General features: G+C 66.4%; 57 protein-coding genes, 1 tRNA gene and 1 pseudogene (1 of these 59 cut by a window edge). 28 read left to right on the top strand and 31 right to left on the bottom strand.

The window, feature by feature from the left end; translation table 11 throughout:
- Positions 1–228: 228 nt before the first annotated feature.
- Positions 229–1,050 carry a hypothetical protein gene (locus AC2D9V_RS16975; protein ID WP_484715279.1) on the top strand — a complete coding sequence of 274 codons (822 nt, stop codon included), beginning with the start codon at positions 229–231 and terminating at the stop codon, positions 1,048–1,050.
- A 66-nt stretch (positions 1,051–1,116) separates the two neighbouring features.
- Here AC2D9V_RS16975 and AC2D9V_RS16980 read toward each other — a convergent pair whose 3' ends face one another.
- The gene (locus AC2D9V_RS16980) at positions 1,117–1,443 is read right to left on the bottom strand and encodes a DUF6280 family protein (RefSeq protein WP_484715280.1); all 327 of its coding nucleotides are present in this window, start codon (positions 1,441–1,443) and stop codon (positions 1,117–1,119) included.
- 242 nt (positions 1,444–1,685) lie between these two features.
- Entirely contained in the window at positions 1,686–2,453 is a 768-nt protein-coding gene (gene ygfZ, locus AC2D9V_RS16985) for a CAF17-like 4Fe-4S cluster assembly/insertion protein YgfZ (RefSeq protein ID WP_484715281.1), read from the bottom strand.
- A 226-nt stretch (positions 2,454–2,679) separates the two neighbouring features.
- On the opposite strand from ygfZ, the gene AC2D9V_RS16990 reads away from it, so the two are divergent.
- Together AC2D9V_RS16990 and AC2D9V_RS16995 are read left to right on the top strand one after the other, a co-directional pair.
- Entirely contained in the window at positions 2,680–3,882 is a 1,203-nt protein-coding gene (locus tag AC2D9V_RS16990; protein ID WP_484715282.1) for a pyridoxal-phosphate-dependent aminotransferase family protein, read from the top strand.
- A complete protein-coding gene (locus AC2D9V_RS16995) occupies positions 3,879–4,586 on the top strand; it encodes an MBL fold metallo-hydrolase (protein ID WP_484715283.1) in 708 nt (235 codons plus the stop codon). Before AC2D9V_RS16990 ends, AC2D9V_RS16995 begins: the two co-directional genes overlap by 4 nt.
- A gap of 4 nt (positions 4,587–4,590) precedes the next feature.
- Here AC2D9V_RS16995 and copM read toward each other — a convergent pair whose 3' ends face one another.
- Positions 4,591–4,968: a CopM family metallochaperone gene (gene copM, locus AC2D9V_RS17000; RefSeq protein ID WP_484715284.1), complete on the bottom strand. Its 378-nt coding sequence runs from the start codon at positions 4,966–4,968 to the stop codon at positions 4,591–4,593.
- A 216-nt stretch (positions 4,969–5,184) separates the two neighbouring features.
- Between copM and AC2D9V_RS17005 the strand changes: the two genes are divergently transcribed.
- Complete coding sequence (locus AC2D9V_RS17005; protein WP_484715285.1) at positions 5,185–6,003, top strand: gamma-glutamyl-gamma-aminobutyrate hydrolase family protein; 819 nt, start codon at positions 5,185–5,187, stop codon at positions 6,001–6,003.
- Here AC2D9V_RS17005 and AC2D9V_RS17010 read toward each other — a convergent pair.
- The 4 genes from AC2D9V_RS17010 to AC2D9V_RS17025 are packed head-to-tail and all read right to left on the bottom strand — an operon-like array spanning position 5,975 to position 9,917.
- Positions 5,975–7,276: an HlyC/CorC family transporter gene (locus AC2D9V_RS17010; RefSeq protein ID WP_484715286.1), complete on the bottom strand. Its 1,302-nt coding sequence runs from the start codon at positions 7,274–7,276 to the stop codon at positions 5,975–5,977. The genes AC2D9V_RS17005 and AC2D9V_RS17010 overlap by 29 nt on opposite strands.
- A gap of 17 nt (positions 7,277–7,293) precedes the next feature.
- Complete coding sequence (locus AC2D9V_RS17015; RefSeq protein ID WP_484715287.1) at positions 7,294–8,232, bottom strand: site-specific tyrosine recombinase XerD; 939 nt, start codon at positions 8,230–8,232, stop codon at positions 7,294–7,296.
- 4 nt (positions 8,233–8,236) lie between these two features.
- Positions 8,237–9,793 (bottom strand): hypothetical protein, encoded by a 1,557-nt coding sequence (locus AC2D9V_RS17020; RefSeq protein WP_484715288.1) that lies wholly within the window; start codon positions 9,791–9,793, stop codon positions 8,237–8,239.
- A complete protein-coding gene (locus AC2D9V_RS17025; RefSeq protein ID WP_484715289.1) occupies positions 9,783–9,917 on the bottom strand; it encodes a hypothetical protein in 135 nt (44 codons plus the stop codon). The genes AC2D9V_RS17020 and AC2D9V_RS17025 overlap by 11 nt, the downstream gene beginning before the upstream one ends.
- A 200-nt stretch (positions 9,918–10,117) precedes the next feature.
- Between AC2D9V_RS17025 and AC2D9V_RS17030 the strand changes: the two genes are divergently transcribed.
- The 3 genes from AC2D9V_RS17030 to AC2D9V_RS17040 all read left to right on the top strand — a co-directional run bounded on the left by AC2D9V_RS17030 (position 10,118) and on the right by AC2D9V_RS17040 (position 12,258).
- Positions 10,118–10,657, top strand: coding sequence for a shikimate kinase (locus AC2D9V_RS17030; RefSeq protein ID WP_484715290.1), 540 nt, complete (start codon positions 10,118–10,120; stop codon positions 10,655–10,657).
- Between the two features lie 4 nt (positions 10,658–10,661).
- Entirely contained in the window at positions 10,662–11,774 is a 1,113-nt protein-coding gene (aroB, locus tag AC2D9V_RS17035) for a 3-dehydroquinate synthase (protein WP_484715291.1), read from the top strand.
- A 142-nt stretch (positions 11,775–11,916) separates the two neighbouring features.
- Positions 11,917–12,258, top strand: coding sequence for a hypothetical protein (locus AC2D9V_RS17040; RefSeq protein ID WP_484715292.1), 342 nt, complete (start codon positions 11,917–11,919; stop codon positions 12,256–12,258).
- Positions 12,259–12,272: 14 nt separating this feature from the next.
- Here AC2D9V_RS17040 and AC2D9V_RS17045 read toward each other — a convergent pair whose 3' ends face one another.
- Positions 12,273–12,722, bottom strand: a complete 450-nt coding sequence (locus AC2D9V_RS17045) for a hypothetical protein (protein ID WP_484715293.1) — start codon at positions 12,720–12,722, stop codon at positions 12,273–12,275.
- 42 nt (positions 12,723–12,764) lie between these two features.
- Positions 12,765–12,839: transfer RNA gene (locus AC2D9V_RS17050), tRNA-Gln, on the bottom strand.
- Positions 12,840–12,950: 111 nt separating this feature from the next.
- Between AC2D9V_RS17050 and AC2D9V_RS17055 the strand changes: the two genes are divergently transcribed.
- Complete coding sequence (locus AC2D9V_RS17055) at positions 12,951–14,126, top strand: BaiN/RdsA family NAD(P)/FAD-dependent oxidoreductase (RefSeq protein ID WP_484715294.1); 1,176 nt, start codon at positions 12,951–12,953, stop codon at positions 14,124–14,126.
- Here AC2D9V_RS17055 and AC2D9V_RS17060 read toward each other — a convergent pair.
- The 4 genes from AC2D9V_RS17060 to AC2D9V_RS17075 form a co-directional block, all read right to left on the bottom strand.
- Complete coding sequence (locus AC2D9V_RS17060) at positions 14,121–14,693, bottom strand: putative glycolipid-binding domain-containing protein (protein WP_484715380.1); 573 nt, start codon at positions 14,691–14,693, stop codon at positions 14,121–14,123. The genes AC2D9V_RS17055 and AC2D9V_RS17060 overlap by 6 nt on opposite strands.
- Before the next feature lie 126 nt (positions 14,694–14,819).
- Positions 14,820–15,650 (bottom strand): 3-deoxy-8-phosphooctulonate synthase, encoded by an 831-nt coding sequence (gene kdsA / locus AC2D9V_RS17065; RefSeq protein ID WP_484715295.1) that lies wholly within the window; start codon positions 15,648–15,650, stop codon positions 14,820–14,822.
- A gap of 20 nt (positions 15,651–15,670) precedes the next feature.
- On the bottom strand, positions 15,671–17,065 hold the full coding sequence (locus AC2D9V_RS17070; RefSeq protein WP_484715296.1) for a KpsE/RkpR family capsule polysaccharide export protein: 1,395 nt from the start codon (positions 17,063–17,065) through the stop codon (positions 15,671–15,673).
- A gap of 67 nt (positions 17,066–17,132) precedes the next feature.
- Entirely contained in the window at positions 17,133–17,786 is a 654-nt protein-coding gene (locus tag AC2D9V_RS17075; protein WP_484715297.1) for an ABC transporter ATP-binding protein, read from the bottom strand.
- A 202-nt stretch (positions 17,787–17,988) separates the two neighbouring features.
- Between AC2D9V_RS17075 and AC2D9V_RS17080 the strand changes: the two genes are divergently transcribed.
- The 4 genes from AC2D9V_RS17080 to rpsI all read left to right on the top strand — a co-directional run bounded on the left by AC2D9V_RS17080 (position 17,989) and on the right by rpsI (position 20,532).
- Entirely contained in the window at positions 17,989–18,573 is a 585-nt protein-coding gene (locus AC2D9V_RS17080; RefSeq protein WP_484715298.1) for a uracil-DNA glycosylase family protein, read from the top strand.
- 4 nt (positions 18,574–18,577) lie between these two features.
- The gene (locus AC2D9V_RS17085) at positions 18,578–19,351 is read left to right on the top strand and encodes an SseB family protein (RefSeq protein ID WP_484715381.1); all 774 of its coding nucleotides are present in this window, start codon (positions 18,578–18,580) and stop codon (positions 19,349–19,351) included.
- Between the two features lie 231 nt (positions 19,352–19,582).
- Positions 19,583–20,047: a 50S ribosomal protein L13 gene (gene rplM / locus AC2D9V_RS17090; RefSeq protein ID WP_484715299.1), complete on the top strand. Its 465-nt coding sequence runs from the start codon at positions 19,583–19,585 to the stop codon at positions 20,045–20,047.
- Positions 20,048–20,049: 2 nt separating this feature from the next.
- Complete coding sequence (rpsI, locus tag AC2D9V_RS17095; RefSeq protein ID WP_484715300.1) at positions 20,050–20,532, top strand: 30S ribosomal protein S9; 483 nt, start codon at positions 20,050–20,052, stop codon at positions 20,530–20,532.
- Between the two features lie 139 nt (positions 20,533–20,671).
- On the opposite strand, the gene AC2D9V_RS17100 is transcribed toward rpsI, so the two are convergent.
- Entirely contained in the window at positions 20,672–20,875 is a 204-nt protein-coding gene (locus tag AC2D9V_RS17100) for a DUF1127 domain-containing protein (protein ID WP_484715301.1), read from the bottom strand.
- Positions 20,876–20,945: 70 nt separating this feature from the next.
- Here AC2D9V_RS17100 and AC2D9V_RS17105 point away from each other — a divergent pair, with 70 nt between their 5' ends.
- The 5 genes from AC2D9V_RS17105 (at position 20,946) to AC2D9V_RS17125 (ending at position 25,677) form a co-directional block, all read left to right on the top strand.
- Positions 20,946–22,370: an aminotransferase-like domain-containing protein gene (locus AC2D9V_RS17105; protein ID WP_484715302.1), complete on the top strand. Its 1,425-nt coding sequence runs from the start codon at positions 20,946–20,948 to the stop codon at positions 22,368–22,370.
- A 114-nt stretch (positions 22,371–22,484) separates the two neighbouring features.
- Positions 22,485–22,745, top strand: coding sequence for a hypothetical protein (locus tag AC2D9V_RS17110; RefSeq protein WP_484715303.1), 261 nt, complete (start codon positions 22,485–22,487; stop codon positions 22,743–22,745).
- Between the two features lie 159 nt (positions 22,746–22,904).
- Entirely contained in the window at positions 22,905–23,774 is an 870-nt protein-coding gene (locus AC2D9V_RS17115) for an ABC transporter permease (RefSeq protein WP_484715304.1), read from the top strand.
- Positions 23,771–24,580: an ABC transporter permease gene (locus tag AC2D9V_RS17120; RefSeq protein WP_484715305.1), complete on the top strand. Its 810-nt coding sequence runs from the start codon at positions 23,771–23,773 to the stop codon at positions 24,578–24,580. The genes AC2D9V_RS17115 and AC2D9V_RS17120 overlap by 4 nt, the downstream gene beginning before the upstream one ends.
- Before the next feature lie 23 nt (positions 24,581–24,603).
- Entirely contained in the window at positions 24,604–25,677 is a 1,074-nt protein-coding gene (locus tag AC2D9V_RS17125; RefSeq protein WP_484715382.1) for an ABC transporter ATP-binding protein, read from the top strand.
- Positions 25,678–25,851: 174 nt separating this feature from the next.
- On the opposite strand, the gene AC2D9V_RS17130 is transcribed toward AC2D9V_RS17125, so the two are convergent.
- The 8 genes from AC2D9V_RS17130 to guaA form a co-directional block, all read right to left on the bottom strand.
- A complete protein-coding gene (locus AC2D9V_RS17130; protein WP_484715383.1) occupies positions 25,852–26,466 on the bottom strand; it encodes a TetR/AcrR family transcriptional regulator in 615 nt (204 codons plus the stop codon).
- Positions 26,466–27,338 (bottom strand): polyphosphate kinase 2, encoded by an 873-nt coding sequence (gene ppk2 / locus AC2D9V_RS17135; protein WP_484715306.1) that lies wholly within the window; start codon positions 27,336–27,338, stop codon positions 26,466–26,468. Before ppk2 ends, AC2D9V_RS17130 begins: the two co-directional genes overlap by 1 nt.
- A 43-nt stretch (positions 27,339–27,381) precedes the next feature.
- Positions 27,382–28,299: an alpha/beta fold hydrolase gene (locus tag AC2D9V_RS17140; protein WP_484715307.1), complete on the bottom strand. Its 918-nt coding sequence runs from the start codon at positions 28,297–28,299 to the stop codon at positions 27,382–27,384.
- Positions 28,289–29,206: a homoserine O-acetyltransferase MetA gene (gene metA / locus AC2D9V_RS17145; RefSeq protein WP_484715308.1), complete on the bottom strand. Its 918-nt coding sequence runs from the start codon at positions 29,204–29,206 to the stop codon at positions 28,289–28,291. The genes AC2D9V_RS17140 and metA overlap by 11 nt, the downstream gene beginning before the upstream one ends.
- A gap of 49 nt (positions 29,207–29,255) precedes the next feature.
- Positions 29,256–30,116, bottom strand: coding sequence for an ATPase (locus AC2D9V_RS17150; RefSeq protein WP_484715309.1), 861 nt, complete (start codon positions 30,114–30,116; stop codon positions 29,256–29,258).
- Between the two features lie 102 nt (positions 30,117–30,218).
- Positions 30,219–31,316: a hypothetical protein gene (locus AC2D9V_RS17155; RefSeq protein ID WP_484715310.1), complete on the bottom strand. Its 1,098-nt coding sequence runs from the start codon at positions 31,314–31,316 to the stop codon at positions 30,219–30,221.
- A gap of 81 nt (positions 31,317–31,397) precedes the next feature.
- Positions 31,398–32,291: a DMT family transporter gene (locus AC2D9V_RS17160; protein WP_484715311.1), complete on the bottom strand. Its 894-nt coding sequence runs from the start codon at positions 32,289–32,291 to the stop codon at positions 31,398–31,400.
- A gap of 45 nt (positions 32,292–32,336) precedes the next feature.
- Positions 32,337–33,908: a glutamine-hydrolyzing GMP synthase gene (gene guaA / locus AC2D9V_RS17165; protein WP_484715312.1), complete on the bottom strand. Its 1,572-nt coding sequence runs from the start codon at positions 33,906–33,908 to the stop codon at positions 32,337–32,339.
- Between the two features lie 220 nt (positions 33,909–34,128).
- Between guaA and AC2D9V_RS17170 the strand changes: the two genes are divergently transcribed.
- Both AC2D9V_RS17170 and AC2D9V_RS17175 read left to right on the top strand, forming a co-directional pair.
- On the top strand, positions 34,129–35,670 hold the full coding sequence (locus AC2D9V_RS17170) for a trimethylamine methyltransferase family protein (RefSeq protein WP_484715313.1): 1,542 nt from the start codon (positions 34,129–34,131) through the stop codon (positions 35,668–35,670).
- 88 nt (positions 35,671–35,758) lie between these two features.
- Entirely contained in the window at positions 35,759–36,691 is a 933-nt protein-coding gene (locus AC2D9V_RS17175) for an arginase family protein (RefSeq protein ID WP_484715314.1), read from the top strand.
- Positions 36,692–36,694: 3 nt separating this feature from the next.
- On the opposite strand, the gene AC2D9V_RS17180 is transcribed toward AC2D9V_RS17175, so the two are convergent.
- The gene (locus tag AC2D9V_RS17180; RefSeq protein WP_484715315.1) at positions 36,695–36,979 is read right to left on the bottom strand and encodes a DUF6477 family protein; all 285 of its coding nucleotides are present in this window, start codon (positions 36,977–36,979) and stop codon (positions 36,695–36,697) included.
- 225 nt (positions 36,980–37,204) lie between these two features.
- Between AC2D9V_RS17180 and AC2D9V_RS17185 the strand changes: the two are divergent.
- A pseudogene (locus AC2D9V_RS17185) lies at positions 37,205–38,320 on the top strand (DUF6456 domain-containing protein).
- A 3-nt stretch (positions 38,321–38,323) separates the two neighbouring features.
- Here the strand turns inward: AC2D9V_RS17185 and AC2D9V_RS17190 are convergent.
- Positions 38,324–38,893 carry a hypothetical protein gene (locus tag AC2D9V_RS17190; RefSeq protein ID WP_484715316.1) on the bottom strand — a complete coding sequence of 190 codons (570 nt, stop codon included), beginning with the start codon at positions 38,891–38,893 and terminating at the stop codon, positions 38,324–38,326.
- A 104-nt stretch (positions 38,894–38,997) separates the two neighbouring features.
- Positions 38,998–39,699, bottom strand: a complete 702-nt coding sequence (aqpZ, locus tag AC2D9V_RS17195; RefSeq protein WP_484715317.1) for an aquaporin Z — start codon at positions 39,697–39,699, stop codon at positions 38,998–39,000.
- Between the two features lie 163 nt (positions 39,700–39,862).
- Between aqpZ and lipA the strand changes: the two genes are divergently transcribed.
- On the top strand, positions 39,863–40,807 hold the full coding sequence (lipA, locus tag AC2D9V_RS17200; protein WP_484715318.1) for a lipoyl synthase: 945 nt from the start codon (positions 39,863–39,865) through the stop codon (positions 40,805–40,807).
- Positions 40,808–41,128: 321 nt separating this feature from the next.
- Here the strand turns inward: lipA and AC2D9V_RS17205 are convergent, their stop codons facing one another.
- From AC2D9V_RS17205 to hpt, 3 genes are read right to left on the bottom strand one after another with little or no spacing between them, the layout of a single operon-like run.
- Positions 41,129–42,016, bottom strand: coding sequence for a c-type cytochrome (locus AC2D9V_RS17205; RefSeq protein WP_484715319.1), 888 nt, complete (start codon positions 42,014–42,016; stop codon positions 41,129–41,131).
- Positions 42,017–42,074: 58 nt separating this feature from the next.
- Positions 42,075–42,251, bottom strand: coding sequence for a hypothetical protein (locus AC2D9V_RS17210; protein WP_484715320.1), 177 nt, complete (start codon positions 42,249–42,251; stop codon positions 42,075–42,077).
- Positions 42,248–42,820, bottom strand: coding sequence for a hypoxanthine phosphoribosyltransferase (gene hpt, locus AC2D9V_RS17215; RefSeq protein WP_484715321.1), 573 nt, complete (start codon positions 42,818–42,820; stop codon positions 42,248–42,250). Before hpt ends, AC2D9V_RS17210 begins: the two co-directional genes overlap by 4 nt.
- 162 nt (positions 42,821–42,982) lie before the next feature.
- On the opposite strand from hpt, the gene AC2D9V_RS17220 reads away from it, so the two are divergent.
- Both AC2D9V_RS17220 and AC2D9V_RS17225 read left to right on the top strand, forming a co-directional pair.
- On the top strand, positions 42,983–43,441 hold the full coding sequence (locus AC2D9V_RS17220; RefSeq protein ID WP_484715322.1) for a type II toxin-antitoxin system RatA family toxin: 459 nt from the start codon (positions 42,983–42,985) through the stop codon (positions 43,439–43,441).
- Between the two features lie 66 nt (positions 43,442–43,507).
- Positions 43,508–44,374, top strand: a complete 867-nt coding sequence (locus AC2D9V_RS17225; RefSeq protein ID WP_484715323.1) for a CE1 family esterase — start codon at positions 43,508–43,510, stop codon at positions 44,372–44,374.
- Positions 44,375–44,393: 19 nt separating this feature from the next.
- Here the strand turns inward: AC2D9V_RS17225 and AC2D9V_RS17230 are convergent, their stop codons facing one another.
- From AC2D9V_RS17230 to AC2D9V_RS17240, 3 genes are read right to left on the bottom strand one after another with little or no spacing between them, the layout of a single operon-like run.
- Positions 44,394–44,858 carry a CinA family protein gene (locus tag AC2D9V_RS17230; protein WP_484715324.1) on the bottom strand — a complete coding sequence of 155 codons (465 nt, stop codon included), beginning with the start codon at positions 44,856–44,858 and terminating at the stop codon, positions 44,394–44,396.
- A complete protein-coding gene (locus tag AC2D9V_RS17235) occupies positions 44,855–45,349 on the bottom strand; it encodes a phosphatidylglycerophosphatase A family protein (protein ID WP_484715325.1) in 495 nt (164 codons plus the stop codon). Before AC2D9V_RS17235 ends, AC2D9V_RS17230 begins: the two co-directional genes overlap by 4 nt.
- Complete coding sequence (locus AC2D9V_RS17240; protein ID WP_484715326.1) at positions 45,346–46,464, bottom strand: bifunctional 2-C-methyl-D-erythritol 4-phosphate cytidylyltransferase/2-C-methyl-D-erythritol 2,4-cyclodiphosphate synthase; 1,119 nt, start codon at positions 46,462–46,464, stop codon at positions 45,346–45,348. Before AC2D9V_RS17240 ends, AC2D9V_RS17235 begins: the two co-directional genes overlap by 4 nt.
- 180 nt (positions 46,465–46,644) lie before the next feature.
- Between AC2D9V_RS17240 and dusB the strand changes: the two genes are divergently transcribed.
- From dusB to ntrX, 5 genes are all read left to right on the top strand, one after another.
- Positions 46,645–47,622, top strand: a complete 978-nt coding sequence (gene dusB / locus AC2D9V_RS17245; RefSeq protein WP_484715327.1) for a tRNA dihydrouridine synthase DusB — start codon at positions 46,645–46,647, stop codon at positions 47,620–47,622.
- Positions 47,619–48,716 carry a two-component system sensor histidine kinase NtrB gene (locus tag AC2D9V_RS17250; RefSeq protein WP_484715328.1) on the top strand — a complete coding sequence of 366 codons (1,098 nt, stop codon included), beginning with the start codon at positions 47,619–47,621 and terminating at the stop codon, positions 48,714–48,716. Before dusB ends, AC2D9V_RS17250 begins: the two co-directional genes overlap by 4 nt.
- Positions 48,716–50,080, top strand: coding sequence for a response regulator (locus tag AC2D9V_RS17255; RefSeq protein WP_484715329.1), 1,365 nt, complete (start codon positions 48,716–48,718; stop codon positions 50,078–50,080). Before AC2D9V_RS17250 ends, AC2D9V_RS17255 begins: the two co-directional genes overlap by 1 nt.
- A gap of 98 nt (positions 50,081–50,178) precedes the next feature.
- On the top strand, positions 50,179–52,452 hold the full coding sequence (locus tag AC2D9V_RS17260) for a sensor histidine kinase NtrY-like (RefSeq protein ID WP_484715330.1): 2,274 nt from the start codon (positions 50,179–50,181) through the stop codon (positions 52,450–52,452).
- Positions 52,453–52,455: 3 nt separating this feature from the next.
- Positions 52,456–53,704, top strand: the 5' portion of a protein-coding gene (ntrX, locus tag AC2D9V_RS17265; RefSeq protein WP_484715331.1) for a nitrogen assimilation response regulator NtrX. The gene runs 143 nt beyond the window's last position; only the first 1,249 of its 1,392 coding nucleotides appear in the window; it begins with the start codon at positions 52,456–52,458; its stop codon lies off the right edge, out of view.

Genomic DNA, 53,704 nt, shown 5'->3' on the forward strand with positions numbered 1-53,704 from the left:
ACCATCTGCAGCTCGGGATCGCCACCTACGACCCCGAGGCCTACTTCAACGCCGTGCAGAACGCGCCCTCGCATTCGGTGCAGGGCAAGAAGCTGGACCGCATCCTGGAAAAGATCGGCAACTGACGGCGCCGGGCAAGCTGGTGTCAATTAATGCGTTGCCGGGCAATTGCCTGGCAGGCTAAGCTGATGTCGATGGTTCGGAACAAAACCGCAGAGGACGGCGCGGATGTCAGCACCGATCAGCACGAACGAGATCGAGGACTTCGTTTCCTCGGTACGTCGTCTTGTTTCGATCGACGTCCATGACCAGCCGGCCGAAGCCGATCAGGCACAAGACCGGCTGGTGCTTACTCCGGCCCAGCGCGTTGCCTCGGACCGTGCAACCGCAGCCGCTCCTTTGGTCCTGACCACCCGCGTGGCGGATGAAAAGGGGCCGGAGGCCTCTGCCGAAGCACCGGCCGCTGAAGCACTGGCCGCCGAAGCAGTCCATGTCGTCGAGGCGGAATGGGAAGAGGAAATCTGGGCCGAGCCCGAGGCACCGCTTGCCGAACTGGCGCTTGGAGCCGAGGAGGCCGAGCTTGTTCCGGAGCCGGACCCGGTCGTGCCCGAGCCAGTCGTGCCCGAGACAGTCGTGTCAGAGCCAGTTGTTTCTGGGCTCGCTATGCGTGAGGCGGTCGCGCCGGAGCCCGAACCCGTGCCGGCGGCAGCAGCGCAAGAAAGCAAAGCGCCCTGGGGAGAGGTCGGGGATGACTGGCTGGACGAGGACCTCGAACTTCTGGCGCCGGGTCAGGCCCCGCCGGCGGTGGAACAGCCTGACGAGACCAAGACAAAGCGACCGGATGTGCTGAAGCTTTCAGCCGAGCAGATGCTGACCGATGGCGAGGGCAATCCGCTGACCGTCCTGGACGAGGCCGCCTTGCAGCAAATCATCCGGCAGCTGATCCGCGATGAGCTGAAAGGTGTTCTGGGTGAGCGGATCACCCATAGCGTGCGCAAGTTGGTGCGGGCCGAGATCAACCGCGCGCTTGCCGCCCACGCCCTGGACTGAGACCGGTCCGAACCAACGAAAAACGCGCCCGGATGGGCGCGTTCAGGTCGTGTCAGGGAAAACCGATCAGGCAGCTTCGGCGTGTTCGGCTTCCAGAAGGTGACGGCGTTCGGATTCTTCGCGGCTGAGCGCGACGCTGGTGCGCACACCCTTGCCGACGAATTCCATCAGGCCCTTGACCACGCGCTCGTTCGGGTCGATCCCGGCGCAGGACAGCACTTCACGGCCGTCGCGCGACCGCGCCCAGCGGGCGATCTGGTCGGGACCATTGCCGTATTTCTTGTCATCGGCAATCGCGTCATCAAGTGCGGCAAGAACCACGGCGGCAAAGAGTTTGCGCGCGCGCTGCCCCTGCTCGAAGTTGAAGGCGGTGCTGTCGATGGAGTCAAACATACTGCGGTCCTTGTTCTTGCTCTTGTCTTTTGGCGTTCAAGGCTTTTAGCCATTTGCACATGATTCGGGCAGTCCGCTTTCGCATGACGGATATGCGTAGACTGCATGACAGTGACGGGACGCCTCAGGATGTAGCGGTCCGGTTGCGCTGTCACCCGCAGCATGTGGGGGCAGGCGACGGGTTTTCAAGCTTTTGTAACGATTTCGTGCCGTAACGTCGCCACGGTCCGCGCCGGCCGGTATCAGGCTGTCTCCAGTGACGCCGGGCCAGCCGCCAGGGGTGGATCGCACCGGTCGAGCCGCAGGTAGGCAATGGCCTGACCGTCGCTTTGGGTGAAGAGCCGCCCGGCCGGCTTGCCGGCGGCGGTGATCTCGGTTCCCACGGGCGCGGCGCCCGAAATCCTGACACGCACCAGGCCTTTCCGCAGTTCGGTCTTGTGCTTCATCCGCGCCGTCACTTCCTGGCCGACATAGCAGCCCTTGCGGAAGTCGACGCCGTGAAGCCGTTCGAAACCGTGTTCGAGGATGTAGCTGTCGTCGGGGATCAACTCGATGCCGCTTTCAGGGACAAGGTGCTCGACCCGGATCCGGTCCCAGTCAATGGAGGGCGGGGCGCCCGGTCGGTCCGTCCAGGCGCGCCAGCCAAGCGCCTCGTGGCGCGGGTCGGGCAAGGCACCCTGCGGCGCGGGGCCAAGTCCGCGCCGGACGAAAAGGCTGGTCGGCGTGATCGTCACATCGGCGCGCAGACGGTACATCGACAGGCGGCGCAGCGTGGCAGGGGCCAGCGTCGTGGCAATGTCGATCAGGATCGCGTCCTCTGCTGCGGTGCGGATCACGAAGAAATCGGCAAGATACTTGCCCTGGGGCGTCAGAAGAGCAGCCCAGACAATGCCAGGGCCCGCCTCGAGCTGGCGCATGTCGTTGGTCACCAGCCCCTGAAGAAAGGGCAGCGTATCCTTGCCGGTCAGGGACCAGACGGTGCGCGAGGGATCGGTTTCGCCTTCGGTCATGCGGACAGGATAGGCGCCTATCCTGGCCGGCGAAAGTCTTGCTCACGCAGTTTTGCCCGGATCGCGCTGCGAAAGGTCACGCGCGGTTTCCAGCTAGGGGAGAAGCGGCGGTTTCCGGCCCAGGTCGTCTGGGAAATGCCGGGTCCGGCGGGCAGACCCGGCCGGGCCGGATTGACGCCCCTCCTGCCGGGGCATAGCCATGGCGGACAAAGCGCAGGAGAAACGCATGAGCCTTGCCAACGGTCGTCCCTATCTGGCGATTCCCGGCCCGTCGGTCATTCCCGACCGGGTGCTTCGGGCGATGCACCAGGGCTCGCCCAACATCTACGAAGGCCCGCTGATCGACATGGTCGCCAGCCTCTGGCCCGACCTGCGCGCGGTGGCGGGGACCACGGGCCATGTGGCGATGTATATCGGAAACGGCCACGCTGCCTGGGAGGCGGCGAACGCCAACCTCTTTTCACGCGGCGAGAAGGCGCTGGTGCTGGCGACGGGGCAGTTCGGGACAAGCTGGGCGAATTCGGCCCGGGCGATGGGGATCGAGGTCGAGGTCCTGGATTTCGGCAAGTCCGCGCCCGTCGACATGGGGCGGGTCGAGGCTGCGCTACGGGCCGACAGCGGCCACCGGATCAAGGCGGTGCTGACGACGCATGTTGACACGGCAAGTTCGATCAAGACCGACATCCCCGCGTTGCGCGCGGCAATGGATGCGGCGGGGCATCCGGCGCTGCTGGCCGTCGACTGCATCGCGAGCCTTGGCTGCGACGAGTTCCGGATGGACGACTGGGGCGTCGACGTGATGGTCGCGGCCTGCCAGAAAGGGCTGATGACCCCGCCGGGGATGGCCTTCGTCTGGTTCAGCGAAGCCGCGCGGCTGCGCTGCGGGAAGTCGGACCTTGCCAGCCCCTACTGGGCCTGGGGCCCCCGGGCAGAGCCCGAGGAGTTCTGGCAGATCTGGGATGGCACCGCGCCGACCAGCCATCTCTTCGGCCTGCGCGAGGCACTGAACATGCTGCAGGAAGAAGGCATGCCGCAGGTCTGGAAGCGCCACCATACGCTGGCAAGCGCGGTCTGGGCCGCCTTCGATGCCTGGGCGGCGGGTAACCCGGCCATCGGGATGAACGTCGTTGCCCCGGGCGATCGGGGCTGGTCGGTCACCGCCGCGCGTTTCGGCGCCCCCCATGCCACCGCGCTGCGGACATGGTGCGAGACGAAGGCCGGGGTGACCCTTGGGATCGGCCTTGGCATGGCGCCTTCGACCGACCCTGCCTATCACGGCTTCCTGCGCGTGGCGCATATGGGGCATGTCAATGCCCATATGACGCTGGGGGCGCTGGCGGTCATGGAGGCGGGGATGCTGGCACTCGGCATCCCGCATGGCGCGGGCGCTCTGCCCGCCGCCGCCAGGGTGGTCGCAGCCGGGGCATGAGCGGCTGGTTCCGCCTGCGCGAGGTAGAGCCGGGCGTCTTCGTGACGCTGGAGCCGGCGGTCGCGCCGATGTTCCGGGCGGCGATGGTCACCGTGCTTGGGCGCGACCGGGACCTGCAGTTCGACTTCGGCTGCGGGGTCGTGCCGCTGCGGCCGGCTCTCCCTTTGACCGGCAAGCCCATCATCGCCGTCGCCAGCCATGCCCATGTCGACCACATCGGCGGGTTTCATGAATTCGCCGACCGCCTTGGTCATGCCGCCGAGGCGGCGGGCTTTGCCGGGCTGCCGGGCGTCGAGACCTTTGCGGAGGAGTTCCGCAGCTGGCCCGATGTCACCGACCCGCCGCCAAACGGCTGGACGGTGGATGACTGGCAACTTCGGCCCGCGGCATTGACCGGGACGGTCGGCGAAGGCGACCGGATCGACCTTGTCGACCGGGTCTTCACGGTCCTCCACCTTCCCGGCCATTCGCCGGGCGGGATCGGCCTGCTGGACGAACGGGACGGGCTCTTCCTCTCGGGCGACGCGATCTATGATGACGATATTCTGGATGACCTGCCCGGTGCTTCGGTCCCCGACTATGTTGCCACGATGGAACGTTTGCGACTGCTTGACTGCCGCCTGGTCATAGGCGGGCACGGGCCCGAGATGACCCGGGCCCGGATGGTCGCGGTGGCGGAGGCCTACCTGCGCCGGCGCGGCTGAGGGCTCAGCCGTCGTTTTTCGCCAGCCACTCCTGCATCCATTTGATTTCGGCCTCCTGCGCCGCGATCACCTCTTCGGCCAGCTTCCGGACCTCGGGGTCGGACCCGTGTTCAAGCACCACCCGCGCCATGTCGACCGCGCCCTGGTGATGCGGGATCATCCCCCGGATGAAATCGACATCGGCATTGCCGGTGTATTCGATGGCCATGTCGGCATGCATCCGGTCATTGGCCTCCATGTAGGCCATTGAGGCCGGGCCCTTGTCGCCCATCATGGCGTGGCCTTCGTGGCCTGTCGCGTCCTGGGCCATCGAGTGAAGGCCGGTCAGGCCAAGCGCGGCAACGAGAACGGGGGCGGCGAGACGGAGACGGAACGGGATCATTGGCAACTCCACAGGCTGTTTCGAACGTCTTTGCAGCCTTCCCGCTTGGGAAGGATAGTCATTTTGGCGTGAGCGGGCCCCCGATTGCCTGCTTTGTGCGCAGGGTGACGGGGCATGTGCACAGCGGACGCCCTTCGCCCCTTTCCGCGCGCGCCTCCGAGGTTTATCCTTCGTGACAGGATCAAGACGGTTTCTCTTGCGGTGACGGGTTTCGGGATGGCGTGCGGACGGCCGGTTGTCGGGATCATCGGCAACAGCTACCTGATCAATGACAGCTACCCGGTGCACTCGGGCGGGACGATGAATTCCGCCGCCGTGGCCGAGGTTGCGGGCTGCCTGCCGCTGATCATTCCGTCCGATCCCCGTTACGTTGCGGTCAGGGAACTCCTGGAGCTTTGCGACGGCTTTCTTCTGACCGGGGGGCGGCCGAACGTTCACCCCAGCGAATACGGAGAGGAAGAGACGCCGGCCCATGGTGCCTTCGACCGGGGCCGGGATGCGATCACGCTGCCCCTGATCCGCGCCTGTGTGGAACGGGGCCAGCCCTTCCTTGGCATCTGCCGGGGATTTCAAGAGGTGAACGTGGCCCTTGGCGGCACTCTTCATCCCGAGATCCGCGACCTGCCGGGAAGGATGAACCACCGGATGCCGCCCGATGGGACGCTGGAGGAATGCTTTGCCCTGCGCCATGCGGTGACATTCACCGAAGGCGGGCAGTTTCACCGGCTGATGGGCGCGCGCGAGGTGATGACGAATACGCTCCATGGTCAGGGCATCGCGCGGCCAGCCCCCGGGATCGTCATCGACGGTCATGCGCCCGATGGCACGCCCGAGGCGATCTATGTCAAGGACGCGCCGGGCTTTACCCTTTCGGTGCAGTGGCACCCCGAGTGGAATGCCGGGAACGACCCGGTCTCGCGCCCGCTTTTCCAGGCCTTCGGCGCAGCGGCTGCGGACTGGGCGGCGCGGGGTTCGGCCTCGTCCACCAAGCGCAATGTGGCGCCGGTCAGAGCGGCCGCAGTTTCAGCTGGGTGATCCGGTTCTCACGCCGGGCGACCACTTCGAAGCGGAAGCCGTGGAAGCTGAAAACCTGGCCTTCGTTCGGGATCATCTGGGCTTCGTGGATGACAAGGCCAGCAATCGTGTTGGCCTCGTCATCCGGCAGGGACCAGTCTGTCGTGCGGTTCAGGTCGCGGATCGTCATCGCGCCATCGACAAGGTAGCTGCCGTCCTCGGTTGCCGTCAGGCCTGAATCCTTGCGCACCACGTCGAATTCGTCGGTGATGTCACCGACGATTTCTTCAAGGATGTCTTCCAGCGTGATCAGCCCCTGCAACGCGCCGTACTCGTCGACCACCAGCGCGAAATGGGTGCGCCGGGCTAGGAACTCGCGCATCTGTTCGTCCAGCGAGGTGGTGTCCGGGATGAAATAGGGCTTCATCGCGACCTTCACGATATCCAGCGCCTCGATTCCGAGCGGCGAGTCGCCTCGGACCAGCCGGTCCACCTCGCGCAGGAGGTCTTTTGCATGGACCACGCCAAGAATGTTCTCGGTCGTTTCGCGATAGATCGGCAGGCGGGTGTGCGGCGAGGCAAGGACCCGGGTGATGATCTCGCCCGGGGGAAGGTCGGCGTCGATCATCTCGACCTGGCGGCGGTGGCGCATGATCTCGTCCACCGTCCGGTGCGACAGGTCCAGCGCACCAAGCAGCCGGTCACGGGCGTCCTTTTCCACGGCACCTTCGGAATGGCCAAGCGCGATGGCCCCGGCGATCTCTTCGCGCAGAGCCAGCATCGCGCTGCCCTCTTCGGCCTTCAGCCCGACCAGCCGCAGGAGACCGCGGACCACGGCGCGGACGACCGATACGACTGGCGAGAAGAGAAGGATCAGGACCCGGATCAAGGGCGCAACCCGGGTGGCGACCGGCTCGGGGTAGGTGATGGCGACGGTCTTCGGCATCACCTCGCCGAAGATGAGGACGAGTGCGGTCATGGCGAAGGTCGCAAGGGCCACCCCGCTGTCGCCGAACATCCGGGTCAGCAGGGCCGTGGCCAGCGACGCCGACAGGATGTTGACGATGTTGTTGCCCAGAAGCAGGGCACCGATCATCCGTTCCCGGTCCTCGGTCACGGTCATCGCCGTTGCCGCCCCGCGAGACCCCTTGTCGGCCAGACCTTTCAGCTTGGCGCGCGACGATGCGGTCAGCGCCGTCTCGGACCCGGAGAAGAAGGCGGACATCACCAGAAGGCCAAGGATGGCAAGCGCGGTCAGCCAGAAGGCAGCGTCGAGGGTGGGGGTGGGCATCATCGGGTCCTGCAGCGGGGTCAGCCCTTGCGGGCAAGGGGGTGGCGGGTCAGCACGAGGTCGGCCAGGTGATCGTCAAGCACATGGGTGTAGATCTCGGTCGTGGCGACATCGGCATGGCCCAGAAGGGTCTGGATCACGCGCAGATCGGCGCCGTGGGCCAGAAGATGGGTGGCAAAGGCGTGTCTCAGGACATGCGGCGTGACACGCGCGGGCGAGATACCGGCGCGGATCGCCGCATCCTTCACGAGGCTGTGGAAATACTGCCGGGTCAGGTGGCCGTCCCGCCCGTCGCCAGGGAAGAGATAGCGTGATGCTGGCTTGCCCGCGATCCGGGCGGCCTCTTCCGTGGCGTCGCGGTGGGCCAGCCAGGCGGCCAGCGCCTCTCGCGCCGGGCCGGACAGGGGCACCATCCGTTCCTTGTCCCCCTTGCCGCGCACGAGGATCATCCGGGGGTCGCCCCGGACGGCCGCGACCGGCAGGCCGACAAGTTCGCTGACGCGCAGGCCCGAGGCATAGAGCAGCTCGAAAAGTGCCGTGTCGCGCAGGCGGTCCGCTGAAGTGCGGCCCCGCTGGCGCGCGGCTTCGAGAAGACGCTCCACTTCGGCCTCGCTGAGCGTCTTCGGCAGGGATTTCGACCGGCCGGGCCCGGCAAGGCGCTGGGCCGGGTTGTCCGTCCGCCAGCCTTCGTCGACCGCGAAAAGGTAAAGCTGGCGGATCGCCGACAGGCGCCGCGCCCGGGTGGCCTTGGACAGGCCTTGGGCGTCGCAGTGGACAAGGTAATCCTCGACCGCTGCCCGGTCGGCGGTGGCAAGGTCCTTGCCCCAAGCCGTCAGCCAGTCGCTGAAATCGACCAGATCGCGGCCATAGGCCAGCCGGGTGTTCCGCGCCTGGCCCGCCTCGGCAGCGCGGGCGTCAAGGAAGGTGGCGATCCATCGTCGTGCGTCCGGCCCCGGCATGCCGCTACCCCCGCCGTTCCAGGATCATCAGTTCCAGCGCCGTCCGCCGCGCCACGCCCGACAGGCCCGCCGCACGGAGAAGCGCAAGGCCATCGGTCACACCGCGCAGGTCGCCCTGCACGCCGCGCCCGATGCTGTCGATCGCCAGAAGGATCGCCTCGCCGGGCCGGTTGCCGTCGATGAGCGCCTGGCCCTCGGCCGGAAGGGCGGGGTTGCGATAGGCCGCCACGATCGCGCGGGCCATGCTGTCCGGCGGCACGACCAGCGTCGGGTCGCCCTTGGCAACGGCCACGAGGAAAGCCTCCTGCGGCCCGGTCGGGGTCATCCGGCGGGCCGCAGCCTCAAGATAGGGCGACAGCAGCGCCACCCGCAACGCGATCGCGCCGGCCTCGCCTTCCAGCTTCAGGTCGATCAGGGCCTGGCCGAAAAGAACGGCAAAGGGCACTTCAAGCTCGGCCTCCTGCATCCGCAGCCAGACCTCGGGCAGGGTCTCGGCGACACGGGCCGCATCGCCCGAGGTAAGCGCGCTTTCGAACTTCTGGAAGGCGGCGGCCCGGTCCCAGACCCCGCCCGAGGCTGCGGGCGCGCGTTCGGTGTAAAGACCGAGGATCACGTTCGGCGGCATGGTCCCGCCGCGCGTCAGCCGCTCGGCTGCTTCGATCTGCGCCTTCCAGCCGGCGCGGGGGCTGATCTCGGCATAGGAAAACGCAAGCGGCAGACGATCCGTCGCCAGGGGTTCGCCGATCGCATCGAACATCACCCAATCCAGCGGGGTCACCGGCTCGGGTGCTGGCGGGGGCGGTTCGCCTTCGAAGAGGTCCGGGTCAAGGAAACGCGCGAGAAGCGCCGCCTGGTTGGCGGTGATTTCGCCCAAGGCCTCGGCGCTGTGCAGGGTCAGGGCGGCGGTGTCCCAATCGCCTGAGCGCGCAAGGCAGAAGATCCTGGCCGGCACGGTTGGCGCAAGGTCGGGGGCGGCCGCCATCTTTTCGCAGGCGCGATCCTCGGCCCCGGTCAGAAGGGCCACGTCGAAGGCTCGCCGGAAAAGCGCCGGTGTGGTCGCCCCGGCCGCTTCGATCAGGGCGGCGGCCTGCTCCAGCGCGCCAAGGGACAGAAGCTTGTCGATCCGGACCTGCAGAAGATCGCCCTTGCCGGCGGCATCGACCGGGGGGTCGGCTTCGGCCAGAAGGATCGTCAGGAACAGCTGGCGCAGCGCCGGCAGGTCGTCGTCGGGATGGGCGACCAGCCGTTCGGCGATTTCCAGCGTCAGTCCCGCACCCCAGAGGTTCTTCGGCAGGCCCGAGACCTGGGGCGGGATCAGCCCGGTTCCGTCCGGTGCCGGGGCGTCAAGCGCGGTCGTCGCCACCGGCTCGGGCAGGGCACCGCCCTGTCCCGTCACCGGCGGTTCGTCGATCACGACCGTAACGCCTCCGCTGTTCGGTGCGGCGGGGGCGGCTACGGATTCCGACAGCCAGTCGATCGCGCTGAGCGGTCCCCCGTCCTGGGCGAGCGTCGGGCCCGAGAAGACCAAAAGGGCGGCAACCCCGGCCAGCCTAATCCGCATTCAACACCACGGGCTGCTTCACTTCACTTTGGACCGGGGCAAGATCGCCCAGATAGGCATAGGCCGACAATCCGATGAATCCGATGATGACAAGGAATACCAATGCCTTGAATACCCGACCCATCCTCTTGCCCTTCCTCGTGTCGTCTTGCCGGACGGATTGGCCCGCCCGATCTTCTTGCGCCCTGCCGGCCTTGCGGCTGACTACGGCGAACCCGGATGCAATTCTATATAGCATTCGCCCGAAGTTCACGCCATTGAGGGCGAAAGATTTCCTTTCGGCAGGGGATCGCCGTTCCGGACACGGGGGCGCGTATCGGTCAGATGGTGCATTTGGAGAAGACTGTGGTGATGGTCGGCATGATGGGTGCCGGCAAGACGGCCGTCGGCACCGCCCTTGCGCGCCAGCTGGCGGTCGAGTTCCGGGATTCCGATGAAGAGATCGTCCGGGCCGCCAACCGCAGCATCGCCGAAATCTTCGAACGCGACGGCGAGGCCTTCTTTCGCGCCCGCGAGACCGAGGTGATCTCGCGCCTTCTGCGGGGGACGCCTTGCGTGCTGTCCACCGGGGGCGGGGCGTTTCTGGCCCCGGCGAACCGGCAGATGATCCATGATGTCGGCATCTCGGTCTGGCTGCGCGCCAGCCTTGACCTTCTCTGGCAACGGGTCCGGCACAAGACGACGCGGCCGCTTTTGCGCACGCCGAACCCGCGGGAGACGCTGCGTGAGCTTTACGAGGCCCGCCTGCCGCATTACGCCGAGGCCGACCTGATCGTCGATGCCTCGCCCGAGCTCTCGGTCGAGGCCATGGCGACCCGTGTCCTCGAGGCGCTGCGCAGCCGGTCGGACGTTCTGAAGGAGTGACCCCTTGAATACCGTGAAGGTGGATCTTGGCGACCGGTCCTACGAGGTCCGGATCGGCACCGGGCTGATCGACCGGGCCGGGGCGGAAATCGCGCCGCTTCTGGCCCGCCCGCGCGTGGCCGTGGTGACGGACGCGACGGTGGCCGAGCGGCACCTGCCAAGGCTGACCGCCGCGCTGGAGGCCAGGGGCATTGCAGTCAGCGCGCTGGCGCTGCCGGCGGGCGAGGCGACCAAGAGCTGGGAGCATCTGGCCCGGGCAACAGAATGGCTGCTGGAGGCAAAGGTCGAACGCCGGGACGTGGTGATCGCGCTTGGTGGCGGCGTGATCGGCGACCTCGTCGGCTTTTCCGCGGCGATCCTGCGCCGCGGGGTACGCTTCGTGCAGCTGCCGACGACGCTACTTGCGCAGGTCGACAGTTCGGTCGGCGGCAAGACCGGGATCAACACGGCACAGGGCAAGAACCTCGTCGGCAGCTTCCACCAGCCAAGCCTTGTGCTCGCCGACATTGGTGTCCTCGATACGCTGCCGACGCGCGACTTCCTGTCCGGTTACGGCGAGGTGGTGAAATACGGCCTTCTGGGCGATGCCGATTTTTTCCAGTGGCTTGAGGGCCAAGGCCCGGCGCTGCGGGATGGCGACACGGCGGCACGGCTTCACGCCGTCACCCGGTCGGTCGAGATGAAAGCCGGGATCGTCAGCCGCGATGAGACCGAAGAGGGCGAACGCGCGCTTCTGAACCTTGGCCACACCTTCTGCCATGCGCTGGAAAAGGCGACCGGCTATTCGGACCGGCTCCTTCACGGCGAGGGCGTCGCGATCGGCTGCGCGCTGGCCTTCGAGCTTTCGTCCCGCCTTGGTCTCTGTTCACAGGAAGACCCCAGCCGCGTCCGCGCCCATCTGAAGGCAATGGGGATGAAGGTCGATCTCTCTGACATTCCCGGCGATCTGCCGGGGCCCGAGGCGCTTGTCACGCTCATGGGGCAGGACAAGAAGGTGGTCGACGGCAAGCTGCGCTTCATCCTCGCGCGCGGGATCGGGCAGGCCTTCGTGGCCGATGACGTGCCCGGCGAGGCGGTGCTCAAGGTCCTACGCGACGCGCTGGCAGGGCGCGGCTGAGGTCGCTGGAACATGGCGGTCGGCGAGTCCGTTGGTCCTGGGCCGGATCCCGGTGCCGATGACGACCGTTCAGAATTTCGGGCAAGACCGATGACGCGGTTCGGGTGTAATGTTCCCGGGCCGATGATGAAGGAAAGGTCCCATGCTTCGCAGAGTGCTGTACCTTGGACTTCTTCTGCCCGCAGGTTGCGTGCAACCGACCCAACCGGTTTCCGTTGACGTTGCCGAGGCCCAGTGCGCCCGCAATGTCCTTGGCGGTGGCAGCCAAAGCACCGTTTCGATCGGCGTCGGCACGGGCGCTGGCATTGGCTATGGTGGATGGGGCTGGGACGACTACTGGGGCGGTGGCACCGGCGTCGGCGTGTCGACCACGATCCCGGTCCGCCCAAGCGACCCGGAGGCCGCCTACAACTCCTGCGTGGTTCGCAAGTCCGGCCAACCGCCGGACACGCCATTGGCGAAGCGCCCCGAGGTTGTCGGTTAGCGGTTCTGGCGGCCCTAGAACAAGAGCTTGTAGACGTTCCCGTTCGTATCCGTCGCTTTCCCGGTGCCGCTCGCGGTGCCCGAGCCGATGACGAAGGTGCCCTGCACGCGGGTGCCATCCTCGCAGACGGCATAGATCTCGCCGTCGTTCACGCCCGCCACCGTGTCGGTCTTGGCCTCCACGTCGCCGCCGACCTTCTTCCAGGTCAGGGACACACCGCCCGACCGCGTGACGGTCTTCGGGGTCAGCGAGCTCCAGGTGCCCTCGCAGTCGTTGCGGTCGGGCAGGCGGAAGCTGACCGGCCCCGAGGTGCCCTTGACGTTGCGCATCGTCGCTTCGATCACCTGCGTCGGGTCGGACGCGTGGATCGCGCCTTCCAGGGGGTAGAACTGCATCGTGGTCGTGCCGCCACCGCAGGCCGCAAGCGGCAGGAGGGCAGCGAGGAGAAGGGCTTTGTGACGCACGCCGGGGCTTTCCTGATCGTTCCGATGCGGGAAGGGGGAAGCTGGCTGGGGCGCTAGGATTCGAACCTAGGTATGGCGGTACCAAAAACCGCTGCCTTACCACTTGGCGACGCCCCAACCGTGCCGGGGTGTTTAGCGAAGGGCCTGCGGGGGTGCAAGGGGCCTTGCCGCAAAAATCGACGTCATGCCGCGGCTTGCCCGCCCGTGCCGCTGCGGGTAGGACGGGCCATGGTCTGGGACGCGATCATCCTTGGCGCCGGGGCGGCCGGCATGATGGCCGCGATCGAGGCCGGGCGGCGCGGGCGCCGGGTGCTGGTGATCGACCATGCCCGCGCGGCGGGCGAGAAGATCCGAATCTCGGGCGGCGGGCGCTGCAATTTCACCAACCTCGGGATCGCGCCGGACCGCTTCCTGTCGCAGAACCCGCGTTTTGCGCTTTCGGCGCTGAAGCGGTTCACCCAGTGGGATTTCATCGCCCGGATCGACGCGGCCGGCATCGCCTGGCACGAAAAGACCCTGGGACAGCTCTTCTGCGACGGTTCGGCGACGCAGGTCATCGATATGCTCCTCAAGGACATGGAGCGCGCCGGCGTCACCCTTTGGCTCGGCTGCGCACTGGGCGACGTGCGCCGGGAAGGCGACCACTTCACGGTCGAGACCGCGCGGGGGCCGCAGGCGGCGCGGAAGGTTGTCGTGGCGACGGGCGGCAAGTCGATCCCGAAGATGGGGGCCACGGGCTATGGCTACCGGGTCGCCGAAAGCTTTGGCCTTCCGCTGGTCGAGACGCGCCCCGCCCTTGTCCCCCTGGCCTTCGCCGAGCAGGAACTCAACTGGATGCGCCCCCTCGCCGGGCTAGCCGTTCCCGGCCGGGTCAGTGCCGGGCGCCAGGGCTTTGACGAGGCGATGCTTTTCACCCATCGCGGGCTTTCGGGGCCGGCGATCCTGCAGGTCTCGTCCTACTGGCGCGAGGGCGAGGCGATCTCGATCAACCTCATGCCCGGTCGCGATCCGGGGGCCGAACTGCGGGCGGCGAAGGCGGGGCAGGGCAGGGCGGCACTGCGGACGGTGCTTGGGCATTGGCTGCCCGAGCGGCTGGCGCGGCATCTTGAAGAGGCGGCCGGCGTCACCCAGCCGATGGCCGAGTTGTCGGGGGCGACACTGGACCACGTGGCGGCTGGCCTTTGCGACTGGCGGCTGGTTCCCGTAGGGTCAGAGGGCTACCGGACCGCCGAGGTCACACTGGGCGGCGTCGACACACGGGCGCTCGACGGGCGCACGATGGAGGCGACGGCGGTGCTGGGGCTGCATTTTGTGGGCGAGGTGGTCGACGTGACCGGCTGGCTCGGCGGCTACAACTTCCAATGGGCCTGGTCATCGGGCTGGGCGGCCGGCCAGGCGCTATAGGGTTCGCCTCAGCAGTGGAGGCCGTGCGCCAGATTTGTCGCGCCAAAGGTCGGGGTAGTCGATGACCGCGCCGAACCCGTCGACCTCCAGCCGCGCGGCATAGCCGTGCAGGGGCGAGGCGTAATCGTAAAGCCGTTCGGCGACCCGCCGGTAAGTCTGGCGGAGCGGCTTGACCACCCAGTCTTCCATGTCCAGCCAGACCACCTCGGTCCCCGCTTCGGTCCCGGCAGGAAGGCTCAGCCGGCGGATTGCATTGGTGTTGCTGGCAGGGGTGAAGCCAAGTCCAATGTCACATAGACCGCTCAGCCGGTCGTCGCCGAAGTCGTTGACCTGCCAGCGCCCGTCCTCGCCGCGGCGGATGTCCTGTGTGACCTCCTGTCCGCCGATCCAGCCGCGCACTGCGGCGGACCGGCTTTGCCAGGCGGGGTCGCAGTCCAGCCGGTAGCGGATCGAGGCCGGAGCGCCCGCCTGATCGAAGACGGCGGTGCCTTCGACGGTCCAGCCGGTTTTCGTCCGCAGGAAGCGACAGGCGTCCTGTCCCGCGCGGTCAAGCCGGTGCCAGAGCATGGAATGCAAGGAAACCTCCCCGGTAGTCGGGAACGAAAGCCTTGACGGGCCATAAGGTTCCGCACCAGCGGCGGGGGAGCGCCGGATACACGGCGCCGCTCGGCGGCCGCGCCGCCCTGGGGCCGGTCAGACGCGCAGGGGTGACGCTTTTGCCAGCCGGTCAAAACCCATCAGGCTTGCCACCAGTGCCGGCATTTCCGCGAGCGGGATCATGTTCGGCCCGTCGGAGGGCGCGCGGTCGGGGTCTTCATGCGTTTCGATGAAGACGCCCGCGATCCCCAGGCTGACGGCCGCCCGAGCCATCACCGGCGCGAATTCGCGCTGCCCGCCCGAAGACGAGCCCTGCCCGCCGGGCTGCTGCACCGAATGGGTGGCATCCATGATCACCGGGTATCCGGTGCGGGCCATGATCGGCAGGCTCCGCATGTCGGTGACCAGCGTGTTGTAGCCGAAACTTGCACCGCGTTCGGTAAGAAGGATCCGCTCATTCCCGGTCGAGGCGACCTTGGCCGCGACATTGGCCATGTCCCAGGGGGCCAGGAACTGGCCCTTCTTGATGTTGACCACGGCCCCCGTCTCACCCGCCGCAAGCAGAAGGTCGGTCTGGCGCGACAGGAACGCTGGGATCTGGATCACGTCGACCACCGTGGCCGCTTCGCGCGCCTGGGCGGCATCGTGGACATCCGTCAGGACCGGGATGCCGCTGGCCCGAACCGCTGCCAGGACCTTGAGGCCCGCCTCCATCCCCATGCCCCGCTTGCCCGAAAGCGAGGTCCGGTTGGCCTTGTCATAGCTGGCCTTGAAGACGAACTGCGCGCCCGCAGCCCGGCAGGCCTCGGCCATCCGGCCCGCGATCATCTGCGCGTGGTCCAGGCTTTCCAGCTGGCAGGGGCCGGCAATCACCAGAAGCGGCAGGTCGTTGCCGACCCGAAGCGTGCCGATCGAGACGTCCTTCATCCTTCCCCCGGGGCCTTCGCTCAGGCCGAGACCTGTTCGCGCAGGATCGCGGCGGTCATCGCGACCATGAGGTATATGCCCAGCATGATCAACAGGGTGATCAGTGTATTCTCGAAGGCGCGCGGATAGGCGGGCGAGTCGGTCGGCGTCGGGCTGACGGCCAGCGAAAGATAGCGCACCTGGCGGTTCGCCTCGACGCGCGCGGTTTCCATCGACTGGAGCGCCTGTGTCATCAGCATCTGCCGCGTCGCAACGTCGGCCTGGGCGATCTGAAGCTGGCTCTGGATCTCGGCCATGCTGCTGCCGTCCGAACTGCCGACGGTCATCGCGCTCCGAAGCGCCGCGATCTCGTCTTCAAGCGAGGCAATCCGCGCCCGGACGGCATCAAGCCTGGCCTGGTTCGGGGTGGCATTGGATTCGATCTGCGCAAGGCCGATCCGCTCTGTTGTCAGCTGTGATTCCAGCGTCGCGATCTGGGTCGTCAGTAGCGTGACCTCGGCCTCGCCCGAGATCACCCTGAACTTCTCCTGCAACTCGACCAGCCTGCGCTGTGCTTCGGTCAGGTTGGCCTCGGCTGTTTCATAGCCCTTCTGCGCTCCGGCCATCTGGTCCGCGCGCAGGCGCTGGGTCAGGTGGTCGACCTGTTCCTCGGCATAGCCCACAAGCTGGCGGGCCCAGGATGCCGCAACCTCGGGATCGGCGGCGATGACCTCCATGCGAACAAGGCCCTCGGACGTATCGTAGGAAATCCGCACGAAGCGCTTGTAGACCCCATAGGCGTCCTCCATCGATGCATCCGGCGCCAGCCGCTGCACCGGGTCGATCGACGGGTCCTGGAAATGCCTGCGAAAGCCGACGTCCTCTTCCAGCCGCAGCATCGCCTCGCGCGATTGCAGATAGGCCTGGACGGCGACGGAATCCTGCGAGGTTGCAAGGCCGGTGCCGGACAGCAATCCGCCAAGCCCGCCGCCCGAACTTGCCGGTCCGGCCTGCTGGATCACGAATTCTGCCTTGGCGACATACATCGGGGTCGCGATGCGGTAGAAGTACCAGCCGGCCAGGAGCGTCGGAAGCAGCACGAAGGCAAAAAGGCGCGCCGCCAGAAGCGCAAGCCGGCGGCGGCGGCGGCGCGCGATCTCGGTCTGCATGCGCAGGATCTCGGCGGCCTGGTTCACCTCGGCCCGCTGCTCGGTCGAGGGCACCGCCATGGGCCGGGGGCGCGCCGGAAGCCGGGCCCCGTCGCCCGGCAGCCGTGTCAGCGCGCGCCCCTGATCGGAGGACGAGGCCGGCCCTCCCGCTGCCTGACCGGTGGGTTGAGCGCCATCGGATGCCGGTGCCGAAGCCTGGGCAGCCCCCGCCGCCGGGCCGCGGAAATCGACATTGCCGAACCCGTCGCCCTGCGTGTCGAACGGCATGTCCGACCCCGTTTGCGCGGGCGGGACTGCGCTGCGCTCGACCCGGCGCAGGAAGAAGCGCGCGGCCTTAGGTCGTGTAGTCATAAAGACGTCTCGCTTCTTCAAGGGTGTCGAACATGTAAAGCCTGCCGTTCTTCAGAACCGCCGCCGAGTGACAGAACTTCTGCAGGGTTTCCGGCGAATGCGACACGATCACCACCGTCGCGTTCTGAAGCCGTTCCTTCAGCAGGCTCCCGGCCTTGCGGTTGAACTCGACATCCGAATTGGCCGGCATGCCTTCGTCGATCAGGTAGATGTCGAACTCGATCGACAGAAGAAGCGAGAAGGAAAAGCGCGACTTCATGCCCGAGGAATAGGTCGCCAGCGGCATGTCGAAGTACTCGCCCAGGCCGCAGACCCAGCGGCAGAAGCTTTCCACATAGTCCGGATCAAGCCCGTAAAGCCGGGCGATATAGCGGCTGTTCTCCTTGGCCGAATGCTTGTTGTTCACCCCGCCCATGAAGCCAAGCGGAAAGGACACGCGCGAGGTCTTGCGGATCACGCCTTCGTCGGGCTTTTCCAGCCCCGCCATCATGTTGATGATCGTGGTCTTGCCGGCCCCGTTCGGCGCGAGGATCCCCAGCGAGTTCCCACGCTCGATCCGGAACGAGGCGCGGTCAAGGATGACCTTGCGCTGGGTCCCGGTCCAGAACGATTTGGACACCTCCTGAAACTCGATCATTCACGCCTCTGCCCGGCCGCGCCATGCGCCGCTGATCCCGGTCTAGGTCTACAGCGTTAACATCCGGTTTGTGGCCACAAAAGGGCTTTGCTCCGGCAGGACGGGGCAAGACCCACGGTCTCACGCGGTCGTGTCGCGCGTGCCACGGGCGCGGCGGTCCGGAGCCTTGTGGCCGCGGGGCGTAGGCGGCAGACTTCCGGGCATGACGCTGGTAAAGGATATCCGGGGCTGCCGGCTTTGTGCCGCGCGCTTCGCCGCAACCGCGACGGCGCACGAACCGCGTCCGGTGGTCTGGTTCCGCCCCGGCGCACGGGTCCTGATCGCGGGGCAGGCGCCCGGCGCGCGGGTGCATGCCAGCGGCCGGCCCTTCACCGACCGCTCGGGTGAGCGTCTGCGCGACTGGATGGGGGTGACCGAGGCCACGTTCTATGACCTCTCGCGCATCGCGATCGTGCCGATGGCCTTTTGCTTTCCGGGCTATGATGCCAAGGGTGCCGACCTGCCGCCGCCGCCTCTCTGCGCCGCGACCTGGCGGGCCCAGGTGATGGAAGCGGTTGGCCCGGTGGCACTGACGCTTCTGGTCGGTGGTGCCGCGATCCGCTGGCACCTCGGCCAGCGCGATGTCACGCGGGCCGTCGCGGACTGGCGTGCTTCGGCCGCACGGGGCGTCTTTCCCTTGCCGCATCCCTCGTGGCGGAATACGGGGTGGCTGACACGCAATCCCTGGTTCGCGGCCGAGCTTCTGCCCGTGCTGCGGTCCAGTCTGGAACAGGTGCTGAATGGCTGACCTCGTGACCTTCCTCGACGCCGCCCACGCCGCGGTATCGGCCGACCCGGAGAACGAGGCGCTGCGCCTGCGCTTCTTCGAGCGGCTGGCCGATGGCGAGATGGTGCTGCTTCTGGAACGCGAGGCGGATGGCGAACGGCTGGAGCCCAAGGTTTTCGAGCTTGAGGATGGGCCGGTTGTCCTGGTCTTTGACCGCGAAGAGCGGCTGGCGAGCTTCACCGGCGGGATCGCGCCCTATGCCGCCCTGCCGGGCCGGGTGATCGCGGGCCTTCTGAAAGGGCAGGGGATCGGCCTTGGGGTGAACCTTGGCGTCGCACCCTCGTCGATGCTGCTGCCACCCGAGGCGATGGACTGGCTGGCCGAGACGCTGGACGAAGCCCCGGAGGAGGTCGAGGCCGCGCCGGAGGAGTTCCTGCCGCCCGCCGTGCCCGAGGCGGTGGTCGCCGCGCTCGATGCCAAGCTGGCCCGGGCGGGTGGGCTGGCGGCAGCGGCCATCCTTGCTGGGGTCGTCTACCGCGACGGACGCCGGGGCCACGTGCTGGCGATCCTCGATGCGGCCGACGGGGCAGAGGGGCCGCTGGCCCGGGCGATGGGCGAGGCGCTGGTCTTTTCAGGCGTGGAAGCCGGTGAGTTGGACGTGGTCTTCCTGGCCGCAGCCTCGCCGGCGGCAGCGGCGATGGCCCGGGTCGGCCTGCGCTTTGATCTTCCGGCACCGGAACGGCCCGCGGAACCGGCCCCGCCGGGACTGGACCCGTCGCGTCCGCCCAGATTGCGATAGGGCGCGTCCTTGGCCGACGGCAGAGCGGGGGTTTCACACCCCCGCACCCCCGTGGGATATTTGTGCAGAAAGGATGAGCGATTTGGGGTATTATAATACCGCATCCGTAAGCCGATGATTTTGCTTGAGTAAATCTTTTGATCGGCGCTTGACGCTGTGCCGGGCTTCGGCGATAAGCCCGCATCCGAGATTCCGGGGGCAGAGGTGCCCCCTTATTCGTTGGGAACCACGATGAAAACCTTCACCGCTACTCCGGCGGACATCGAGAAGAAGTGGATCCTGATCGACGCCGAAGGCGTCGTTCTGGGCCGCCTCGCCACGATCGTCGCCAACATCCTGCGCGGCAAGAACAAGCCGACCTTCACCCCCCATATGGACATGGGTGACAATGTCATCGTCATCAACGCCGACAAGGTGCAGATGACCGGCAAGAAGCGCGACGACAAGGTCTACTACTGGCACACCGGGCATCCGGGCGGGATCAAGAGCCGCACCGCGCGGCAGGTGCTGGAAGGCGCCCACCCCGAGCGTGTGGTGGTCAAGGCCGTCGAGCGCATGATCACCCGCAACCGTCTTGGCCGTCAGCAGATGACCAACCTCCGCGTCTACGCCGGTGCGACCCATCCGCACGAGGCGCAGCAGCCGACCGTTCTGGACGTCAAGGTCCTGAACCCGAAGAACACCCGGAGCGCGTGATCATGGCCGATATCAAATCTCTCGATGACCTGAAGTCGGCTGTCGGCTCTGCCCCCGCCGCCGTGGAAGCCGCCCCGCGGGTTCCGGTCCGTGACAAGCTGGGCCGCTCCTATGCCACCGGCAAGCGCAAGGACGCGGTCGCCCGCGTCTGGGTCAAGCCCGGTTCGGGCAAGGTCGTGGTCAACGGCAAGGAAATGGCGGTCTACTTCGCCCGTCCCGTGCTGCAGATGATCCTGAAGCAGCCGTTCCAGGTAGCGAACGTGGAAGGCCAGTTCGATGTCTACGCCACCGTCGCCGGTGGTGGCCTCTCGGGCCAGGCCGGTGCGGTCAAGCACGGCATCTCGAAGGCGCTTCAGCTTTACGAACCCACGCTGCGCCCGGCGCTGAAGGCCGCAGGCTTCCTGACCCGCGACAGCCGTGTCGTCGAACGGAAGAAGTACGGCAAGCCGAAGGCCCGCCGCAGCTTCCAGTTCTCGAAGCGCTAATCCCTTGCGTAGGATGCGCTACAGCGCACCGCTCTCAAAGAAAGGCCCGCCCATCCGGCGGGCCTTTTGCTTTGCCGGCATGAAAAAAGGGCCGGAAGGTTCCGGCCCAGTCAGGGGTAGGATGGGGCAGGGGACCGGGTCAGGCCTGCCAGAAGGGCTTGGCCGCCTCGGTCCGGGCATCTTCGGGCGTGAGGCCGATGTCGCGCAGGAGATGGTCATCCAGGCGCGCGAGCAGCATGCGGTCACGACGGCGGGTCAGGGCTTGCGAAAGGACAAGGGTCAGGCGCGCCACCAGGCTGGTGCGCGGGGAAAGGGGAAGGGTCTTGATCTCGCTGCGGGTCATCGCAGCCTCCTTTGATTTGTATTGATACAATAGCGTCTTTCGCGTAGAAACAATGTAGCAATACCGCGGAATGAGTCGCCAGAGGATTATTGTGACTGATACAAGTTGGGCGCCTGATCTGAGTCAATTTCCCGGACCGAAGTATCTCGCGCTCTCGCGTGCCCTGCGCGACGCGATCCGGAGCGGGGGGCTGCCGCCCAATTCGCAGCTTCCGACCGTGCGCGACCTTGCCTGGCGACTGCACCTGACGCCGGGAACGGTGGCCCGGGCCTATCAGATGGCGACGCAGGAGGGGCTGTTGCAGGCGACGGTCGGGCGCGGCACCTTTGTGGCGGCACAATCGCCGCGTCTCGGGCCCACGCAGCCATTGTATACCGAACGCCCCAACGCCAGGGCCTCGGGCCTGACCGACCTGCGTCCGCCGCAGGTGCCGGAGGTTGGCCAGACGGCTGCCTTCCGCACCGCCCTTCTGGCCATGGCGGCGGGCACCGACCAGGGCTGGCTCGACTATACCAGCCAGCAGGGCGAGGCCGCCTTGCGGGCCGAGATCGCCCAGTGGATGGGCGACCGCATCCTGGGGCCAATCGGGCCCGAGGACGTGGCCCTTACCCATGGCGGGCAGAACGCGATCGGCCTGATCTTCGATTGCTGCCTGCGCGGCGAACGCCCCGTCGTCCTGATCGAGGAACTGGCCTATCCCGGCTTCCGCTACGCCGCCCGCGCCGCCCGGGCCGAGGTCGTCCCGGTCGAGATCGACGAACACGGGATCGTCCCCGCCGCACTCGAGGCCGCCTGCCGCCGCCACGGGGCGCAGGTCCTGTGCCTCACGACCGAGGCGCAGAACCCCACCACGGGCCGGATGCCGGTCAAGCGGCGGCAGGAGATCGCCGCCATCGCCCGCGCCTATGACCTGCAGGTCCTGGAGGACGACTGTTACTCGGTCGCCGAAAGCGACATCCCCAGCTTGCGCGCCCTGGCGCCGGAGCGGGTCTGGCTGGTCGGCTCGGTCTCGAAGACGATCTCGGCCGCCCTGCGCTTTGGCTATGTGATCTGCCCCGCCGGGATGGGCGAGGCGGGCCGCCTGACCGCCCAGCACGGCTTCTTCGCCCTTTCCCGCCCGGTCGCCGACCTCATGCTGCACCTCTTTCGGACCGGGGCCGCCCACGAGATCCGCACCCGCGTCCAGGCCGAGTTTGCCGAGCGGCTGCAGATCCTCGTCAACCATCTCGGCGCCTTCGATCTCGCCTGGCAGCCGGGCGTCCCCTTCGTCTGGCTGCGGCTGCCGATGGGCTGGCGCGCCTCGACCTTCGTGCGGATGGCCGAGGCGAAGGGGGTGCTGGTGCGGTCGGCCGACGAATACGCCCTCGTCACGGGGCGTGCGCCGAATGCCGTCCGAATCGCGATCTCTGGCCAGATTCCGCGCGCCGAATTCGAAGGCGCGATGACCACGCTTGCCGCCCTTCTGGCCCGCCCGCCCTCGGACCTCTCGGTCTGACGGACTGTTGCAGTTTCGCAGCGATCACGAGGATTTGCCCCGCGGCCCGATTGACCGGACCGGCTTACCTAACGGAAGAATCAGGGCAGAGCAGATAAGAACGAGAGCCCGAAAATGGGACTGCAATCCACCTTCCACGCGCCCCACGGGGGCGCGGACTTCCTTGGCTGGCGCAAGACCCGCCACGGTGCCACCGAAATTGTCTATGACGACGGCGTCGCCCGCCGGATGGTCTGGCGTGTCGCCACCGAGGACCCGTCCGAGGCCCGGATCAGCGATGCCCTGCGCGTGGCCGTCGGCTCGATCCGAGTAGTTCCAACGCTTTATGATGAGCTCAAGAAACGGGCGATCGCCATCGAGCGCGTCGCGGGCTGACCTTCCGGCCCGTTCCGTTGCGGCCAGCCCGGCGTGCCGGGGTTGATTTCCGCTGCCGTTAATGCCCCTCTTGCCTTGGTGTGATCGGTCGGGATAGATTTGATCAAATCATGGGACGCGACCCGCGCGGCATCAAGCGCGGGCGACTGAGGGGGAGACATGGCCGCAACGCCGATTTCCGAGGCCAGGGTGGGCCTGAAGCTCATCAGCCCGACCGCCATCTATGTCGTCCTGCTGCTTGCCATCCCGCTTGCGACCGTCCTGATCTATTCGGTCATGACCGGCGGGCGCGGCACGGTCGGTCTGCCCTTCACGCTGGAGAACTACGCCGAGGTACTCTTTCACCCCAAGGGCGCCTATCTTTTCATCATGCTGAAGTCGCTGATGGTGGCGCTTTGCGTGACCTTCATCACCGTGCTTCTGGCCTATCCGGTCGCCTATTACATCAGCTTCCACGTCAAGCCTGACCGGAAAAGCCTGTGGCTCTTCCTGATCACCATCCCGTTCTGGACCAGCTACATCATCCGCGTCAGCCTCTGGTTCGTCATACTCGGCTTCGGAGGAATCATCGATTCCTCGCTGACCGCCATCGGGCTGTCGCCGGTGAACATCGCCAGCTACTCGATCCTGTCGATCATCATCGTTCTTGCCCATGCCTATGCGCCTTTCGCGGTGCTGCCGATCTTCGTCAGCCTGGAAAAGGTCGACCGCAGCCTCCTCGAGGCCGGGCAGGATCTCGGTGAATCGCGCTGGTCCACCTTCCTGCGGGTCACGCTGCCCCTGTCGATGCCGGGCGTCATCGCGGCGGTGCTCATCGTCTTCATCCCCACGGTGGGCGACTACGTGACGCCCGAACTCGTGGGTGACGGCAAGGAACCGATGATCGCCAACCTGATCGAGACCCAGCTTCTGAAGCTTCGGAACTTCGCCCAAGGCTCGGCCTTCGCGGTGGCCTCGATGCTGATGGTGGGCCTTGTCAGCCTTGCCTTCGTGCTCTGGAACCGCCGCTTCATCGGAGGCCAGAAATGAAGAAGGCGCCGATCCTCAAAAGCTTCACGCTCTTTTACTTCCTCTTCCTCTACGGGCCGATCCTGCTTCTGCCGATCTTTGCCTTCAACGACAGCCGGGTCGTCGCCTTCCCGCTCCAGGGCTTCACGCTGGAATGGTTCCGCGAGATGTTCGCCGACAGGAACCTGGCTGAGGCCGCCAAGAACAGCCTGATCATCGCGCTTTCGGTGGCAACCCTGTCGACGATCCTAGGGATCTTCGCCGCGCGCGCCTCGGTCCGTTACCGGTTCCCCGGCAAGGCCCCGATCATGGGCATGATCATGCTGCCGCTGGTCCTGCCCGAGATGATCGTCGCCATGGCGCTGCTGGTCGTGCTTCTGTCCATCGGCGTGCCGCTTTCGCTCTTCACCGTCATCATCGGCCAGACGCTGATCTGCACGCCCTTTGCCGTGGCGATCTTGACCTCGGCCTTCCAGTCGCTTGACCGGTCGCTGGAAGAGGCGGCGATGGACCTTGGCGAAACCCAGCTTTCGACCTTCCGCCTGATCGTGCTGCCCTTGGTGATGCCCGGGATCATGGCGAGCTTCCTGATCTGCTTCACCATCTCGTTCGACGAATTCATCATCGCGAACTTCCTTGGCTCGGGCCAGCCGATCCTCTCGGTCTATATCTTCGGCCAGTTCCGCTTCCCGGCCAAGGTGCCGTCGATGCTGGCGCTCGGCACGCTTCTCGTCCTCATGTCCATCATCCTGCTTGGCATCGCCGAGTATTTCCGCCGCCGTGGCATCGCCAAGGCCGGTGGCCAAGCTTCCGGAGGCTTCCTGTGACCTTTTCCGACGACCGCCCGACCATGATCGAGTTCAAGGACGTCCATAAGTATTATGGCGACTATCATGCGCTCAGGGGCATCAACGGCACGATCAAGGCGGGTGAGTTCTTCTCTCTTCTCGGGCCCTCGGGCTGCGGCAAGACCACGCTTCTGCGCACCATCGCAGGGTTCGAGGATATCTCCTCGGGCGTGATCATGATCGACGGCAAGGACATGGCCTCTGTCGCCGCGAACACCCGTCCGACGAACATGGTGTTCCAGTCCTACGCCATCTTCCCGCATATGAGCGTCGAGGAAAACGTGGGCTTCGGCCTTCGGAAAGACCCCCGCTCGAACGACGAGAAGGCGAAAGCCGTGGCCGAGGCGCTGGAGATGGTGGGCCTCAAGGGCTTCGGCAAGCGCGCCGCCCATGCGCTGTCGGGTGGCCAGCGGCAGCGGGTGGCGCTGGCGCGGGCGCTGATTCTGAAGCCCAAGGTGCTTCTCCTCGACGAACCCCTCTCGGCGCTCGACAAGAAGATGCGCGAGCATATGCAGGTCGAACTCATCAAGCTGCAGCGCCAGGTCGGGATCACCTTCATCCTCGTGACCCACGACCAGGAAGAGGCCCTGGTCATGTCTGACCGGATCGCCGTGATGTTCGAAGGCGAGATTGCCCAGCTGGCCGACCCCGAAACGCTCTATCGCCGCCCGGCGACCAAGAAGGTTGCGGACTTCATCGGCACGATGAACTTCATCCCCGCCGAGATCGTCTCCGAGGCTGGCAACAGCGTCGAGATCGACGCCAAGGGCCTTGGCCGCGTGACACTGGACGCAAGCCAGGCGCCCGCCAAGACCGGCGACAGCCCGGTCGTGGGCCTGCGCCCGGAAACGCTCACGCTGCTTTACGATGACCAGAAGGCCCCTGAACGCGAAACCGACGGCGTGATCGACGAAGTGATCTACTTCGGCGACATGACCTATTACGACGTCTATCTGGGCGGCACGGATGTCGAGGTGCGGCTGTCGATGCGCAACGTCCCGGGCCGCCCGGTGCTGGACGTCGGCACCAAGGTCCGCGTGGCATGGAGCCCCTCGGCGCTGGTCCTTTTCCGCTGACCCCTCCTCGTGCGACTTCGTCTGCTCGTCGAACGCGCCAAGCGAGGAGAGACGAAGTCAACGACGAGCGGGCCACCTGGGGCCGTGGCCAGACGTTAACAAAGCCCTAACGTCCACGCGCAATTCATTGAAATTGCTAGATTTCCCGAAATTGACCACTGTGGTCACCCGTGGTCACCTGTCCGGCGACAGAAGCCCCAGCCCGCGAAGGTAGATCCCGATCGCGGTCTCCAGAAGGTCCTCGGCAGGCCAGGGCTGCGGCCCGCCGTTCCCGCGGACGAAGAGTTCCACCACCCCGTGACTCGCCGCCCAGACATGGGCCGAGACCATGCTGGCGGGCGGCCGCCGCGCCTCGGGCAGGCCGCGGACCAGCCCTTCCGCCGCCCGGTCCATCGTCGCCCGCGCCTTGCCCGCGACCTGGGCAAGGTCGGCATGCTGGCCGGGCTGAAGGCCGCTTTCGAACATCGCCTGGTAATGGCCGGGATACTTCCGGGCAAAGGCCAGGTAGGCCCGCCCCGTCGCCTCGAAGGCCGCAAGCGGGGTGGGCCGGCCGTCATCGTAGGCGTATTCCAGAAGGGCGGCAAAGATGTCGAACCCCTGCCGCGCGACCTCGGCCAGAAGATCGTCCCGCCCCGCGAAGTGCCGGTAGACGGCCGCCGGGGTCACATCCGCCGCCTTGGCCGCCTCGGACAAGGTGAACCCCTGCGGCCCCTTCTCGGCGATCAGCTCCAGGGCCGCCTCGACCAGCGCCTGCCTCAGGTTGCCGTGGTGGTATCCCCGTTTCAAGATCAGTCCTTCGGCCTGAGCTTCGGCCCGCCGCAGATCTTGCCGTCGACCTTTCCGATCGCAGCCGCGTCCTTGCCCTTGTATTCGACCGCGTTCAGGATCATCTGGATCACCGCGATCCGGGCGCGCTTCTTGTCGTCCGACAGGATCACCGTCCAGGGCGCGGGCTTGCCGTGGGTCCGCTCCATCGTCTCGTCGATCGCCTCGCAATAGGCGTCCCATTTCGCCAGTCCGTCGACGTCGATCTTCGACAACTTCCACTGCTTCAGCAGGTCCCCCTCCCGGGCAAGGAACCGGCGGAGCTGCTCGGCGCGGCCGACCTCCAGCCAGATCTTCAGGAAGATGATCCCCTCATCCGCGATCATCTGTTCGAATTCAGGAAGCTGGCGGAAGAACCTTTCGCGGTCCTCGGGGGTGCAGAAGCCGAAGACATGCTCGATCATCGCGCGGTTGTACCAGCTGCGGTCGTAAAGCGCGATTTCGCCCTTTGCCGGGAACCAGTCGACGTAGCGCTGGAAGTACCATTGCTGGCTTTCCCTCTCCGACGGTTTCGGCAGGGCCACGACATAGGCCTGGCGGGGGTTCATGTTCTCGGTCACCGCCTTGATCGCGCCGCCCTTGCCGGCGGCATCGCGGCCCTCGAAGACCACGATCAGACGCTGGCCGGAGTTCCGCAGGTCGGCCTGCATGCGGGCAAGCTCGATCTGAAGACGCTCCATATGGGCGTCGTAGTCCTTGCCCTTCATCTCCTCGCGGTAGGGGTAGGTTGCGGTCAGGATGTCATCCTTTCCGCCCTTCTCGATCGCCTTGCGCACGGCGGCGGGGGCTTCTTCGTTGAAATAGCGGCTGATCGCGCCGTCGAAGGGCAGGGTCATGTGAATCCTCCTGACATTCCCGCCAGTATGGCGATTGCCGGCCTCAGCGCAATGCGGCGCGGTCGATGGCGGCAATGACCGTGTCGGGGTGGCTGTGGTGCGGCATGTGGCCGGCGCCGTCGATGACGGTCAGGGTCACGTTGGGCAGAAGCTGCGACAGGGGGCGGGAGTGGATGTCGAGCGGCACGATGGTGTCCGCGCTACCGTGGACCAGTTCGACTGGCACGGTCAGGCTGGGATAGCGCGGTTCCATCGTCACCAGCTCGGCCCGCAAGGCATTGACCTGCGCCGTGTTCGCCCGAAGCGCCGCGCGCCGGGTGATGAGCGGCGTGCCAAGCCAGTCGTCGTAGCCCGCGGGCACCGGGTCGGGCGCGAAGACGCCGTTGATCGCCGCGCGGACATAGCTGTCCGGCACAAAGGCCGACGCAAGCGGGATCGCAAGATGGCGGCCGGGCCATGTGGCGGTCAGCCGGTACCAAGGGTCGAGCGTGCCGGGCCAGGGCAGCGCGGGTGAGCCGACCAGCACCAGCGCGCGGGGGCCACCTTCCAGCGCCCAGGCCAGCGCCACCGACCCGCCGTAGCTTTGGCCCAGCACCACGGGATCGGCGACGCCAAGTTGCGCAAGGCCCGCCGCGATGTGCCGGGCCTGGGCGCGGAGCGAGGGCTGATCCAGCGGGTCGGAATGGCCAAGACCGGGGCGGTCCACCACGATGACGCGGTACCGGTCGGTCAGCCGGTCACGCAGGGAGAAGGTGAGGTCGCGCAAAGACCCGGAGGCGCCGTGGATCATCACGAGGTCGGGGCCGGTTCCCGCCACCTCGACATGAAGGCGCCTGCCATCAACCATAAGGACCTGTCCGGTCGGGGGATGGGCCGCTTCGGCCGCCGTCTCGCGCGCCGAGGCCCGCCAGTGGGTCACACCGGCAAGGCCAAGGGTCGCGATGAGAAGGCTAGTGGCCAATCTGGTCAAGGTCATATGGCGTGGACTGGTAAATCTCGTTGATCCAGTTGCCATATAGAAGGTGGGCGTGGCTTCTCCACCGGTTCAGGGGCGGCATCGCCGGGTTGTCATCTGGGTAGTAGTTCAAAGGCACGTTGATCGGCGTGCCTGCCGCAACATCCCGGTCATATTCCTGCTTCAGCGTGTCGCTGTCATATTCGAAGTGGTTGAAGATGTAGAGCGCACGGTGCGCCGCATCCTCGACCAGGCAGGGGCCGACCTCATCCGAGCCGAGCAGCGTCTGAAGTCCCGGTGCCGCGTCGATCTCGGCCTGCTTCATCTCGGTCCAGCGGCTGACGGGGATGACGAAATCATCCGAAAAGCCGCGCAGATAGGGTGAAGTGGGGCAGAGATTGCGGTGCCGGAAGCAGCCGAAGGCCTTGGCCGGCAGCATGTGTTTCTTCACGCCGTGGAAATGGTTGATCATCGCCATCCCGCCCCAGCAGACACCGAAGGTCGACTGGACGTTATCTTGCGTCCAGTCCATCACCTCGCAAAGCTCGTCCCAGTAGGTGACCTCCTCGAACGGCAGGTGTTCGATCGGGGCGCCGGTGATGATGAGACCGTCGAACTTCTCGCCCTTCACCTCCTGGAAGGGGCGGTAGAAGGTCGCCATGTGCTCGGCGGCGGTGTTCTTCGTCTGGTGTTCCGACATGCGGATGAGGTGCAAGTCGATCTGCAGGGGTGTCGCGCCGATCAGCCGGGCGAACTGGTTTTCTGTCTGGATCTTCTTCGGCATCAGGTTCAGAAGCCCGATCTTCAACGGCCGGATGTCCTGCCGCGCCGCCCGTTCGGGCGACATGACCATGACGCCTTCGTTCCGCAGAACGTTGAAGGCGGGCAGGGTCTCGGGCAGGGTGATGGGCATCTGATGCTTCCTTTCAGAGCGGCGGATGTAGGGGGGAATGCGGGCGGGATCAACCGGCGCGGTCTATGGCTGCTGCGATCATCGCGTCGAAGTCGGTCGGGCTGCGGACCATGGCAACTTCTTCGGCGGTGACCGTCACCCCCTGCCGGGCCATGGCGGCATAGCGCGGCTGGCGGTGGGCGAGTGCCCGGGCATAGGTCCAGCGGACGAAAGCATCCGGATCGCAGGTTTCTTCGGTCACCGAATGGGTTGCGCGGTATTCTTCCCACATCGCGTGAAGAAAGGCCGGCTGGTAGTACATCGGTTTCGGCGCGCGGTCGAAGCGGCGGACAAGCTCGGCCGTATGCGCCTCGGACCCCTTGATCCAGACGAGGAGGAGCGTTTCGCGCAGTTGCGCCATCACCGGATCGGCGGGGTCTTCGGGGCTCACCACTTCGCAGATCGAGCCGGAGGTGTCGCAGACGAAGTTCGGGTAGCCATAGATCGCCTCGGCCCGGTCGATGAAGCGGGCGGTGTCGAGCATGGCCGAGACCTCGGCGGCGCGGTGCTGTTCCTGCCTGACCATGTATTCGGCGAAGGGAAGGCCGCCCTTCGCCGGGTTCCCGGGCTTGCCGAGGTAGGTCGAGAGCGGGGCGAGGTTGTTGAAGGTGATGTTCGACGCGATGTAGACCGAGTCGGTCATCAGAAGCTCGCGCAGGAGCGGAACCTTCATCGCCTCGCGCTTGAAGTTGTCGGCGATGAATTCGTTCATGTAGCGCGTGCCGATGCGGTAATCGACCGAGTAGTGGAACCAGGACCCCTGGTCGCGCAGCATGTTGGCAAGATGCGTCTTGCCAAGGCCCGACATGCCGAAGAGGAGCACCCGCTTTTTCGGCGCAGCAAGGTAGTCGCGGGCGGTGCGGTAGATCATCGGGGGGCTCCTGTCCCGCCCCTGTTAGCGCCGGGGCCCCGGATTCACAACGAAAAACCCCGCCCGGAAGGGGCGGGGTTCCTGGGCCAGACGCCGGATGGATCAGAACGAATAGCCGATCCGGAAGCCGACGCCGATCCCGTCGTTGTTGGTGAAGCGGGCGCTCAGCGGCGGGTTCGTCGTCGCATCGCCGATGTCGACATAGCGGATGCCTGCGGTGATCTTGACGGCGTCCATCGTGTAGGTGCCGGCAAGGCCGATGCTGGTGGCACCATCGGTCGGGCCGAGGTTGCCGGTCAGCTCGCCATCCGAAGCCTCATAGCCGACGGTGATCGCCCCGGACCATTGTTCGTTGAAGCGCCGGCCGATGCCGAGGTTGTAGGTCACGCGGTCCTTGGCATAGCTGACCAGCGGGCCGAGGGCAGCAGGGTAAAGCACCGGGTCGATGACGAATTCGCTCCAGTCCACCCAGCGGATCGAGCCGAACAGGAGCGTATCGGTGGCGACCCCGGTCTGGAATTCCAGGTTCACCGACTGCGGCACCTCGGTTTCGAAGGTGCTGGCCAGCGAGGCCGGCCCCAGCGTTTCGAACGAGTCGAGCGTGTGGGTGATCGCCGAGTTGTAGGTCAGTGCCACGCGCGCGGCGATTTCCGGCTTCTCCCAGGCGAAGCCGACGACATAGCCAAGCTCGCTGTCGTGGTTGGTGCTGAGCGTATAGCCAAGCGGCGCGCCGACGAGCGGAATGGACACGTCACCCTTCACGGTTTGGTAACGGAGACCGCCATAGACCGAGACGTTGTTCTCGAACTTGTAGCGCAGAAGGGCAGTGAGGGCCCAGGACTGCAGGTCCGCGGTGGTTTCGGCCAGGGGATAGTTCCCGGGCACACCGAAGGTGCCGGGATAGAAGACGTCGGCCCCGATCGGCTCGTCCAGGATGATGGCCAGCGCCATCCGGTCGTTCAGGTCCTGTTTGTAGCCAAGACCCCAGTTGTTGTAGCTCGGCGCCATGTCGCCGGACTGGAGCAGGCCGCCCGCGACCGAACCCGAAACGTCCGGGCTGAAGTGGCCGAAGTTGAGTTCGGCATAGCGGCCCTGTTCGAACAGGATCGCCACGGATTGTGTGGAGCGCTCGACCCCGCCGGCCTGCGCCGTGGTTGCGGCGGCAGCCATTGCTGCGGCCGTGCTGATGATGCGTTTCATTGTCCTCATCCCCGAATGAAGGAATTTCCCTGCATGCAAGGCTATGGGCGCACGAAAAACCGGTCAATCAATGACGCCGCGTCACGGTTTTGTGACGGTCACCACCTGTGGCCCGGACACCCCAGCGCGCAGGTTGACCCAGATCCCGAGGAAGATCAGGCCTGCGCCAAGGAACAGCGTGATTTCAACGGGTTCGCCGTAGAAGGCGGCCCCGATGGCGGCGATGATCGGCAGTCTGGCGAAATCGACCGGCACGACGCTTGACGCGGGGGCAAGCGAAAGGGCTGACGTAAGGCAAAGGTGCGCCGAGACGCCGGCGATGCCGATCAGGACCAGCCAGGGAAGGGTGGCAAGGCTGGGCGGCGTGATCGTGCCGTCGGCCAGAACGGCCGCAAAACCGAATCCCGCCTGCATCAGCGTCAGCCAGAAAAGGATCGAGACGATGGCCTCGTTCCGGGTCAGGGCCTTGGTCATCAGGGTCGTCGTCGCGAAGAAGAAGGCGGCACCAATGGCGGCGAGGACGCCCGGGTCGATGGCGGTGAAATCGGGTTGCGCCACGATCCAGACGCCGCTGAAGCCAAGCGCACAGGCCAAAAGCTTGCGGCCGGTCAGACGCTCGCCCAAAACAAGCGGCGACAGGAGGATGACCCAGATCGGCGAGGTGAACTCCAGCGCGAAGACCTGGGCGAGGGGGATCATGGTGATCGCCCAGAACCAGAGCGACTGGCCGGTGAAGTGGAAGATGTTGCGGATGACATGCCCGCCGAGCCGCTTGGTGCTGATCCGCCCAAGCTGGCCCAGGACCGCCGCCCCGATCAGGACAAGGCAGAAGCCGACGACCGAACGGTAGGCGAGGATCTCGAACGTGTCATGCGCGCCCCTGATCTCGCGCGTCGCCACCGCCATCGCGGTGAACGAGGCGATGGCCCCGGTCATCCAGAGCGCGGCGGCAATCGGGCGGTTGGGCTGGGTCATGCCGCCGACCCTTGCGGGGTGGGCGGCAAATGTCCAGAGCGGGGATCACTCCAGCTCGATCGTGCCCGGCGGTTTCGAAGTGCAGTCGTAGAAGACGCGGTTGACACCCTTGACTTCGTTGATGATCCGCGTCGCGGTCTCGCCGAGGAAGTCGTGGGTGAAGGGGTAGTAGTCGGCGGTCATTCCGTCCACGCTGGTGACCGCACGCAGGGCGAGCGCATAGTCATAGGTCCGCCCGTCGCCCATCACGCCCACGGTGCGCATCGGCAGGATCGCGGCGAAGGCCTGCCAGATCTCGTCGTAAAGGCCGTGCCTGCGGATCTGATCGATGTAGACCGCATCGGCCCGGCGCAGGATGTCGAGCTTTTCGGCCGTGATCTCGCCCGGGCAACGGATGGCCAGGCCGGGGCCGGGGAAGGGGTGGCGGCCGATGAAGGCGGGGGGCAGGCCAAGTTCGCGGCCAAGCGCGCGCACCTCGTCCTTGAAAAGCTCGCGCAGGGGTTCGACGAGCTTCAGCCCCATCTTTTCCGGCAGGCCGCCGACGTTGTGGTGGCTCTTGATCGTGACCGAGGGGCCGCCCGAGAAGCTGACGCTTTCGATCACGTCGGGGTAGAGCGTGCCTTGCGCAAGGAAGGTTGCCCCGCCAACCTCGTTCGCGTGCTTCTGGAAGACGTCGATGAAAAGACGGCCGATGGTCTTGCGCTTGACCTCGGGGTCGCTGACGCCTTCAAGCGCGCCGAGGAAAAGCTCGCTTTCGTCGGCGTGGATCAGCGGGATGTTGTAGGTATCCCGGAACATGGTGACGACCTGGTCGGCCTCGCCCAGTCGCAGAAGCCCGTGGTCGACGAAGACGCAGGTCAGCTGGTCGCCGATCGCCTGGTGGATCAGCACGGCGGCGACCGAGGAATCGACGCCCCCGGACAACCCGCAGATGACCTTCTGGTCGCCGACCTGGGCCCGGATCTTGGCGATCGCCTCCTCGCGGTAGGCGTCCATGGTCCAGTCGCCCTTGAAGCCGGCAAGACGCACGAAGTTTTCGTAGAGCTTGCCGCCTTTCGGGGTGTGGTGCACCTCGGGGTGGAACTGGACTGCGTAGAAGTGACGCGCTGGGTCGGCGGTGATGGCGAAGGGGGCGTTGGGCGAGGTGCCAAGGACCTGGAAACCCGGAGCCAGTCTTGAAACATGGTCGCCGTGGCTCATCCAAACCTGCTCGCGCCCGCCGTGGCCATCATCGGTGTCGAACCAGCCTGCGAGGATCGGGTGGGTCGTGGCCGTGGGTGTCACGTAAGCACGGCCGAACTCCGCCGTGCCGTGGCCGCCTTCGACATGCCCGCCAAGGCAGTGCATCATCACCTGCTGGCCGTAGCAGATGCCGAGGATCGGCACGCCAAGGTCGAAGACACCCTTCGGCGGCATCGGCGCGTCCTGCCAATAGACGCTGGCCGGACCGCCCGAGAAGATCACCGCCTTCGGCGCGAAGGCCGCAAGGAAGGCCTCGTCCACGCGGTTGTAGGGGTGGATCTCGCAGTAGACGTTCAACTCGCGCAGGCGGCGCGCGATCAGTTGCGTCACCTGGGAACCGAAGTCGATGATGAGAAGGCGGTCGTGCTGGGTCATGCGCCCGCGTAGCGCGAGGTTTGGAGTGGCGCAAGGGGTGCAGGCGTCGGACCGGGAGTTTCACACCCCCGGGCCCCCGTGGGATGCTTCCGCAGAAAAGAAGAGCAGGTCGTTTTCCGGATCGGCGCGTGTCGTTTTTGGTTGGCAGGCGACGGAAACGAGGGGCGGGCGGTCAGCGTTTGGCGGCATAAGGGCGGCAAACCGGATCGGAGGCCGCGAGATGAACGAATTGGCAGGACGCAGGGCGCGCAGCGGGGGCGGGGCCAGCCGCCGGGCAGAGCGGACGGCGGTCAGCTTCGAAAGCGCCCGCTTCATCCAGCGCAACATCCCGAATTTCGAGATCCTGAACGAAGAGGCGCTTCAGATCATCGAATGGAACGCCGAGATGGTGCTGGAAGAGATCGGCGTGAATTTTGTCGAGAACCCCGGCGCGCTGGACCTGTGGCGCGCGGCGGGGGCGGATGTGAAGGGCGAGCGGGTGCATATTCCGCGCGGCCTCGCGCGGAAACTGTGTGCCACCGCGCCGTCTTCTTTCACGCAACACGCCCGGAACCCGGAACGGAACGTCGAGGTCGGCGGCAAGAACCTTGTCCTCGCGCCGGTCTACGGCCCCCCGTTCGTGCGCGATGCCGCGGGCGGGCGGCGCTATGCGACGCTGCATGATTTCCAGAACTTTGTGAAGCTCGGCTACATGTCGAAATGGCTGCACCACTCGGGCGGCACGGTGTGTGAGCCGACTGATATCCCGGTGAACAAGCGCCATCTCGATATGCTGCTTGCGCACATGACCCTCAGCGACAAGCCCTACATGGGGTCGGTCACCGAACCCACGCGCGCCGCCGATTCCGTGGCGATGTCGAAGATCCTGTTCGGGGATGACTTCGTCGACCAGAACACGGTGATGACCTCCCTCATCAACATCAACTCGCCCCTGACCTTCGATGGCATCATGATGGGCGCGCTCGAGGTTTATGCCCGTGCGAACCAGGCCGCGATCATCAGCCCCTTCATCGTCGGCGGGGCAATGGCCCCGGTCACGGTCGCGGGCACGCTGACGCAGGTCCTGGCCGAGGTGCTGGCGGGTGTCGCTTATTCCCAGCTCGTCCGCCCCGGCGCGCCGGTGATCTTCGGCGCCTTCGTGACCTCGATCGACATGAACTCGGGCGCGCCGACCTTCGGGACGCCGGAAGCCGCGCATATCACCTATGGCGCGGGGCAGCTTGCCCGGAGGATGAACCTGCCCTACCGGTCGGGTGGGTCGTTCTGCGGCTCCAAGCTCCCTGATGCGCAGGCGGCCTACGAGACGGCGAACAGCCTGAACATGGCGCTGCTGGCGGGCGTGAACTTCATGCTGCACGCCTGCGGCTGGCTGGAGGGGGGGCTTGTCAGCTCTTACGAGAAGTTCGTGATGGACGCCGACCAGCTCGGTACGCTCCACCATCTTGCCCAGGGCATCATGATGGATACGAACGGCCAGGCGATGGATGCGATCCGCGAGGTTGGTCCCGGCGGGCATTACCTCGGCTGCTCGCACACCCAGGCGAACTTCAAGTCGGCCTTCTGGCGGTCGGACCTTCTGGACTACAAGCCCTTCGAGACCTGGGCCGAGGAAGGCAGCCGCGACACGCAGGCCCTGGCGACCGAGCGGGTGGCAAAGCAGCTGGCCGACTACCAGCCGCCGGCGCTGGACGAAGGGGTGCGCGAGGCGCTGGAGGCTTTCGTCGCCAACCGCAAGGCCGAAATGCCGGACGCGTTCATCTGAGGCTTGACGGACGGAAACGGGCGGACCTACGCTGGCATCAGCGTCGATCCGTCCGCCTGAACGATGGTCCCCATGATCCGGAGGTGCCATGTTCTCGCCCCCCAAGCGCAGCTTTCTTGACCAGCCCGTCGTCGGGATCGACGGCCTGCGTGCCGGTGATGCCGTCATCTTCGGGGCTGGCCATGGCACGCCCTATCCGCCGAAGGGTGAGGTCGGTTACACCCTTGGCACCGCAAGCTCCGACGCGCCCGAGGCGGTTCGGGCGGCGGTGAACCAATCTTCGACCGACATCACGCATTACGACTTCGACCTTGGTGGTTCGCTCCTGCCGCCAGGCGCGCGGCTGGTCGATCTTGGTGATCTGGCCGGGGCTGAGGATGGCGCCGGGAACCGCGCCCGCATCGAGAACGCGACCCGCGGCATCCTGTCGGCCGGGGCATTCCCGGTCATGATCGGCGGGGACGATTCCGTTCCGGTTCCCTTCCTGCGCGCTTTTGCCGATATCGGTCCTGTCGATGTCCTGCAGATCGACGCCCATATCGACTGGCGCGACAGTTTGGGCGGGGTGCGGGACGGCTATTCCTCGACCATGCGGCGGGCGTCGGAACTGCCCTTTGTGCGATCGATCACCCAGGTCGGGATGCGCGGCGTCGGCTCGGCCCGGCCCGAGGAGGTCGAGGCCGCGCTCGCCTGGGGCGCCAGGCTGATCACCGTGCGCGAGGCGCGGGCGACAGGGATGGCGGCACTGGCACAGTCGCTGCCCGAGGGCGGGCGGCTGGTGATACAGGTCGATGCCGATGCCTTTGATCCGTCCGTCTGCCCGGCGGTGAACGCGCCGACCCCCGGCGGCTTCCGGTTCGAGGAGGTGGCGGACCTGATTGCCGCTGCGATCCGCCGCAAGGGTCTGGCCGGGTTCTCGGTCGTGGAACTCGTGCCCGGCCAGGACCCGCTTGGTCTTTCGGCCAATGTCGTCGGGCGGCTGATCTGCAATGCGATCGGCTTCGCCCTGCGCGCGCGCTGACCGCTAGACCAACCCGCCCCGGCGCAGCATCCGCACCTCGGCCAGAAGGGCGATCAGCACGTCGATATGGCGGGCCGCGGAATAGCTGGCATCTCCTGCAAGCCGGGTCGCCTCCAGCGCTTCCTCGACCGACAGCAGCCGCGGCACCGTCTCTTCCGGTGAGGCGGCACCGTCGACCAACCGCTTCAGGTCACGCTCGCGCCGGTAATCGCCAAGGCCGAACCTTGCCGCATGCATCAGAAGCCGCGGGCGGCGCAGGTTGGCAAGCATCATCCGAAAATCCGACATGGTGACCCTCCGTTACTGGACCGGGGCCACTATCGGATGAAACAACCTGGCGTTGCGTTCGCTACGCCGCAGCGTGCGGAGGTTACCGAAAGGTTTAGGAAATCCCGTCAATTGTTAAGGCAGGCCGAAAGCTTAACGAACAGGTAACCAATTCCACCCAAGGTTGCATCAGTCCAAGGCTGGACTCAGCACACCCTTGGTGTGGACTAGTACGGGACGAATGAATTGTCAGACCTGACTGCCGCCATCTTGCCCGCCTGGCTTCCCTCGGCGGTGCGCCTGTACCTTGATCATGTCGAAGAAGGGACCTCGTTTCGGGCCATCGCCCGACGCGAGGGCCTGCATGCCTCGACGATCCTGCGGCAGGTGCGCCGGTTCGAGGTCCGCCGTGAGGACCCGCTGATGGACGAGGCTCTGGCTGCGCTCTCCCACTATTCCCACCGCGCCCCTGATGACCCAGCCCGATAGGATCAGCCCATGTCTGCCCAGCTCCGTTCCGGCCTTGTGCCCGATCTGACCGATGAAGCCGTCCTGACGCGTGAGGGGCGCTGGGTTCTGCGCCGGCTGGTGGAACCCGGTGCCCTGATGGCCATCGCCCCCGACATGGAAAAGGCCGTCATCCTGCGCGAGCTTCCCGACGGCCGCTCGCTGCGGACGGCGGTCATCGACCGCGCCGTGGCGCAGGCCTGCATCCTGAAGGACTGGATCGCCTGCCGGAAGGCGGGGCGGGTCTCGACCCACGAAATCACCGGGGCAGGGCGTGCGGCGCTGAAGCGGATGACGGGTGAGGATGACCGCCGCCGTCAGGGCCTGGGCGAGGCTGCCGCGCCCTTTGCCGACCAGCATCGCCATTGGGACGAGCGCGAGGTCGTAGAGGACGGAGGATCGCAGCGCGTCCGCTACAATGTGGCGGAAAGCCCGGTGGCGCTGCTTGGCCGCAGGCTGGATCGCGACGGCAAGTCCTTCCTGCAGCCGGAAGTGGTCGATGCCGCCGAACGGCTGCGCGAGGATTTCGAACTGGCGCAGATGGGGCCGCGCGTGGCCCAGAACTGGGACCGTTTCCTGACGGCGGGCGACCGGGGCGGCTTTCAGCCCAACAGCGGCCTGGCCGAGGGGCCGGGCCGCGCCCGCGCCCGGGTGGCCGCGGCGCTGCGCGACCTTGGCCCCGGTCTTGGCGATTTCGCCTTGCGCTGCTGCTGCTTTCTGGAAGGGCTGGAAGTTGCCGAAAAGCGGCTGGGTTGGGCGGCCCGGTCTGGCAAGATCGTGCTGCGCATCGCGCTGATGCGTCTGCGCCGGCACTATGACGAGACCTACGGCCCGTCAGGCCCGTTGATCGGTTGAAGTTCAGGCCTGGAGTCCGCGCAGGACCAGAAGAACCGACATCGCCGCCAGCGCGACCGAAGCCAGCCGCCGCAATAGGAAAAGAAGTGGTGGCTGGCCCGGGGACCCCCGCCGCACCATCGCGCCGAACCCGGCCCAAAGAAGCGCCGCCCCGACCACAAGACCGGCAAAAAGGATCAGGTTCCCGGCAAGGTGGTTGGGGGAAGGCAACAGGACCAGTCCGAAGATCAGCGCCTTGGGATTGAGCGCCGTGGTGACGAAAAGCGTGCGCGCCCCGACCGTTGCCGCCGTCGCAATATCCGGCAGACGCCAAAGCCGCAGTGCCAGCACCGCCACCCAAAGTGCCGCTGCCAGTGTGACCGCCGCGTGCAGTCCCGGCCAGGCTTCCAGCACGGAGTCCCCGACCAGGGCCAACGGGACGACGGTGATCAGATATCCGGCAAGCTCGACCGGGATCAACCGGCCTGCGCCCCAAAGCCCTCGCTCGGCCCCGGCCAGAAGCATCAGCGAATTTGTCGGCCCCGGCGTCAGGAGAAGGGCAAGGATCGCCAGGGAAAGCTCGGGTGTGGTCATGGTCAGGCCGTCGTGTCCTTCGGTTCGCCCGCTTCATCGCACGAACCGGGGGCGGCTCCCTTGACCCTGATCAAGGTCAAGGGAACCGCAGGCGGTCTTTTGCCTCAGTCCGCGCGGGTCAGACCAGCGGCATGCACGATCCCGGCGATCGCGCCGCCAAGCAGGGGGGCGACGATGAAGAGCCAGAGCTGCGAGAGGGCAGTCCCACCCGCGAAAAGCGCCGGTCCGATCGACCGCGCCGGGTTGACCGACACGCCCGTGACGTTGATCCCAACAAGGTGGATCGCGGTCAGCGTCAGGCCGATGGCAAGCCCCGCCATCGCCGCCGGGGCGGCCTTGTCGGTGGCCCCCAGAATCACGGTCACGAAGATGAAGGTCATCACCAGTTCGAATGTGAAGGCCGCGACCAGCGAGTATTCACCCAGGTATCCCGGACCCCAGCCATTGGCGCCCATGCTGCCCGACCAGCCGGCAGAGCCCGAGGCGATCAGGTAAAGGACTGCCGCCCCAAGGATGGCCCCGATGACCTGGGCAATCGCGTAACCGACGAAGGTGCCCGCGTCGATCCGGCCCGCCAATAGCATGCCCAGCGACACCGCCGGGTTGAGATGCGCCCCCGAGATGGCACCAAGGCCATAGGCGGCCGCAACGATCGCCAGGCCGAAGGCCAGCGAGATGCCGGTGTAGCCGATGCCAACCGGAAAACCGGCGGCCCCCGTAACCCCAGCGGCGATCACCGCAGCGCCGCAGCCGAAGAAGACAAGGATGAAGGTGCCGATCACTTCGGCGATAAGTTTCTTGGACATTCCGTTCCCTCTTACTGACCGGACCTGCGATGGGCTCCGGTTCATTGCCGTGTTGCAGCCCCTGCAAGGCAGTTGCCGTTGCGTCTTACGCCTGCACAGATTACACGGGACGCTGAAATCGCGAACGCTTTTCGTGCGATTGAAACGGTCTAAAGGTTTTCCGATGCGTGACCTGAAGCTTCCCGACGAACGCCACCCGGAAAAGGCGCATCGGCCGGACAACCTCCAGCCGAAGAAGCCCGCATGGATTCGGGTGAAGGCGCCGACATCGGACGGCTACAAGCGCACCCGCGACATCCTGCGCGAGAAGAAGCTCGTCACCGTCTGCGAAGAGGCCGGCTGCCCGAACGTCGGCGAATGCTGGAGCCAGGGTCACGCCACCATGATGATCATGGGCGAGATCTGCACGCGCGGCTGCACCTTCTGCAACGTGGCCACCGGCAAGCCACAGGCGCTCGACGCCTTCGAGCCGGGCCGCGTGGCCCATGCGGTGGCCGAGCTTGGGCTGAGCCATGTGGTTGTCACGTCCGTCGACCGCGATGACCTGGCCGATGGCGGGGCCGAGCATTTCGCCCAGACGATCCGCGCGATCCGGCACCGGCGCCCCGAAACGACGATTGAGGTGCTGATCCCGGATTTTCTGCGCTGCGGACCCGAGGCGCTGGAAACCGTTGTCGCTGCGCGTCCCGACGTGCTGAACCACAACCTTGAAACCGTCCCCGGCCTTTACCCCGAGGTCCGGCCGGGCGCCCGCTATTTCCACTCGCTGCGCCTCTTGCAGCGGGTGAAGGAGCTTGATCCGACGATGTTCACCAAGTCCGGCATCATGGTTGGTCTGGGCGAGGACCGTCAGGCGGTGGCGCAGGTGATGGATGACATGCGCTCGGCCGATGTCGATTTCCTGACCATCGGTCAGTATCTTCAGCCGACACCGAAACATCACGCGGTCGCTCGCTTCGTCACCCCCGAGGAGTTCAAGGCCTATGAGACCGCCGCCTGGGGCAAGGGGTTCCTCATGGTCTCGGCGACGCCACTGACACGCTCGTCCTACCATGCTGGCGACGATTTCGCCCGCATGCGCGCCGCGCGCCAGGCCGGCCGGGGCTGACCGCGAGTTTTCGCAGAAAACTCGTGCACTGATTTTCTGCGATAATCAGAAGAGCATCCGAACCGGGCCCGCATTGCCGATCACGATGTATTGCGTCTGGGTGAGAAGCAGGTGAAACCCCCGCTTCTGCACTTCCGCCACGAAGCGGTCATGCCCCACCTAGGTAGCCACCCAACCGATCGCGCGGCGGACGACACCGCCCTGTGCGGCATTTGCCGAGAAGACCAGGTCGATCCAGCCGTCAGGATCCGAGATGCGGGATTGCGAAAGCTTCATGCACGGCAATTTGTACCGCACAGGTAAACGCCCGGTTAATCGCGATTACTCCACGTCCGGCACGGCCAGCAGATACTCCGCCACCGCCTGCCGGTCGCTTTCCGGCAGCCGCGCCATGTTCTCGACCACATGGGCCATGTGCCCGCCCACGCTGTCGAATTCGGGCGTGAAGCCGGTCGTGAGGTACTGCACGATGTCCGGCGCGGTCCAGCCCAGCTTGGCCGGCGTGATGTTCGGAATCCGTCCCTGGCCGGACGGATTGGGCGCCCCGCCCAGCCAGCGGGCCGTGTCCATGCCGCCCAGGGCCGTCCGCGGCGTGTGGCACTCGCCGCAATGCGCCATCGCCTCGGCCACATAGCGCCCGCGTTCGGCGGTGGGCGTCAGGGATCCCGGGATCGCCCAGTCGTCGTTCAGATAAAGCAGTTTCCAGACCCCGATGGTCTGGCGCAGAGAAAACGGAAAGGCCAGTTCATGCGGCTGGCTTAACGTCGGGTCAGAGGGCAGGGTCTGGAGGAAGGCGTGAAGGTCCGCCACGTCCTGCAGCTGCATCTTGGCGTATGACGCATACGGCAGGGCGGGGTAGTAATGCTCGCCACCCGGGCTGACGCCCCGGGTCAGGGCATTGGCCAGATCAAGAAGGCTCCATCCCCCGATCCCCTGTTCCGGGTCCTGGCTGATGTTCGGGGCGATGAAAGTGCCGAAATCCGACGGGAACCGCTGCCCCCCAGTCAGCACCAGCTGCGCCTCGCCCTTCGCGCCCTCTGCCATGTGGCAGGACGCGCAACCCGAGGCCCAGAAGACAAGCTCGCCCTTCGTCGCATCGCCTGCAAGCCCGGCCACCGCTGCTTCAGAAAGCCCCGAGGGCCGCGCCAGAAACCAAAGTCCCATCGCCCCGATCAGGGCCAAGGCCACCAGCAACCGCAAGATCCGCATGAGCTATCCCTTCCCGCTTCGGTCCCGGCAGCCTACCGAAGGCGGTCGAGCTGTCCAGTCACGGGTTCGCGCTTATGCGGTTCACGGTCAGCCAGTCGGGCCAGCCGAACAGCCATTCGATCCCGACGATGACAAGGCAGATCGCGACCACGCCAAGGACAAGCTTGACTCGACCCTCCGACGGCGGGTTCCGCGCCCATCGCGACGCCCGCAGAAGCCAGCCCTGTATGTTCATGCGCCCGACCCCGTGAAGCGCACCTTGCCGATGTAGGGCAGGTTCCGGTTCCTCTGGGCAAAGTCGATTCCATAGCCCACGACGAATTCGTCCGGGATCTCGAACCCGGTCCAGTCGGCCTTGACCGGCACCTCCCGGCGCGAGGGCTTGTCCAGAAGCGCGCAGACCTTCAGCCGCGCAGGTTCCCGCGCCTTCAGAAGATGGATGACATGGTGCAAGGTGAACCCGGTATCGACGATATCCTCCACCACCAGCACGTCGCGCCCCGCGATCTCGCCGCGCAGGTCCTTCAGGATGCGGACCTCGCGGCTGGATTGCATGGCATCGCCATAGGATGACGCCTCCAGGAAATCGACTTCGACCGGCAGGTCGATCTCGCGCACGAGGTCGGCGATGAACACGAATGACCCGCGCAGAAGCCCCACGACCACCAGCTTGTCGGTGCCCTTGAAATGCCGGGTGATCTCGCGCGCCAGGGCCTCGACCCGGGCGGCAATCGCCTTGGCGCTGATCATCTGGTCGATCACGTAAGGCGGCGCTGGGGCTTTCTCGACGGGGCGTTCAGGCATCCGCAGGTCCTTGGTCTGGCATGGGGCGCCTGTCTGATCGCATGTCGGCAACAGTTCCGAAATGATTCTCATCGGGGCTTGTCCGGTAACCTGCGGCGCAGTCACGGCTTGACCCCTGCCATCCGACGCGCGACATGGGTGATACGTTTCGCAGCACAGCCCATGCCCACCCATTCCGAGACCAAGCGCCTGCCCTACACCGCCCGCCAGATGTACGACCTGGTGGCCGATGTGGCGTCCTATCCGAAGTTCCTGCCCTGGAACTCGGCCGCCCGTATCCGCACGCGCAAGCCGATCGAAGGCGGTGGCGAGGTGATGGAGGCCGACCTCGTGATCTCGTTCAAGGTCTTCCGCGAGCGCTTCACCAGCCGCGTCACCCTCTGGCCCGAGCAGGGGCGGATCGAGACCGAATATTTGGACGGCCCCTTCCACCACATGCAGTCCACCTGGGCTTTCCGCGACATCCCCGGCGGCTGCGAGGTCGACTTCCACGTCGACTTCGAGTTCCGCAATGCGATCCTTCAGGGGATCATCGGGCTGGTCTTCAACGACGCGATGCTGCGGATCGTGCGCGCCTTCGAACGCCGCGCGGCCGAACTTTACGGCCCCGCGCCGCTCTGACCGCGCCGGAACCGGCGCGGCCCCGCGTATCAGGGATCGCCACGTCCCAAGACCGAAGGCCCCCCGATGCGCGTGATCCTGACCCTGATCCTTCTCGCCCTCTCGCCCGCCTCCCTTGCCGCGGAAACCGTCCGCATTGGCGACAGGTTCTACGAGATCGCGCTTCCGCCTGACCCGAAGGGCGCACCGCTGATCCTGGCGCTGCACGGTGGCGGCGGTTCGCCCGACCAGTTCGCCCGCGCCTCGGGCCTGGCACGCGCCGCCTTGCGCGAGGGCTATGCCGTCGCCTTTCCCGCTGGCAGCGGGCGCCGGGGTGACGCGCTTCTGACCTGGAACGGCGGCTACTGCTGCGGCTATGCCGCGCGGAGGCGTGTGGATGACCAGGCGTTCCTCGCGGCGGTCATCCGGGATGCAGCGCAGCGCTACGGGCTTGATCCGCGCCGCGTCTACCTGACCGGCATGTCCAACGGGTCGATCATGGCCGAGACTTTCGCCGCCCGGAACCCGGGCAAGGTGCGGGCGGTGGCCGGGATTGCCGGCACAATGGATACCGGGGCGACCCGCATCGCCGGTCCGGTGCCGGCGCTCATCATCCATGGGACAGCGGACGCCATGGTGCCCTATGCCGGTGGCAGGGGGGATGCCAGCCTGACCCGCACCGACTTTGCCTCCGTGCCTTCGGTGGTCGCGGCTTTCCTCGCCCCCTGGGCGTCGGTTGAAACCGCGAGCCGCCGCATCGACCGCCACGACGATGGCACTTCGGTGACGGTGACCGACCACAGCAGGAAGGGCAGGGTGGTCCTGCGCCTGATCACGGTCGAAGGTGGAGCCCATCACTGGCCGGGCGGGCGGAAAGCGCGGCTGACCGAAGGCAAGACACGGGAGATCGATGCGAACACCGAGATCCTCCGCTTCTTCGCCCTGCATCCCTAGGCGCGCCCCAGCGCCGTCATTACCCCAGCGCAGCCGACAAAAGTTCAAGCGCGTGCTCTGTTGCGGCCTTCCGGACCCGTGCCCGCCCCAGCGCCCCGAACTCGACCGTCTCCACCCTGACGGCTGTCCGGGTGGCAAGACCAAAGCAAACCCGCCCCTCGGGCTTGAACTCCGACCCGCCCGGTCCCGCGATGCCGGTGATCGAGACGGCAAGACCTGCCTCCGACTGCCTCAGCGCGCCCAGGGCCATCTCCTCCGCCACCGCTTCGGACACGGCACCATGGGCAGCCAGTGTCTCCGGCCTGACCCCCAGCATCGCCACCTTCGCGGCGTTGGAATAGGTGACGTAGCCCCGGTCGAACACGTCGGACGACCCGGCAATGTCAGTCAGCGCCGCGGCGACCATCCCGCCGGTGCAGCTCTCCGCCGTAGCGATCCGCATCCCCTTTGCCCGTGCCCGGGTCAGAAGATCGGCCACGTTCACTGAAGCAACCCGTGGTAAAGCCCGGCCAGCGCGACCGAGCCGATCCCGGCGAACAGCCCGGCCCAAAGGTCATCCAGCATGACCCCGGCGGTCGCCTCCATCCGGTCGGCCCGCCCGACAAGCCAGGGCTTCCAGATGTCGAAAAGGCGGAACAGCAGGAACGGCACCACCCAGCCCGGCCAGGCTGCAAGGAACAGGTCCTCGACCCCATGCCGCCACAACGGAATGACGGTGAAGGAAAGCGCCAGAAGCTGCCCCGCCACCTCGTCGATCACCACTTCCGAAGGATCCTCGCCCCCTTTGGCGCGCAGATAGCGCGGCACGGCCCAGAACCCCGCCAGCGTGGCGATGACGCAGGCGACCGGCACGGCCAAAGCCCATCCGGCCTGATAGGCCGCAACCCCCAGCGCCACAGTGATCGCACTCGCCCAGGTACCTGAGGCGGGCCGGAGATGCCCACTGCCGAAGAAGGTCGCGATCAGCGCGCTCATGCCTTGACCAGCGTGGCGGTGGCAAGCGCCGCGATGCCTTCCTCGCGCCCGGTGAACCCCAGCCTTTCGGAGGTGGTGGCCTTGACGGACACGCGGCCCACCTCGACCTCCATGATCCGCGCCAATTCGGATTTCATGTCAATGGCATGCGGGCCGATCTTCGGACGCTCACAGACCAGCGTCACATCGCAATTCGCCAACGCGTAACCCTGCGAACGGGCCAACTCCATGGCGTGGGACAGGAAGATATGGCTCGCCGCGCCCTTCCATTGCGGATCGCTTGGCGGAAAGTGGCGGCCGATGTCGCCCATCGCCAAGGCACCATAGATCGCGTCGGTCAGGGCATGCATTCCCACATCGGCATCCGAATGGCCAAGCAGCCCCCGGGTGTGCGGAACCTTCACGCCGCACAGCCACACATGGTCGCCCTCGCAGAAGGCGTGCACGTCGTAGCCGTTACCCAAGCGCACATCCATGTCTCGCCTCCGCAGGATCGCCTCGGCCCGGGAAAAGTCGCCGGGGAAGGTCAGCTTCAGATTGGTCTCGTCGCCCTCGACGATCGCGACGTCAAGGCCCGCCGCACGCGCCACCTCGACATCATCCAGCGCCCCGCCTGGATGGGCACGGTGGGCGGCAAGGATCGGCGCAAAGCGGAAGGCCTGTGGCGTCTGCGCCCGGTAAAGCCCGGCCCGGTCCACGGTGCCACGGACGAACCCCCCGTCCCCCCGCCAGAGCGCATCGGTGACGGCCAGCGCCGGTGCTGCACCCTCATGCTTGTCCAGCGCCGCGATCAGCCGGTCGATCAGCGCCCGGCTGACCAGGGGCCGCGCGCCGTCGTGAATGAGGACCCGACTAACCCCGGTCCCCTCCAGCGCGGCAAGACCCGCAAGCACCGACGCATCCCGCGTCGCCCCGCCGTCCACCAGCCGGACGCCCAGCCCCTCGGCCCGGGCGCGGTCATCCGGGTGGATCACCACGACCACGGGCAATCCGGCAAAGGCCGCCACGGCATGCTCCAGCACCGGCCTTCCAGCCAGAAGCCGCCACTGCTTCGGCACCTCGCCGCCCATGCGGGTGCCCCGCCCGGCGGCCACGATGATGACGGCTGTGTCCATTGCCACTCCCCCTCTCGCCTTGCTAGTCGCTCGCGGGCGGGATGACAATCTGGCGCGCGACCGGGCGGATATGCTCAAAATTTGTGCATCGCATCTTTTTCAGCCATATTCCGGGGCTGGCGTCTTGGTGCTGTCTGCCCGGGGCGCTAACAGGAAGAGGTCTGCACAAGGATCAGGCAGTTGCCCATCGCCCTCGGCCCGGTAGAGATTGCCCCACCCGTCTTCCTTGCTCCGCTGGCGGGGATCACCGACCTGCCGTTCCGTCGGCTGGTCGCTGGGTTCGGCGCCGGCCTTGTGGTCAGCGAGATGGTCGCCTCGGAAGAGGTCGTGCGCGCCCGCCCCGAAGCCCGCGCCCGGGCAGAGCTTGGGTTCGGCGAACAGGCGACCTCGGTCCAGCTGGCGGGGCGCGATCCCTACTGGATGGCCGAAGGGGCAAAGTTCGTCGAAGGGCAGGGCGCCCGGATTATCGACATCAACATGGGCTGCCCCTCGAAGCGCGTGACGACCGGACTCTGCGGCTCGGCGCTTCTCCGCGACCTCGACCTTGCGCTGAGGCTGATCGAGGCGGTGGTGAAGGCGGTGAAGGTTCCCGTCACACTGAAAACCCGCCTCGGCTGGGATGACACGCTCCACAATGCGCCCGAGCTTGCCCGACGCGCCGAAGGGGCAGGGGTGCGGATGATCACCATCCACGGCCGCACCCGCTGCCAGTTCTACAAGGGCCACGCCAACTGGGCCGCGATCCGCGCGGTGAAAGAGGCCGTGACGATCCCCGTCATCGCCAATGGCGACATCACCGACACCGCCACCGCGCGTGAGGCGCTGCGCCTTTCCGGGGCCGACGGCGTGATGATCGGGCGCGGCGCACAAGGCGCGCCGTGGCGCCTCGCCCAAGTCGCGCATGAGCTTTACGGCACCCCTGCACCCAAGATCCCCGAAGGCGGCCGCCTTGGCCGCATGATCCTCGATCACTACGACGACATGCTCACTTTCTACGGCCGCGACCTTGGCCTTCGGATGGCAAGAAAGCACCTTGGCTGGTATCTCGAGGAAGCGGGGCTCGAACATGCCCGCGAGGCGATCCTCACCTCCACCGACCCGGCCGAGGTGATCCAGCTGATCGAACTGGCCTTCGCCGAGCTGGAGCTTGCCGCATGACGCCCTACCGGATGCCTTACCCGGTGCCCGGCGTGATCTGGGCCTCGCTGCCCCTGCCGACCTTGCTGATCGACCCTCAGGCCCGGATCCTCGAGGTCAATCCGGCGGCCGAGACCTTTCTCAACATGTCGGACCGGGCCCTCCGCGGCCAGCCTGCCTTCGACCGGCTGTCGATCGACGCCCCGATGGAAGAGGCGCTGTCCCGTGCCCGCGCCAACCAGTCGCCCCTCAACATCAATGACGTGGACGTGACCACCGGCGAACGCCCGCCCGTGCAGTGCACGATCCACCTCGCGCCGATGCACGACAACCCCGATGTCGTGATGCTGATCCTGTCTCCGCGCGAAATCGCGGATCGCCTTGGCCGGTCGATGGGCGTGAAATCCGCCGCCCGCTCGGCCATCGGCATGGCCGAGATGCTGGCGCATGAGATCAAGAACCCCCTCGCCGGCATCTCAGGCGCGGCCCAGCTCCTCTCGATGAACCTTGCCACCGAGGATCAGGAGATGACCGACCTCATCGTCGAGGAAACCCGCCGCATCGTGAAGCTGCTGGAGCAGGTGGAGCAGTTCGGGAACATCCGTCCCCCCGACCGCAAACCCACGAACATCCATGACGCGCTCGACCGCGCCCGCAAGTCCGCACTGGTCGGCTTTGCCGCGCATATGACGATCGTCGAGGATTACGACCCCTCGCTGCCCCCCACCTTCGCCGACAGCGACCAGCTGATGCAGGTCTTCCTCAACCTCATCAAGAACGCGGCCGAGGCCTGCAAGACCGGCGGCACGATCCGGCTGCACACCTTCTACGACCTTTCGCTGCGCCTCCGCCGCAAGGATGGCCCTTCCGCAGCACTACCCCTTAACGTCGAGATCATCGACGACGGCCCCGGCATCAAGCCCGAGATCGCCTCGTCGATCTTCGAACCCTTCGTCTCGGGCCGCGAGAACGGCACCGGCCTGGGCCTCGCACTTGTCTCCAAGATCATCTCCGACCACGAGGGCTGGATCTCCGTCGATTCCGTCCCCGGTCGCACCGTATTCCGCGTGTCGCTGCCCATGGCGCCGCGCGACAGGAAGAAGGAAGCGAAATAATGGATGGCACCGTCCTTGTCGCCGATGACGACCGCACGATCCGCACGGTCCTGACCCAGGCCCTGACCCGCGCGGGCTGCAAGGTCCACGCGACCTCAAGCCTGATGACGCTTATGCGCTGGGTCGAGGAAGGGAAGGGTGACCTTGTAATCTCCGACGTCATCATGCCCGACGGCAACGGCCTCGACGCGCTGCCCCGGATCGCCAAGATGCGCCCCGGCCTGCCGGTGATCGTGATCTCGGCCCAGAACACCATCATGACCGCGATCCAGGCTGCCGAGGCCGAGGCTTTCGATTACCTCCCGAAACCCTTCGACCTGCCCGACCTGATGAAGCGGTCGTCGAAGGCGCTGGAACAGAAGCGCCGCGCCCCGAAGGTTGTGGTCGCCCCCCGTGATGCCGGCGACGACCTGCCGCTCGTCGGCCGCACCCCCGCGATGCAGGCCCTTTACCGCCTGGTCGCACGGGTGATGAACACCGACCTTGCCGTCCTCGTCACCGGCGAATCCGGCACCGGCAAGTCGCTGATCGCCCGCGCGATCCACGATTTTTCCGACCGCCGCACGCTGCCCTTCGTCGTGGCCCAGGCCACCGACCTGCAGGGCGTCGACGGCCCCTCAACCCTTCTGGCCAAGGCGCGCGGCGGCTCCATCGTCTTTGACGAGGTCGCGGATTTCGACGAGGATGCCCAGGCGCGCGTCGTGCGGATGCTGGACCTGCTTGGCGACAACGCCCCCCGCATCATGTCCACCAGCCAGTCCGACCTCTCCGCCCGGATGGAGGGCGGTCAGTTCCGCCAGGATCTCTTCTACCGTCTCGGCGGTGTAACCCTGCATGTGCCCTCCTTGCGCGAACGGGTGGATGACATCCCGCTTCTGGCCGAACATTTCCTGGCCCGGGGCGAGCGTGACCTTGGCACCGCGCGCCGTCTGTCCGCCGACGCGACCGAACTGGTGCGCGCCTATTCCTGGCCGGGCAACGTCCGGCAGCTGGAAAACACCCTGCGCCGCCTTCTCGTCACCGCCTCGGAATCCGAGATTTCGCGGGGCGAGGTGGAGCAGGTCCTCGGCAACCAGCCCAGCCCCGAACCCCGCGCCGATGGCACCAGCGGCGAAAAGCTCTCTGCCTCGGTCGCCCGGCATCTCAAGCGCTACTTTGACCTCCATGGTGGCGCGCTGCCGCCCCCAGGCGTCTACCAGCGGATCCTGCGCGAAATGGAACTGCCGCTGATCGAGATCGCGCTCGACGCCACTGCCGGCAACCAGGCGAAATGTGCCGATCTTCTGGGCATCAACCGCAACACGCTCCGCAAGAAGATCACCGATCTCGACATCCGCGTGACCCGTCGGCGAAAATTGATGTAACGCAGCCACAGGCGACGTGTCTTTTCGGTTTCACCCGGCTGCGACGCAAGATATGGTGGCAGGGGGCGGCTTGACCCCCGGCTATCGGACGGATTCGGTTGGACCGCATCATTCAGGGCGATGTCTGGGCACGCTTTTCCCGGCTGCGACGGCAGCGCCGGGTGCAGACGGCAGTCACTCTTGGCCTGGTCTTCCTCGGTCCCGTCCTTGCGGTTGCCACCTTCCTTGCCATGGGACCCTTCAACCAGGACGCGGCTTCGCCTGTCCTGCGGCTGATCCTTCTGGCCGACCTGATCTATGTCCTTGCGATCGCGGCCCTCGTCCTTGCGCGCGTCATGCGGCTTATGGCCGACCGGCGGTCCCGCTCGGCCGGATCGCGCCTGCACCTTCGGCTTTCGGGCGTCTTCATGCTGATCGCCCTGATCCCGACGGTCCTCGTCGCGGTCTTTGCGGTCCTCTCGATCAACATCGGGCTTGAGGGCTGGTTCTCCCAGCGCGTGCGCTCGGTCGTCGGCTCATCGCTCGATGCCGCCGAAGCGTACGAGGCCGTCCAGCGCAATGATCTCGCCGAAGATGCCGTCGCCCTCGCCAACTTTCTCAACCGCGCGAAGCAGCAGGCGGTCTTCCTGGGTGACGATCAGGTCCGGCCGCTCCTCAGCCAGGGTCAGCAGGTCATCCAGCGCGGCCTGAAAGAGGCCTATCTCGTCGACAGCACCGGCGCGCTTAGGACCCGCGGCGAACGCTCCTATCTCTTCGGCTTCGAACCGCCGACCCCGGAACAGCTGGACCTCGCGCGCGAGGGGAACACCGTCCTCATCCCCGACTGGTCCAACAACGAATTCCGCGCGCTCGTCTTCCTCAGCAGCTTCACCGACCGCTTCCTCTATGTGACGCGTGAGGTCGACGGCTCGATCCTCTCGCTTCTCGACGAGACGAAGGAAACCGTGCAGCTCTACAACCAGCTGGAAAGCGAACGGGGACGACTTCTGTTCAACTTCGGCCTCATCTACCTTGGCTTCGCGCTGATCCTGATCCTCGCCGCGGTCTGGCTGGGCCTCTGGTTCGCCGAACGTCTGTCGCGCCCCGTGGGCCGCCTTGCGGGCGCGGCCGAACGCGTCGGGGGCGGCGATCTTGACGTGCAGGTGACCGAAGAGGACGGCGATGACGAAATCGCCTCGCTCGGGCGGCTCTTCAACCAGATGACCCGCCAGCTCAAGGGCCAGCGCGAGGCGCTGATGGACAGCCACCGCCAGACCGAACGCCGGCGGCGGCTCTTCGATTCGGTCCTTTCGAACGTGACTGCCGGGGTGATCGGGCTGGACAGTGATGGCGACATCGATTTCGTCAACCGCGCCGCCGAACGGCTTCTGGACCTTGAGGATGGCCAGTCCGACATGCCGATCTCGGCCGCCGTGCCCGAGTTCGCAGCCCTTTTCGACCGCCTGCGCGAAGGAACCGGCAGCGCCGTCCAGGAAGAGGTGCGCCTGACCCGCAAAGGCAAGCAGGAAAGCCTCCTAGTCCGCATGAGCATGCGCCGGACGGATCAGGGCAGCCTGGAAGGTTACGTCGTCGCGTTCGATGACGTGACGCAGCTTGTCTCGGCGCAGCGCATGGCCGCCTGGGGTGACGTCGCCCGCCGCATCGCGCATGAGATCAAGAACCCCCTCACGCCGATCCAGCTTTCGGCCGAACGGATCAAGCGCAAGTTCTCCGCCCAGGTCCGCGATCACGAGGACCTTGAGCAATACACCGACGTGATCGTCCGGCAGACGAACGACCTGCGCCGGATCGTCGACGAATTCTCCAAGTTCGCCCGGATGCCCGAACCCGACCGCCGCGACTGCGACCTTGCCGAACTTCTGAAAGGCGCTGTGCTTCTGCAGGAAAACGGCCAGCCCGCGGTCCGCTTCGTCTCCACCATCCCGTCGGATCCCCTGCCGATGGAGCTTGACGCAACCATGATCGGCCAGGCGCTGACCAACCTGATGAAGAACGCCGGGGAAGCCATTGAAAGCCGGCAGGAAAAGGGCGTTTCGACAGATTTCCGTCCGGAAATCCGCGTGGCGCTGGAGGCGACCGAGGCCGAGGTCGTGATCCGCATCGCCGACAACGGCACCGGCCTCCCCCCCGACCGCGCCCGGCTGTTCGAGCCCTATGTGACCACCCGCGAAAAGGGCACCGGGCTGGGCCTTCCGATCGTGAAGAAGATCATCGAGGAACATGGCGGCACGCTCGCCCTTCTCGATGCGCCGGTTTTCGAGGGCAACGACCACGCCGGTGCCCTTGCCGAGATTCGCCTGCCGCGCAGCCCGCGGCGCAAGCCAAAGTCCAATGTCCCGCCGGAAGCCAGAGTTCCGGCGGAGGGAGGGTAAGACATGACCATTCTGATCGTCGACGATGAACAGGACATCCGCGAACTTGTAGGCGACATCCTGCGCGACGAAGGCTACAACGTCCGCCTCGCCGCGAATTCTGACGAATGCCTTGCCGCGATCAACGTCGAGGCGCCCTCGCTGATGATCCTCGACATCTGGCTCAAGGACAGCCGGATGGACGGGATCGACATCCTGAAGACCGTCAAGCGCGACAACCCCGACATCCCCGTGGTCATCATCTCCGGCCATGGCAACATCGAGATCGCCGTCGCCGCGATCAAGCAGGGCGCCTATGACTTCATCGAAAAGCCCTTCAACATCGACCAGCTGATGGTCGTGGTGGCCCGGGCGATGGAAACCAGCCGCCTCCGCCGCGAGAACATCGAGCTTCGCCGCCGCGACGTCGCCTCGGCCGACATGCTCGGCTCCTCCGCTGCCTTCAAGCTTCTGAAGTCGAACCTCGACAAGGTGACAAAGTCGAACGGCCGGGTGATGCTGACCGGCGAGCCCGGGTCGGGCAAGGAAATGGCCGCCCGCTACATTCACACCAACTCCAACCGCGCCGCGGCCCCCTTCATTATCGTCTCCTCGGCCACGATCGAGCCCGAGCGGATGGAAGAGGTGCTCTTCGGCCGCGAAACGCCGGACCGCGGTGTCGAGCCCGGTCTGCTTGAACAGGCCCACGGCGGGGTGGTCTATTTCGACGAGGTGGGCGACATGCCCCTCGGCACCCAAGGCAAGATCCTCCGTGTCCTCACCGAACAGCAGTTCACCCGCGCCGGCGGCACCGACAAGGTCCGCGTCGACCTGCGCGTCATCTCCTCCACCTGCCGCGACTTGCGCGCCGAGATCGGCCTCGGCCGCTTCCGGCAGGAACTCTACGACCGGCTGAACGTCGTCCCCATCGCCGTCCCCCCGCTCTCCGAACGGCGCGAGGATATCCCCGAACTCACCCGCCATTTCATCGACTGGTTCCACAAGACCCAAGGCCTGCCGCAACGGAAACTCTCGCCCGATGCCGAGACGGTCCTCCAGACCATGGCCTGGCCCGGCAACATCCGGCAGCTGCGCAACATGGTCGAACGGCTCCTGATCCTTGGCGACAGCGCCGGGCCCATTGAGCCCAACGAGCTTCCCGGTGCCGAAACCCGGGCCGAGGCTGACACCGGCGTCATGCTCTCCGGCGCCATCGCGGCCCTTCCCCTCCGCGAGGCGCGCGAGCTTTTCGAGCGGGAATACCTCCTGACCC

The sequence above is a fragment of the Tabrizicola sp. T46 genome (assembly GCF_057219895.1).

Coding starts and splice junctions, on each gene's coding strand:
- AC2D9V_RS17225 (WP_484715323.1), top strand. CDS start 43,508: ATGCGCGTGATCCTGACCCTGATCCTTCTCGCCCTCTCGCCCGCCTCC.
- AC2D9V_RS17235 (WP_484715325.1), bottom strand. CDS start 45,349: ATGAGCGCGCTGATCGCGACCTTCTTCGGCAGTGGGCATCTCCGGCCC.
- AC2D9V_RS17150 (WP_484715309.1), bottom strand. CDS start 30,116: ATGATCTACCGCACCGCCCGCGACTACCTTGCTGCGCCGAAAAAGCGG.
- guaA (WP_484715312.1), bottom strand. CDS start 33,908: ATGACCCAGCACGACCGCCTTCTCATCATCGACTTCGGTTCCCAGGTG.
- AC2D9V_RS17125 (WP_484715382.1), top strand. CDS start 24,604: ATGATCGAGTTCAAGGACGTCCATAAGTATTATGGCGACTATCATGCG.
- AC2D9V_RS16990 (WP_484715282.1), top strand. CDS start 2,680: ATGAGCCTTGCCAACGGTCGTCCCTATCTGGCGATTCCCGGCCCGTCG.
- rpsI (WP_484715300.1), top strand. CDS start 20,050: ATGGCCGATATCAAATCTCTCGATGACCTGAAGTCGGCTGTCGGCTCT.
- AC2D9V_RS17105 (WP_484715302.1), top strand. CDS start 20,946: ATGAGTCGCCAGAGGATTATTGTGACTGATACAAGTTGGGCGCCTGAT.
- AC2D9V_RS17160 (WP_484715311.1), bottom strand. CDS start 32,291: ATGACCCAGCCCAACCGCCCGATTGCCGCCGCGCTCTGGATGACCGGG.
- AC2D9V_RS17180 (WP_484715315.1), bottom strand. CDS start 36,979: ATGTCGGATTTTCGGATGATGCTTGCCAACCTGCGCCGCCCGCGGCTT.
- metA (WP_484715308.1), bottom strand. CDS start 29,206: ATGCCCATCACCCTGCCCGAGACCCTGCCCGCCTTCAACGTTCTGCGG.
- ygfZ (WP_484715281.1), bottom strand. CDS start 2,453: ATGACCGAAGGCGAAACCGATCCCTCGCGCACCGTCTGGTCCCTGACC.
- AC2D9V_RS16980 (WP_484715280.1), bottom strand. CDS start 1,443: ATGTTTGACTCCATCGACAGCACCGCCTTCAACTTCGAGCAGGGGCAG.
- AC2D9V_RS16975 (WP_484715279.1), top strand. CDS start 229: ATGTCAGCACCGATCAGCACGAACGAGATCGAGGACTTCGTTTCCTCG.
- AC2D9V_RS17205 (WP_484715319.1), bottom strand. CDS start 42,016: ATGCGGATCTTGCGGTTGCTGGTGGCCTTGGCCCTGATCGGGGCGATG.
- AC2D9V_RS17030 (WP_484715290.1), top strand. CDS start 10,118: ATGGTGCATTTGGAGAAGACTGTGGTGATGGTCGGCATGATGGGTGCC.
- hpt (WP_484715321.1), bottom strand. CDS start 42,820: ATGCCTGAACGCCCCGTCGAGAAAGCCCCAGCGCCGCCTTACGTGATC.
- AC2D9V_RS17250 (WP_484715328.1), top strand. CDS start 47,619: ATGACGCCCTACCGGATGCCTTACCCGGTGCCCGGCGTGATCTGGGCC.
- AC2D9V_RS17170 (WP_484715313.1), top strand. CDS start 34,129: ATGAACGAATTGGCAGGACGCAGGGCGCGCAGCGGGGGCGGGGCCAGC.
- AC2D9V_RS17115 (WP_484715304.1), top strand. CDS start 22,905: ATGGCCGCAACGCCGATTTCCGAGGCCAGGGTGGGCCTGAAGCTCATC.
- ppk2 (WP_484715306.1), bottom strand. CDS start 27,338: ATGACCCTGCCCTTCGACGGCGCGATCAGCCGCTATTTCAACGAAGAA.
- rplM (WP_484715299.1), top strand. CDS start 19,583: ATGAAAACCTTCACCGCTACTCCGGCGGACATCGAGAAGAAGTGGATC.
- AC2D9V_RS17070 (WP_484715296.1), bottom strand. CDS start 17,065: ATGCCGTTCGACACGCAGGGCGACGGGTTCGGCAATGTCGATTTCCGC.
- AC2D9V_RS17110 (WP_484715303.1), top strand. CDS start 22,485: ATGGGACTGCAATCCACCTTCCACGCGCCCCACGGGGGCGCGGACTTC.
- AC2D9V_RS17020 (WP_484715288.1), bottom strand. CDS start 9,793: ATGCGGATTAGGCTGGCCGGGGTTGCCGCCCTTTTGGTCTTCTCGGGC.
- AC2D9V_RS17040 (WP_484715292.1), top strand. CDS start 11,917: ATGCTTCGCAGAGTGCTGTACCTTGGACTTCTTCTGCCCGCAGGTTGC.
- AC2D9V_RS17080 (WP_484715298.1), top strand. CDS start 17,989: ATGACGCTGGTAAAGGATATCCGGGGCTGCCGGCTTTGTGCCGCGCGC.
- copM (WP_484715284.1), bottom strand. CDS start 4,968: ATGATCCCGTTCCGTCTCCGTCTCGCCGCCCCCGTTCTCGTTGCCGCG.
- AC2D9V_RS17220 (WP_484715322.1), top strand. CDS start 42,983: ATGCCCACCCATTCCGAGACCAAGCGCCTGCCCTACACCGCCCGCCAG.
- AC2D9V_RS17120 (WP_484715305.1), top strand. CDS start 23,771: ATGAAGAAGGCGCCGATCCTCAAAAGCTTCACGCTCTTTTACTTCCTC.
- AC2D9V_RS17025 (WP_484715289.1), bottom strand. CDS start 9,917: ATGGGTCGGGTATTCAAGGCATTGGTATTCCTTGTCATCATCGGATTC.
- AC2D9V_RS17010 (WP_484715286.1), bottom strand. CDS start 7,276: ATGATGCCCACCCCCACCCTCGACGCTGCCTTCTGGCTGACCGCGCTT.
- AC2D9V_RS17060 (WP_484715380.1), bottom strand. CDS start 14,693: ATGCTCTGGCACCGGCTTGACCGCGCGGGACAGGACGCCTGTCGCTTC.
- AC2D9V_RS17075 (WP_484715297.1), bottom strand. CDS start 17,786: ATGATCGAGTTTCAGGAGGTGTCCAAATCGTTCTGGACCGGGACCCAG.
- AC2D9V_RS17100 (WP_484715301.1), bottom strand. CDS start 20,875: ATGACCCGCAGCGAGATCAAGACCCTTCCCCTTTCCCCGCGCACCAGC.
- kdsA (WP_484715295.1), bottom strand. CDS start 15,650: ATGAAGGACGTCTCGATCGGCACGCTTCGGGTCGGCAACGACCTGCCG.
- AC2D9V_RS16995 (WP_484715283.1), top strand. CDS start 3,879: ATGAGCGGCTGGTTCCGCCTGCGCGAGGTAGAGCCGGGCGTCTTCGTG.
- AC2D9V_RS17210 (WP_484715320.1), bottom strand. CDS start 42,251: ATGAACATACAGGGCTGGCTTCTGCGGGCGTCGCGATGGGCGCGGAAC.
- AC2D9V_RS17240 (WP_484715326.1), bottom strand. CDS start 46,464: ATGGACACAGCCGTCATCATCGTGGCCGCCGGGCGGGGCACCCGCATG.
- AC2D9V_RS17005 (WP_484715285.1), top strand. CDS start 5,185: ATGGCGTGCGGACGGCCGGTTGTCGGGATCATCGGCAACAGCTACCTG.
- AC2D9V_RS17190 (WP_484715316.1), bottom strand. CDS start 38,893: ATGACCACACCCGAGCTTTCCCTGGCGATCCTTGCCCTTCTCCTGACG.
- AC2D9V_RS17255 (WP_484715329.1), top strand. CDS start 48,716: ATGGATGGCACCGTCCTTGTCGCCGATGACGACCGCACGATCCGCACG.
- AC2D9V_RS17155 (WP_484715310.1), bottom strand. CDS start 31,316: ATGAAACGCATCATCAGCACGGCCGCAGCAATGGCTGCCGCCGCAACC.
- AC2D9V_RS17175 (WP_484715314.1), top strand. CDS start 35,759: ATGTTCTCGCCCCCCAAGCGCAGCTTTCTTGACCAGCCCGTCGTCGGG.
- AC2D9V_RS17015 (WP_484715287.1), bottom strand. CDS start 8,232: ATGCCGGGGCCGGACGCACGACGATGGATCGCCACCTTCCTTGACGCC.
- aqpZ (WP_484715317.1), bottom strand. CDS start 39,699: ATGTCCAAGAAACTTATCGCCGAAGTGATCGGCACCTTCATCCTTGTC.
- AC2D9V_RS17055 (WP_484715294.1), top strand. CDS start 12,951: ATGGTCTGGGACGCGATCATCCTTGGCGCCGGGGCGGCCGGCATGATG.
- lipA (WP_484715318.1), top strand. CDS start 39,863: ATGCGTGACCTGAAGCTTCCCGACGAACGCCACCCGGAAAAGGCGCAT.